The sequence below is a fragment of the Streptomyces sp. NPDC008313 genome (assembly GCF_042956125.1).
Classification (GTDB): Bacteria; Actinomycetota; Actinomycetes; order Streptomycetales; family Streptomycetaceae; genus Streptomyces.
Map to the genome: position 1 here is coordinate 1 of NZ_JBIBFR010000030.1, position 56,599 is coordinate 56,599.

Here is a 56,599-nt window from a genome sequence, read left to right on the forward strand (position 1 = left end):
CCTCCACCAACGGCACGGGAGCCTTGTGCGTTGCGGTCCTCACCTCGACCTGACCGGCGTCACCCGATCAGTGGTCCCGTTGAAAACGCTCACTGTCACCGGTCGCTCCCGGGGGAGGGCCGGCTCACGCCGGGAGCGTCAGCTCACGTTGACCGCGGCCCAGGCCGCGTTGACGGCCTTGTACTCGGTGCTGCCCGATCCGTACAGCGCCGACGCGGCGTTCAGGGTGGCCGTGCGGGCACCCGAGTACTTCGTCGTGGACGTCATGTACGTGGTCAGGGCCTTGTACCAGATCTGGACGGCCTTGGCGCGGCCGATGCCGGTGACCGTCGAGCCGTTCGAGGTCGGGGAGTTGTAGGTGACCCCGTTGATGGTCTTGCTGCCGCTGCCCTCGCTCAGCATGTAGAAGAAGTGGTTCGCCGGTCCGGACGAGTAGTGCACGTCCAGGTTGCCGAGCGTGGAGGACCAGCTGTCCCGCGAGCCGCCGTCCTTGCTGGGCTTGTCCATGTAGCGCAGCGGCGAGCCGTCGCCGTTGATGTCGATCTCCTCGCCGATGAGGTAGTCACCGACGTCGGAGGAGTTGTTGGCGTAGAACTCGACGGCGGTGCCGAAGATGTCGGACGTCGCCTCGTTCAGACCGCCGGACTCACCGCTGTAGTTGAGGCCCGCCGTGTTCGAGGTGACGCCGTGGCTCATCTCGTGGCCGGCCACGTCCAGCGACGTCAGCGGGGCGGAGTTGCCGGAGCCGTCGCCGTACGTCATGCAGAAGCAGCTGTCGTCCCAGAAGGCGTTGACGTACGAGTTGCCGTAGTGGACGCGCGAGTAGGCGCCGACGCCGTTGTTCTTGATGCCGTTGCGGCCGAAGGTGTTCTTGTAGAAGTCCCAGGTCTCCTGGGCGCCGTACGCGGCGTCGACGGCTGCGGTCTGCGTGTTCGACGGGGAGCCGGTGCCCCACGTGTCGTCCGCGTCGGTGAAGAGCGTGCCCTTGCCGGAGGTGCCGTGGTTCAGGTTGTACGTCTTGTGGCCGCCGCGCGTGGAGTCGCTGAGCTGGTACGTCGTGCCGGACTTCGTGGTGCCGATCGTGACGGTGCCGGAGTACTCGCTCTTGCCGGTGCCGGTCTCGATGCCCTGGTACTCGTACAGCTTCTTGCCGGTGGCCGCGTCGGTGATGACGTGCAGCTCGTTCGGGGTGCCGTCGTCCTGGAGGCCGCCGACGACCGTCTCGTAGGCGAGGACGGGCTTGCCGGTGGCGGCCCAGACGACCTGGCGGGGGGCCTTGTCCGCGGCGGGCTTCTCGGCGCCCGCGGACTTCGCGGCCGAGACGGCCTGCTTCCGCGCCGTCGACGCGGCGATCTCCGGCTTCAGCGAGGCGACCTTGAGCGTGGCCTTGGTGGCCTTGGTGACGCCTCTCGTCTTGCCGGACTTCGAGGTGTGGACGACGAGGTCGCCACCGAGGACCGGGAGGCCGTCGTAGGTGCGCTCGTAGCGGGTGTGGACCGTGCCGTCGGCGTCCTTGACGACGTCGCGGACGACGAGCTTCTCCTTGGCGCCGAGGCCTATGCTGTCGGCCGTCTCGGCGCTCGCGGCGTCGGCCTTCGCGATGAGGGTGGTGCGCGCGGCGGCGGAGAGCTGAACGGGCGCGGCGGCGAGGGTGGTCGGGCCGGAGGAGGGCGCGTTCTGCGCGGAGGCGCCGGTGGTCATGCCGGTGGCGAGCAGGGCCCCGGCGGCGACGGCGGTCGCGATGGCCAGGGTCGTGCGCTTACGCGCGTAGCGAGGGGTCACGACAACTCCTTCATCAGTGGGGGGACGACCGGGCGGCCCTTGGGGTGGCCGGTCCGGACGTGGTGAAGTCGGTGGTGCGTGTGAGCCGTGCGGTGGAGACAGTGCCATCTACGTCGCGTACATGCCATGGGTTGAACCAAATCTTGACGGTAAAACGTTCGTTGAATGAACATCAGTGCACGCAATACGGACAAGATCTTGCGGGTGGGGAAGGTCGGGAGGGCCGCGAGGACCGGGCGACGGGCCCGTGGGGCCATGTGAGAGGGCGCCGCCCCGGGGAGTCGAACCTCCGGGGCGGCGCCCTGTTCCTGGCTCCGCGTCAGGCGGGGGCCGGTCGTGGACGCGGTGCGGACGGGCCTACGGGAACGTCAGCTTCCAGCCGTTGATGTAGCCGGTGTCGTACCGCGCCTTGTCCTGGACCCTCAGCTTCCAGACGCCGTTGGCCGTCTCCGAGGACGCGTTGACCGTGAAGGTCTGCTTGATGTCGTCCGCGGAGCCGCCGGTGCGGTTGCGCAGGTTGTACGCGGTGCCGTCCGGGGCCACCAGGTCGACGACCAGGTCGCCGCTCCACGTGTGCACGATGTCGACCGTGACCTGGAGGTTGGAGGGCGCGTTGCCCGTCCGCCCGGTGACACTGATCGAGGAGGTGACCGCGGAGCCGTAGTCCGGAATCGACACGTCGGCGGTGTTCTCGAACGTGGTGCCGTCGCCGCCACCGCCGCCGGACCGCGAACCCACGGCCACGCCGGCCCACGCGTCCTGCACGGCCTTGTACTCGGCGCTCGTCGTGCCGTACAGCTCACCGGCCGCCGCGAGGGTGCCGGTACGGGCGCCCGCGTAGTTGGTCGTCGACGTGAACTTGGTGCTCAGCGCCTTGAACCAGATCTGCTCCGCCTTGGCGCGGCCGATGCCGGTGACCGGAAGGCCGTCCGAGGTGGGCGAGTTGTAGGTCACGCCGTTGATGACCTTGCTGCCGCTGCCCTCGCTGAGCAGGTAGAAGAAGTGGTTGGCCGGACCCGACGAGTAGTGGACGTCGACGCCGCCGATGCCCGAGTACCAGTAGTCCTTGGACGCGCCGTCCTTGCTGGGCTTGTCCATGTAGCGCAGCGGCGAGCCGTCGCCGTTGATGTCGATCTCCTCGCCGATGAGGTAGTCACCGACGTCGGACGGGTTGTTGGCGTAGAACTCGACGGCGGTGCCGAAGATGTCGGAGGTGGCCTCGTTCAGACCGCCGGACTCACCGCTGTAGTTGAGGCCCGCCGTGTTGGACGTGACGCCGTGGCTCATCTCGTGACCGGCCACGTCGATGGCGGTCAGCGGATGGGTGTTGCCCGAGCCGTCGCCGTACGTCATGCAGAAGCAGCTGTCGTCCCAGAAGGCGTTGACGTAGTTGTTCCCGTAGTGCACCCGGGAGTAGGCGCCGACGCCGTCACCGCGGATGCCCGAGCGGCCGTGCACGTTCTTGTAGTAGTCCCAGGTCAGCGCGGCGCCGTAGTGGGCGTCCGCGCCGGCCGTCTCCGCGCTGGACGAAGTGCCGTTGCCCCAGTCGTCGTCGGAGCCGGTGAAGAGCGTGCCGGTGCCGGACGAGCCGTGGTTGAGGTTGTACGTCTTGTGGTTGCCGCGCGCGGTGTCGGTGAGCGTGTACGACGACCCGGACTGCGACGTCCCGAGTGTCACCGTGCCGCTGTACGTGGTGTGGCCGGTGCCGGTCTCGATGCCCTGGTACTCGTACAGCTTCTTGCCGCTGTCCGCGTCCGTGATGACGTGCAGCTCGTTCGGGGTGCCGTCCTCCTGGAGGCCGCCGACGACCGTCTCGTACGCGAGGACGGGCTTGCCGTCCGCCGCCCAGACCACCTTGCGCGCGCGGTCCGCGGCGGGCTTCTCGGCGCCCTGGGCCTTCGCGGCGGCCTCGGCCTGCTTCTGGGCTTTCGCCGCGCTGACCGTGGGCTTGAGCGAGGCGACCTTGATGGTGGCCCGCGTCGCCTTGATGACGCCCTCGGTCTTCCCGGACTTGGCGGTGTCGACCACGAGGTCGCCGCCGAGGACCGGGAGGCCGTCGTAGGTGCGCTCGTAGCGGGTGTGGACCGTGCCGTCGGCGTCCTTGACGACGTCGCGGACGACCAGCTTCTCCTTGGCCCCGAGGCCCAGGTCGGAGGCGGTGTCCGCCTTGGTGGAGTTGGCCTCGCGGATCAGCTCGGCGCGCTGCGACGGCGTGAGCTTGACGGCCATGGCGCCCTTGTGGGCCTTGGCCGCGGGGGCGTCGTCGGCGCTCGCGGCGCCCGACTGGACGGCGGCGGCCAGTAGTGCGGTGGCGGCGACGAGTGCGCCGGCCGCCGCGCGGCGGCGGGCTGTGTGGGGGGTACGTCTGTGGGAGGCGCTGCTTCTCAACACTGACTCCTTCTGCGCGGCCACGGGTTGCGCGGCCAGGGGAGCCGGACGGTGGGTTGGCCCGTCCGGGCAGAACAGGTCGGAACGCGGAACCAGTTGCACAGGGGCGATGCGCGCCGCGGCACAGCGGCTGGGTCTGTGAGGTTGCTGTGAAGCGGCCGTGGGAAGAGTGGCAGGAGATCGCATGGTCTGTCAGGGGCGCATCAAGAACTTGGCCGGAAATCGTTCGTTGTCCGGTTCGTCATGTTCGGTAAACGAACTCGCCTCGTGGCGTACACCCGAACCTGAACAATGCTCAGGTCGGCCCCGGTCAGGTGGCCATGAACCGCGCGGGCCGGACGGCTGCCCGCGGCCGGCCTGGACCGGCCCCCGGCGGACGCGAACCCGGCCTGATCCGAACGAGAAGCAGGTTCCGCCTTCTCGTGCGCACTGGCTTTAGCGAGAATGTGCGTCGGGGTCGTCAGCCAGCCGGACACCGACAGGCCGGCGGTGCTGCCGAACACGGCACCCTGTCCAACGCCGTGTTCGGGATGGCAGAGACCTCTTCGTGAAACAGCGGCGCCGGTTCAAGACAGGGCAGAAAGGCACGTGTCATGGCCGCCCCCCTGACAGAGTGCTGCGGCCCAGTGGCCGCCCAATTGTCGCGTTGTCCTGCGCTTCGAGAAGCTCGTCACCGTGCTCGACTGCCCAGCGGCCGAGCGCCATCATGGGGCCCTCGACGAGGCTCTGCCCCAGCCTCGTCAGGCTGTACTCGACGCGAGGTGGCGCTTCGGCATGTGCGTGGCGGTCGACCAGGCCGCTGGAGAGCAACCGACGCAACGTGTCGGTCATGACCTTGTCGCTGATGCCACCGATCGTGGCGCGCAGCTCGCGGCGTCGGCGCGGGCCAGGGCGAAGTGCTGCCAGCACAACGGGGTCCCAGGTGTGGACGAAGAGGTCGGTGGCCGCGCGCAGACGGCAGTCAGCGACCAACTCGTAGCAGTGGTCCTCGTGGTCAGTCATCCTGTCGCCCATCTTCGCGCGGTCGTCGCGCACCGATCGGTGCGCGACGCCTTCCTTACCGTGGCTGCCCATCCGACTGTCACTCGAGAGGAAGCATCCATGCGCATCGGGATCCTGGGGACAGGGACGTTGGCGGCGGCCTTGGGCGAGGGCTGGTCACGGGCAGGGCATGAGGTGGTGATCGGCGGGCGGTCGCAGGCCAAGGCGGAGAGGCTTGCTGAGCGGCTGGGCCGAGGAGTGCTCGCCGTCGCGCCGCGTGAGGCGGTCATCGGGCGCGATGCGGTGCTGCTCGCCGTGTCCTGGGACGGCATCGAGGACATGCTGAGGCTGGTGGGCGCGTCCGACGGCTTGCTTGAGGGGACGCCGTTGATCGATCCCAGCAACGCTGTCGCGCATGGTGTCGGTGTTCTGCTCACCGAGCACGGCGAGTCGATGGCGAGGCGGATCGCCGGGCTCGCTCCAGGAGCACATGTCGTCAAGGCGTTCCATCTCTTTCCCGCCGACCAGTGGACGAGCTCTCCCGGCGGGGGCCGGGCCGACGTGACGGTGGCGATGTGCGGCGACGATTCCGCGGCACTGCATGTCGTCGGCGAGTTGGCGCGTGACGTCGGCGGGACGCCGGCGATTCTCGGCTCGCTGGATCGCGTCCGCCAGTTGGAGGAAGTGGCCGGCTTCGTCATCGGATCGGCGTTCGCGGGCTTCGACCCCAACTCCGCAGTCCCCCGCGTCCCCTCATCGGCTGTGACGAACCGACCCGCTGTCCTCGAGAGGCCCTAGACCAGACTGTCCTGCCAGGCCCGGTGCAGGTCCGCGAACCTGCCCGTGTCCGCGACGAGGCGCGCCGGAGGACCGTCCTCGACCACGCGGCCGTGCTCCATGACGAGGACGCGGTCGGCGATCTCCACCGTCGACAGGCGGTGCGCGATGACGACGGCGGTACGGCCGCGCAGCACCGTCGACATGGCCCGCTGGACGGCCCGCTCGCCCGGGATGTCCAGGGAGCTGGTCGCCTCGTCGAGGATCAGTACGGCCGGGTCCGCGAGCAGCGCCCGCGCGAACGCCACCAGCTGGCGCTGGCCGGCGGAGATGCGGCCGCCCCGCTTGCGGACGTCGGTGTCGTACCCGTCGGGCAGCGCGGCGATGAAGTCGTGCGCGCCGATGGCCTTGGCGGCTTGCTCGATCTCCTCGCGGGTGGCGTCGGGGCGGCCGATCGCGATGTTCTCGGCGACCGTGCCGGAGAACAGGAACGCCTCCTGGGTGACCATCACCACGCCGCGCCGCAGCTCCGGCACCGACAGGTCGCGCAGGTCGACGCCGTCCAGCAGCACCCGGCCGTCGGTGGGGTCGTAGAACCGGGCCAGCAGTTTGGCCAGGGTGGACTTGCCCGCGCCGGTGGAGCCGACGACGGCCACGGTCTGGCCCGCCGGAAGGGTCAGCGAGAAGCGGGGGAGGACCTCGCCGCCCGTGCGGTAGGCGAAGCGGACCTCGTCGAAGACGACCTCGCGGCCCGGGTGCTCGGACTCCAGGGCGGGCAGCGGCCGCGGCGACGACGGCTCCGGCACGGACGGGGTCTGGGCCAGCAGGCCCGCGATCTTCTCCAGCGAGGCCGCCGCCGACTGGTAGGAGTTCAGGAACATGCCCAGCCGGTCGATCGGGTCGTACAGGCGGCGCAGGTAGAGCACCGCCGCCGCCAGCACGCCCAGCGCCAGCGAGCCCGACGCGACGCGGTACGCGCCCCACAGCACCATCCCGGCGACCGCCGTGTTGGCGACCAGGCGGGAGCCGACGACGTAACGGGCCATCTCCAGGATCGCGTCGCCGTTGACCCGCTCGTGGGCGCGGTTGAGGACGTCGAACTCGGCGTCGTTCACCGCCTCCCGGCGGAAGGCGCGCACCGGACGGATGCCGTTCATCGTCTCCGCGAACTTCACGATGACCCGGGCGATCGCGGTGGACCGCACCGCGTACAGCGCGCTCGCACGGCGGCGGTAGCGGCGGACCAGGAAGTGGAGCGGCCCGAAGGAGGCCACCGCGACCGCGCCGATCCCCAGATCCAGCCAGAGCAGCATCGCCGAGATGAAGACGAAGGACAGGATGACCGTGATCAGTTCCTGGAGGCCCTCGCTGAGCAGCTCGCGCAGGGACTCGACGTCCGTGGTGGAGCGGGAGATCAGCCGGCCCGAGGTGTAGCGCTCGTGGAAGTCGACGCTGAGCGCCTGCGCGTGACGGAAGATCCGGCCGCGCAGATCCAGCAGCACGTCCTGGTTGACGCGCGCGGACGACGCGATGAACGCGTACTGCAGGGTGCCGGACACCAGCGCGCACAGGAGGTACCCGGCGCCCACCGCGATCAGCGGCCCGTGGTCGTCGCGCCGGAACGCCGGCACGGCACGGTCGATGGCGTACGCCACCAGCAGCGGTCCCGCCTGCACGGCCGCCTGCTGGAAGAGCAGCAGGACGGCCGTCAGGACCACACGGGCCCGCATCGGGGCGAGCAGCGAACGCAGCAGCGCGCCCGTAGCGCCCGGCGGCGCGGGGAGGGTGTCCCGGTCGAAGGAGTCGGCCTGTTCGGTGCCGGCCTCGTCGGACTGCCCGGACGGCCGGTTCCCGTCGGGGTCCCGGTCCGGCGCGGTCGTCGTGGGCGCCGTCATCGGCCGTCCTCCTCGGTGCCTTCGGTTCCGGACATCAGCCGGGCGTACTCGGCGTTCGTCCGCAGCAGTTCGTGATGGGTGCCCACGGCGGTGATCCGTCCGCCGGAGAGCAGGGCCACGCGGTCGGCGAGCAGGACCGTGGACGGGCGGTGCGCGACGATCAGCGCGGTGGTCTCCGCCAGGACCCGGCGCAGCGCCGCCTCGACCGCGGCCTCGGTGTGCACGTCCAGGGCCGAGAGCGGGTCGTCCAGGACGAGGAAGCGGGGCCGGCCCACGACCGCGCGGGCCAGGGCGAGGCGCTGGCGCTGGCCGCCGGAGAGGCTCAGGCCCTGCTCGCCCACCTGGGTGGCGGTGCCCTGCGGGAGCGCGTGGGTGAAGTCGGCCTGGGCGACGGCCAGGGCCCGCTCCAGATCCTCCTCGCCCGCGCCGTCCCCGGCGCCCATCAGCACGTTCTCGCCGACGGTGGCGGAGAAGAGGGTCGGCTCCTCGAAGGCGACCGCGACCAGCGAGCGGAGCGTCTCGCGGGGCAGCCGCGTGATGTCCTCGCCGTCCAGGGTGATCCGGCCCGACGTCGCCTCGTGCAGCCGGGGGACGAGCGCGGTGAGGGTCGTCTTGCCCGTACCGGTCGCGCCGACCAGCGCCATCGACTCGCCCGAACGGATGTGCAGGTCGATGTGCTCCAGTACGGCGGGCGCCTCCGGGTCGGCGTCCGGGTACCGGAAGCCGACGGCGTCGAACCGCAGCCCGTCCTCACGGGAGCCCGTACGCACCGCCCCGGCCGCCGCCGGCTCGGACTCCGGCTCGGCGTCCATCACCTCGAAGTACCGCTCCGTCGCCGTCGCCGCCTCCTGGCTCATGGCGAGCAGGAAGCCGATGGAGTCGACCGGCCAGCGCAGCGCGAGGGCCGTGGAGAGGAAGGCGACCAGTGTCCCCGCCGACAGATCGCCGTCGGCGACCTGGACCGTGCCGAGGACGAGCGCCGCACCGATGGCCAGTTCCGGCAGGGTGACGATGACCGCCCAGATGGACGCGAGCAGCCGCGCCTTGCCCAGCTCGGTGCTCCGCAGCGTCCCGGACAGCGCGCGGAACGCGTCGGCCTGGCTGCGGTGGCGCCCGAACCCCTTGATGATGCGGATGCCGAGCACGCTCTCCTCGACGACCGTCGTCAGGTCCCCGACCTGGTCCTGTGCCTGTCTGGCCACCTTCGAGTAGCGGCTCTCGAAGAGCCAGCAGACGAAGATCACGGGCACGACGGGCGCGAGGAGCACCAGGCCCAGCGTCCACTGCTGGATCAGCATGATGATCACGCCGACCAGGATGGTGACGCCGTTGACCAGCAGGAATGTCAGCGGGAACGCCAGGAACATCCGCAGCAGCATCAGGTCCGTGGTGCCCCGGGACAGCAACTGGCCGGATGCCCACCGGTCGTGGAAGGAGACCGGGAGCCGCTGCAGATGCCGGTAGAGGCCGGCCCGCATCTCCGCCTCGACCCGGGTCAGAGGCCGCGCGACCAGCCACCGCCTCAGCCCGAACAGGCCCGCCTCCGTCACCCCGAGCAGCAGCAGGTACAGCGCGCCGAGCCACACGCCCCCCGGATCGCGGTCGGCGACCGGCCCGTCGACCATCCACTTCAGCACGAGCGGGATGACCAGGCCGGTGCACGAGGCGAGCACCGCGACGGACGCGGCCGTCGCCAGCCGGGCGCGCACCGGCCGCACGTACGGCCACAGACGCAGCAGGCTCCCCACGGTGGAACGGCCGGCCGGGTCCGGGCCGGCGCCGACGGGTTGCTCGGTGGAGACAGGTGTGGTGGACATCAGGAGCGAGCCTACGGTTCGGCACTGACAGCGCCCACCGAGTTTCGGCGCTTTCGGGCGCGCGTCCGGGTGGCGTCAGCCCACTCTCAGCAGCAGCACCGACCGGCCCGGCACGGAGATCGTGTCCCCTGCCCGGTGCACCGCTCCCGGCGTCCGCGCCTGCTCCTCCAGCGACGTGTCGACGACGACCTCGTACCGCTCGGCCCACGGCGGCCCCGGAAGGACGTAGTCGGCCGGCCGGTCCCCGGCGTGCAGTACGGCGAGGAAGCTGTCGTCGACGATCGGGACACCGCGCTCGTCCCGGCCCGGGATGTCCCGCCCGGAGAGGTACATGCCGAGCGTCGAGGCCGGCGCGTACCAGTCGGCCTCCGTCATCTCGGCGCCCCGCGCCGTGAACCACGCCAGGTCCCGCAGCCCGTCGGCGGAGTGCGGCCGGCCCGAGAAGAAGGCGCGCCGCCGCAGCACCGGATGGGCGTGCCGCAGCCCGATCAGCCGGGACGTCAGGTCGAACAGCGCCCGCCAGCCCGGGTCGTCGAGGTGCGACCAGTCGACCCAGCTGATCTCGTTGTCCTGGCAGTACGCGTTGTTGTTGCCGCCCTGCGTGCGCCCCAGCTCGTCACCGGCCACCAGCATCGGCACGCCCGTCGACAGCAGCAGCGTGGTGAGCAGGTTGCGCAGCTGGCGCCGGCGCAGGGACCGTACGCCCTCGTCGTCCGTCTCGCCCTCCGCGCCGCAGTTCCAGGAGCGGTTGTCCTCCGTGCCGTCCCGGTTGCCCTCGCCGTTGGCCTCGTTGTGCTTGCGCTCGTACGACACGAGGTCCCGCAGCGTGAAACCGTCGTGCGCGGTGACGAAGTTGACGGAGGCGTACGGACGGCGCCCGCCCCAGGCGTACAGGTCGCTGGAGCCGGAGAGCCGGTAGCCGAGGTCCCGCACGTCGGGCAGGGCCCCGCGCCAGAAGTCCCGTACGGCGTCGCGGTAGCGGTCGTTCCACTCCGTCCACAGGGGCGGGAAGGCGCCGACCTGGTAGCCGCCCGAACCCACGTCCCAGGGTTCCGCGATCAGCTTCACCCGGCGCAGCACCGGGTCCTGCGCGATGACGGCGAGGAACGGCGAGAGCATGTCCACGTCGTGCATGGAGCGGGCCAGGGCCGCCGCCAGGTCGAAGCGGAAGCCGTCCACGCCCATCTCGGTCACCCAGTACCGCAGGGAGTCGGTGATCAGCCGCAGGACGTGCGGCTGGACGACGTGCAGGGTGTTCCCGCACCCGGTGTAGTCCGCGTACCGGCGGGCGTCGGCCTGGAGCCGGTAGTAGCCCCGGTTGTCGATGCCGCGCAGGGACAGCATGGGGCCCAGCTCGCCCGCCTCCGCCGTGTGGTTGTAGACCACGTCGAGGATGACCTCGATGCCGGCCGCGTGCAGCGCCCGGACCATCCGTTTGAACTCGCCGACCTGCTGCCCTGTCGTACCGGACGCCGCGTAGGAGGCGTGCGGCGCGAAGTAGCCGATCGAGTTGTAGCCCCAGTAGTTGCGCAGCCCCTTGCGCAGCAGATGGTCCTCGTGCGCGAACTGGTGCACCGGCAGCAGTTCGACCGCCGTGACCCCGAGCCGCACCAGGTGGTCGACCGCCGCCGGGTGCGCGAGCCCCGCGTACGTGCCCCGCAGTTCCCCGGGGACTCCCGGGTGCGTCCGGGTGAATCCCCTGACGTGCAGTTCGTAGATGACCGAGTCCGCCCACGGCGTCTTGGGGCGGCGGTCGTCCGACCACTCGTCGGGCCCTCCGTCGTGCACGACGACACCCTTGGGGACGTACGGCGCCGAGTCCCGGTCGTCGCGCACGGTGTCCGCGACCTGCTGCTGCGGCCAGTCCCGGACGTGCCCGTACACCTCGGGAGGCAGCCGGCCGTAGTCGTTGCCCGGCCCGCCGTCCACGGCGCGCGCGTACGGGTCGAGGAGCAGCTTCGCCGGATTCCAGCGGGCGCCGGTCCACGGGTCCCAGCGGCCGTGCACCCGGAAGCCGTACCGCCGGCCGGGCAGCACACCGGGGACGAATCCGTGCCAGATCTCGTGCGTCAGTTCGCTCAGCGCCACGCGGGTCTCGACGGCCGCCCCGTCGCGCCCGTCGCCCTCCTCGTCGAAGAGGCACAGCTCGACGGCCTCGGCGCCGCCCGCCCACAGCGCGAAGTTGGTGCCCGCGACCCCGTCCGGGCCGACGCGGAAACGCGCCCCCAGGGGGGTCGGCGCCCCCGGCCACACGGGCACCTCCGGCGCCGGGTGGAGGGTGCCGTTCAGCAGCGGGCCGTGCTGCTGTGCGGGCAGCCCGGCGCGCGGGGCGTGGCGTACCCCCCGCTGCCCTTCCTGGACTGCCTCCTGCTCGGGTGCGCTCGACACCGGTCAGCCTCCCGCGGCTCGGCGGAACGGCGTGGGAGAGGGAGCGCGGCGTCCCGGCCGCGGCTCCCCGTCACGTCGTTCTCCCCACTGTTCTGCCCAGAGCGCGGCTCGCACTCACGTTTCCCCAGGAGGGTGACCGTCGTTGGGTTCGGCGTGATGCACGTACAGACGCGCGCTCGACGCGCCGGGGCCGCGCTGGCCGCCGTACTGACTTGGGCGGGCCTGCTGGCCGGGGCCGCCGGCTGCACCTCGGACGGAACGGACGAGGTGCTGGGCAAACCCCTTTCGCGAGGGGACTCGATCCGCGTCTCGCCGGCCGACGGGAGCAGGGGCGTACGCCCGGAGGAGGGACTGGAGGTACGGGTGCCGGGCGGGCGCCTGGAGTCCGTCAAGGTCGTCCGCCGGCAGGACGCCCAGGAGGCCGAGGTCCCCGGGCGCGTGTCCGGGAACGGTTTGGTCTGGCGGCCCACCGGCCCCCGCCGGCTCGCCCTGGCCGCCCGCTACACGGTCGACGCGGTGGCGCTGGACGCCCACGGGCACCGCTCGGCACGCCACTCGACGTTCACGACGTACGTCCCCGGCAAGCGGTTCATCGGATACGTCGTTCCGGAGAACCGCTCCACGGTCGGCACCGGCATGATCGTCTCACTGGAGTTCAGCCGGAGGATCGAGGACCGGGCCGCCGTCGAACGAGCGATCGAGGTGACGGCGGAGCCGCCGGCCGAGATCCGTCCGCACTGGTTCGGCCGGGACCGTGTCGACTTCCGCCCCGAGAAGTACTGGAAGCCGGGCACCCGGGTCACGGTCGCGCTGCGCCTGCGGGACGTCGAAGGCGCGCCGGGCGTGTACGGGCTCCAGCACAAGACGGTCTCGTTCACCGTGGGCCGGGGCCAGACGAGTCTCGTCGACGCCGCCGCGCACACCATGGAGGTCCGCCGGGGCGGGGACCTGCTCGCCACCGTGCCGATCACCGCGGGGGCCCCGGGGACGACGACGTACAACGGGAAGATGGTCGTCACGGAGATGCTGGAGATGACCCGGATGAACAGCCGCACGGTCGGTTTCGGCGGCGAGTACGACATCCCGGACGTCCCCCACGCCATGCGGCTCACCACCTCGGGCACCTTCCTGCACGGCAACTACTGGGCACCGGACGCCTTCGGCCACACGAATGTCAGCCACGGCTGCGTCGGTCTGGAGGACGTGAAGGGCGGCGGCTCGGACACCCCCGCCGGCTGGTTCTTCGACCGCAGCCTCATCGGGGACGTCGTCGAGGTGGTCAACAGCCGCGACAAGAAGGTCGCCCCCGACAACGGACTCGGCGGCTGGAACATGACCTGGGAGAAGTGGAAGGCGGGCACGGCGCTCGACTGACGTGTACGCGCGCCCCGTTCGTCTCGTGACCCGTAGGCGCGTCGGTTCCGCTCGGCGGTCCGGGGCCCCCGACGCCGCCGGAGCGACCTCCTCCGCTCCGGCGCGCCCGTCCCGGCGGCCCGCCACCGCGAACCGCACCGTCGTCGCCGGTCACATCCGTTGAAGTTGGAACGGAACAGTGACAAACGCGGTGGTTGATTGATCGTGACGGTGTGATTAATTAGCGCAATATGCGCGCGAGATGCGCGGGGGTGCGGGCCTGATCAGGCCGTGCGAGGGGAGAGCGACACGTGAACGGGCGACCGATATCGGGGGCTTCGGTTGGCGCGCGGGCACACGGGAGCAAGGGGATCCTGGCGATGCTGCTGGGCGTCCTGATGCTGACGGTGACCGCCTGCGGCGGGGGAGGGGACTCGGGTACCGGGTCCGGGGACGCGAAGAGCAAGGGATCCGGTCAGGCCGACACCAAGGTCTCGCGGGCGGTCGTGACGATCGCCCCCAAGGACGGCGCGGACGACGTGGCCACCAGTGGCGCCCTCAAGGTGACCGCCGCCAAGGGCAAGCTGACCGAGGTCGAGGTCGAGGACACCAAGGGCCACGCGGTCGACGGGAAGATAACCGGCGGGGGCGCCACCTGGACCCCCGCGACGCATCTCGCCTCGGCCACCAAGTACAAGGTCCACGCGGTGGCCAAGGACTCGGACGGCCGTGAGGCCGCCGAGGAGTCCGCGTTCACCACGCTGACCCCGAAGAACACCTTCGCCGGCATCTACACCCCGGAGAACGGCGCCAAGGTCGGTGTCGGCATGCCGTTCTCGGTCCACTTCACCCGGGGCATCACCCACCCCGAGGACGTCGAGAAGGCGATCCGGATCACCACCGAACCCGCGGTCGACGTCCAGGGCCACTGGTTCGGCAACGACCGCCTCGACTTCCGTCCCGAGGAGTACTGGAAGGCCGGCACGAAGGTCACCGTCCACCTCGACCTCGACGGCGTCGAGGGCAGGCCGGGCGTCTACGGCAAGCAGGCCAAGACCGTGAAGTTCACGATCGGCCGCAGCCAGGTCTCCACGGTCGACGCCAAGACCCACAAGATGACGGTCAGGCGCGACGGCAAGGTCTACAAGACGATCCCCGTCACCACCGGCAAGCCGGGCTACGACACGTGGAACGGCCAGATGGTCATCAGCGAGCGCCTGCGGGTGACCCGGATGAACGGCGAGACGGTCGGCTACGGCGGCGAGTACGACATCAAGGACGTGCCGGACGCCATGCGCCTGACCACGTCCGGCACCTTCATCCACGGCAACTACTGGGGTGGCGGAGCCTTCGGCAACTACAACTCCAGCCACGGCTGCATCGGCCTGCGCGACGTCCGCGGCGGCGGCGACCGCAGCCTGCCCGCCGGGTGGTTCTTCGACCACTCGATGGTCGGTGACGTCGTCGTGGTGAAGAACTCCCACGACCGCACGGTCGCCCCGGACAACGGCTACAACGGCTGGAACATGTCCTGGGAGAAGTGGACGGCGTAGCCGCCCCCGAGGTCCCCGCGGACCTCGCCCCCTCGTGGCCGGGACGGGCCCGGTGTGCTCTGTGACCGAGCACACCGGGCCCGTAACCGTTAACGGCCACTAACCTGCTCCCATGACTGTGCATCTCGAAGTGGCCGAGGGCGTCGGCACCATCCGTCTGGACCGTCCGCCGATGAACGCGCTGGACGTCGCCACCCAGGACCGGCTCAAGGAACTCGCCGAGGAGGCCACGCGCCGCGAGGACGTGCGCGCGGTGGTGCTGTACGGCGGCGAGAAGGTGTTCGCGGCGGGCGCGGACATCAAGGAGATGCAGGCCATGGACCATACGGCGATGGTCGTACGCTCCCGGGCCCTGCAGGACTCCTTCACCGCCGTCGCCCGCATCCCCAAGCCGGTCGTCGCCGCCGTCACCGGGTACGCGCTCGGCGGCGGCTGCGAACTGGCGCTGTGCGCCGACTACCGCATCGCCGGGGAGAACGCGAAGCTCGGCCAGCCGGAGATCCTGCTGGGCCTGATCCCGGGCGCGGGCGGCACCCAGCGCCTGTCCCGGCTGATCGGCCCCTCCCGGGCGAAGGACCTCATCTTCACGGGCCGCATGGTGAAGGCCGACGAGGCGCTGAACCTCGGTCTCGTCGACCGGGTCGTGGCCGCCGACGAGGTGTACACCGAGGCCCACGCCTGGGCGGCACGGCTCGCGCGCGGCCCCGCGCTCGCGCTGCGCGCCGCCAAGGAGTCGGTCGACACCGGCCTGGAGACGGACATCGAGACCGGCCTCGCCGTCGAACGGAACTGGTTCGCGGGCCTGTTCGCCACCGAGGACCGCGAGCGCGGGATGCGCAGCTTCGTCGAGGAGGGTCCGGGCAAGGCGAAGTTCCTCTAGACCCTGCGCCCCTGCGCCGGAGTTACTGGGCGGTTCGTACCGCGCCGTTGGAGGCGTCCCTCCGGGGGACGCGGGCGCTTGCCCCCGAGGGTCGGCCGCCGCAGGTCGGACGGGGCGTCGGTGCACCCCGCATACCTGTGGCATATGCCTGTCAGATCAATCAGAACGAAGGCTTCCGGGGGGCGCATTCCTTCGGAACGGCCCCGGAGGCCGTTCCGGGCGGCCATGATGGGGGGCATGGCGGGGCTGGAGGGTATCGAACAGCCGCGGCGGCACCCAGGTGCGACCGCGGCGCGCTGGTCGCCTGCGGTGGAGGACGAACGGGCGCTCAAGGCGCTGGAGTTGTTCGGCAACCCGACGGAGGCGGAAGTGCCGCTGCCGTCCCGCCCGGAGTCCGCGGCCACCGCCCGCCGGCTGGCCCAGGTGGTGGTGCTGCGCCACTGGGGACTCTCGCCCAAGCTCACCGAGGACGCCGTCCTCCTCGTCTCCGAGCTCGTCGGCAACGCCGTACGGCACACGGGTGCCCGCGTCTTCGGGCTGCGGATGCGCCGCCGCCGGGGCTGGATCAGGGTCGAGGTCCGCGACCCCTCGCGGGGGCTGCCCTGTCTGATGCCCGTGCAGGACATGGACGTCAGCGGCCGGGGCCTGTTCCTCGTCGACCGGCTCGCCGACCGCTGGGGCGTGGACCTGCTGCCGCGCGGGAAGACCACCTGGTTCGAGATGCGCGTGGGCGACCGCTGACCGTTCGCGGGCCCGGCCGGTGAGAGGGGAAGGCTCCGGCCGTGGGGCGGCCGGGGCCTTCCCGGCGTCGCGGGGCGAAAGGGGTGTGCGCCACGACGCGGGCGACGACCGTGGCCCGGGTCAATGGGTGGAAGTCGCGTGTTCGACTATCGCAGACGTGAGCGGATGATCCAAAAACACTGGCTTTCTTCCCGGTGTACGGTCACCGCTCCCTCCGCGACGCGCCCGCCCCCACCCCTGCGCCTCCGTGTCCTCCGGTGACGGTCGTCCGGCGCCGGCCCGCTTCCCTCGCGACCCGCGCGTCCGCTCAAGGCGGGCAATCAGCACTTTCATGTGCAAGTAGGACTTAAATGGGCGGGTGATCGAGCCGGCCCCCCGTACCCAGCCCTCCAGCGACGCGCCCCCCGCCCGTGCGGCACCGGCCCAGGTCCGCGGGCCCGCCCGGCGCTCGGTGCTGCGGGCCGGGGCCGGGCTCGCCGTCACCGGTGTGCCCGGCGCCGCGGCGGCGTGCGCGTGCGCCGGGTGCGGCGCGGGCGGGGCCGCCGCCGGACACCGGGCGGCGGTGGCGCGGGACACGGCACGGACCGCACCCGCGTCCGCCGCCGCGCCCACCGCGGCGCACGCGCCCCGCGCCGCACCCGCGCCCCGCCGCTTCCCCGGGCAGCCCGGCCAGATCGGCCACGGCCCCCGCGACCGCGCCCGCGTCGCCCTCACCTTCCACGGACAGGGCGACCCCGCCGTCGCCCGGGCGCTGCTCGGCACGGCCGAGCGGCACGGCGCCCGCGTCACCGTGCTCGCCGTCGGCGGCTGGCTGGACGAGCACCCGGAGCTGGCCCGGCGGATCGTCGACGCCGGTCACGACCTCGGCAACCACACCCAGCGCCACCTGGACGTCAACGCCATGTCCGAGGCGGAGGCGGACGCGGAGATCCGGGGCTGCGCCGAGCGGTTGCGGCGGCTGACGGGATCCATCGGCACCTGGTTCCGGCCCTCCCGCGCCGTACGGGCCTCACCGCTCGTCGAACGGCTGGCCCACCGCGCGGGCTACCCGCACGTGCTCTCGTACGACGTCGACTCGCTCGACTTCACCTCGCCGGGCGCCCCGGCGATCACTCGCAAGGTCATCGGCGAGATCCGCGACGGGTCGGTCGTGAGCCTGCACTTCGGGTACGCGGACACGGTCACCGCGCTGCCCGCCGTCCTGGAAGCACTCGACCGCCGCGGTCTGCGCGCGGTGACCACCACGGAGCTGCTGAGCTGATGCACGGATACGCCCCCACGCACCCGGACCACGCCGAGCCCACCACGTACCCGAAGCGCCCCGGTCACCGCCGGCGCGTCCCCCTCGCCGGTGCCGCCCTGGCAGCCCTCGCCCTCCTCGCGGGCTGCGCCGGGGGCGAGGATCACGCGCACAAGGCCCCGGGCACCCAGGGCGCGGTGGCGCCCGCCGACCCGGCGAAGTCGGCCGGACCCGGGAAGGCGGTGGCCGCGGGACTGCCCGGGATGCCGCCCCTCCTCGACCCGAAGGATGTCTACGCCGCCGACCGACCGAACCGGCTCTCCCCGGTGGTCAAAGATTTCCCCTCCCGCGTCTACGTCCCCAACACCAACTCGGACACCGTCTCGGTCATCGACCCCAGGACGTACAAGGTGATCGAGACGATCCCGGTCGGCGCCCAGCCGCAGCACGTCGTGCCGTCCTGGGACCTGAAGACGCTGTGGGTCAACAACGACAAGGGCAACAGCCTCACGCCCATCGACCCGAGGACCGGGAAGGCCGGCAAGCCGGTCGACGTCCACGACCCGTACAACCTCTACTTCACGCCCGACGGCAAGTACGCGATCGTCATGGCCTCCCTCGACCGCGAGCTGGTCTTCCGCGACGCCCACACCATGAAGCGGGTGAAGACCGAGCCGGTCGCCTGTTACGGCGTCAACCACGCCGACTTCTCGCCCGACGGCCGCTACTTCATCGTCTCCTGCGAGTTCAGCGGGGAACTGCTGAAGGTCGATACCGCGAGGATGAAGGTCGTCGGCCGGCAGAAGCTGCCCTTCCAGGGGGCCATGCCGCAGGACGTGAAGATCGCCCCGGACGGCAGCAGGTTCTACATCGCCGACATGGTGGCGAACGGGGTGTGGGTGCTGGACGGCGACACGTTCACCGCGCCCTCGTTCCTGCCCACCGGAAAGGGCTGCCACGGTCTGTACGTCAGCCGGGACTCGCGCGAGATGTACATCTCCAACCGCGGCGAGGGCACCGTCTCCGTCTTCGACTTCGCCCGGAACGAGCTGACCGAGAAGTGGCGCCTGCCCCACGGCGGCAGCCCGGACATGGGCGGCGTCTCCGCCGACGGCAAGGTCCTGTGGCTCTCCGGGCGCTACGACTCCGAGGTGTACGCCATCGACACCCGCACCGGCGAACAGCTCGCCCGGATCCCCGTGGGCAGCGGCCCGCACGGCCTTGCGGTCTACCCCCAGCCGGGCCGCTACTCCCTGGGCCACACCGGAATCTTCCGCTGAGCCGCCCCTCGCCACCGCCCTACCCGGCGAACAGCGCCTCCGCCCCCACCGGGGGCACGGCCTCGCAGAGGTGGTCGCCGCGCCGCACCCGCGCCCGGCCCGTTAATCTGACCTCCGTCAGCAAGGCCGGAGGGCCTGGCATCAAGCACCAAGAAGGGGCGGAACCGGTGGCGGACATCGAGGAAGCACGCAAGGCGTTCGAGCGGATCGACGCGGACGGCGACGGGTTCATCACCCCCGCCGAGTTCAAGTCCGCTCTCGCTCAGGGCGGGGACTGGAACGTCACCGAATCGGTGGCGGAGTCCCTGATCGCCGCCCGCGACCTCAACGGGGACAAGCTCCTGTCGTTCGACGAGTTCTGGGCCCACCTGAACAAGTAGTGAGCCGCACGGCCCCCCGGGGCGCCCGCCGAAGTCCGGCGGGCGCCCTTTCGCGTGGAGCGCTCCGGTCCGGCGCCTGTCCGCCATCGGGGACGCGACCGGAATAGCCCGCGACGACCGTCGGTTGGTGACCTCCGTCAGAGCGGTCGCAGCGACCGGATCGACCGGCGTGGAAGGGCAGGAATGTCATGAAGATCGGCATCATCGGCGCGGGCAACATCGGCGGGAACCTCACCCGGCGGCTCACCGCCCTCGGACACGACGTCTCCGTCGCCAACTCCCGCGGACCCCACACCCTCACCGCGCTCGCCGAGGAGACCGGGGCGACCCCGGTGACGGCCGAGGAGGCGGCGCGCGGGGCGCGGCTCGTCGTGGTCACCGTCCCGCTGAAGGCCGTACCCGGCCTTCCGGCCGGATTCCTCGACGGGGCGGCCGAGGACGTCACGGTCCTCGACACCGGCAACTACTACCCGCAACAGCGGGACGGCAGGATCGACGCGATCGAGGACGAAGGGCTGACGGAGAGCCGCTGGACGGCCCGGCAGATCGGCCACACCGTCGTCAAGGCGTTCAACGGCACGTACGCCCAGGACATCCTCGAGCGGCCCCGGCCGGCGGGCGACCCGGACCGCATGGCCCTCCCGGTGGCCGGTGACGACGAGGCCGGGAAGCGGCTCGTCCGCGACCTCATCGACGAACTCGGCTTCGACACGGTCGACGCCGGAGGGCTGGACGACTCCTGGCGCCAGCAGCCCGACACCCCGGTGTACGGACTGCGGGCGGGCGTCGAGGCGGTCACCAAGGCGCTGGCGGAGGCGTCACCGGAGCGCCCGGCGGCGTTCAGGGGGTGAGGCGTGAGGGGCTCGCCGCCGGCCTCAGACCGTCTCCAGCGGCCGGTGCGGTCCGGTGGGCAGCTCCGTCACGACCGGGTCTCCCGGCCGCACCACGCCGCCGGTGCGGACGACGCTCATCACCCCGGACTTGAGGACGGCCGCGCCGCTCTCGTCCCGCCCGACCACCTGCTTGAGCAGGCCCTGCCGGTAGGTGTCGATCTGGGCGCAGGGGTTGTGAGCTGGTGCCGGGTGACGGCACACGAGTGAGCATTGGTGCGCATGAGTGAGGTCCGGCTGCTTGTGGAGGGGCCTCGCATCGGGGAACTGAGGTTCTTGTCTCGAATGGGTGACCTTTCCCGGTGGTGGTCGTTGGGTGTGATGGCGGTGTCTTCGGGCCGTGGAGGGGCGGGTGGTCGCGGTGGGTGGGCTGCGGGACGTGGCGGCGCCGTTCGTGGCTCCGGGGCCGTCCGGCGTGGCGGTGCGTGACCGCCTCAAGCACCTCACACCCGAGGACGAGAAGGTGCTCAGGCGGGTGGGCGCGCACCTCGGCTCGCTCGCGTCGAAGGACCTCAAGGCCCGCTGCGGTGACGGACTTGGACACTCCGCTGACACCTGGGCGGCGCGGAAGCGGGAGCTGACAGCCGAGTCGTCTTCGCGGTGGGCGGGAAGTATCACCAAGGCCACGCACGACCAGTGGGCACTGGCCCGGCGTGGGCAGACCGCGCACCTTCAGTCTCTCGAAGCCGGCGTCAGGACGATCCGGCACCGTCTGTCGCTCCCGGTCGGCGACAAGGGTGGCAAGCGCACTCCGGGCGGCTACCGTTCCGCCCACGAATGGTTCAACAAGACGCGCCGCCTTCATGTCCTCGAAGACCGGCTCGACACGGTCCGCGCCGACCGTGAGAGCGGTGTCGTACACGTGGTGCGGGGCGGCAAATGTCTGCTGGGCACCCGCCACACCCTCGGCAACGCGCAACTCACCGAGGCTGAATGGCGTGAACGCTGGGAAGCCGGGCGCTGGTTCCTCCAGGCCGACGGGGAGTCCGGGAAACGCTTCGGGAACGAGACGATCCGCATCTCACCCGGGGGCGAGGTCAGTATCAAACTGCCCGCTCCGCTCACCGACCTGGCCAATGCCGGGCACGGCCGGTACGTACTCTCCGCGAAGGTACGCTTCCCGCACCGCGGCGAAGAATGGGCCGACCGCGCGCAAGCCAACCGGGCCGTCGCCTACCGCATCCACTACGACGTGCGGCGTGGACGCTGGTACGTGACCGCCTCCTGGCAGATCCCGCCGACGAAGACCGTCTCACTCCAGGCAGCGCTCGCCCACGGCGTGATCGGCGTGGACACCAACGCTGATCACCTGGCTGCGTGGCGCCTCGATGCCCATGGGAACCCGATCGGGCAGCCCCGCCGGTTCTTCTACGACCTGTCGGGCAGCGCAGACCATCGTGACGCCCAAGTGCGGCACGCCCTGTCGCGCCTGCTGAACTGGGCGAAGTCCTGTGGCGTCACGGCAATCGCCGTCGAGGACCTCGACTTCACGGCGGAGAAGACCCGCGAGAAACACGGCCACCGACGCCGCTTCAGACGGCTCATCTCCGGCATGCCCACCGGCAAGCTGCGCGCCCGGCTGACCTCGATGGCCGATCAGACCGGCATCAGCATCATCGCCGTCGATCCGGCGTACACCTCGAAATGGGGCGCCCAGCACTGGCAGAAGCCGATGACCGCACCCCGACGTAAGACGACCCGTCACGATGCCGCGAGCATCGCGATCGGGCGACGCGCCCAAGGGCATCCGATCCGGCGACGGACAGCACCGCCCCGTGCACACCAGAGCGATGTGCACGGGCATCGGACCGTCCAGGCCCGACCGGGCACCCTCGGGCGCGAGGAACCCCGCCCCCGCATTCCCGGACCACGGACACGATCCATGCAGCCGGACGCGGCGAGAACGCGGGCGACCAGGACATCCAAAACCGTTCGGAATGTCCGCAGTGGCCAGGAATGGGTCCAAGACTCACTCCTGCTCACTGACTAGGAACGGTTGCGCAGCCCGGTGATCTCGACGACGGCCTCGTCGCCGAGGCGCAGCAGTGTGCCGGTGGGCAGCCCCAGCAGGTCGACGCCCCGGGTGGTGACGTTCTCCCCGAGGCCGCCGGGCGTGACCGTGAACCCGGCTCGGGCCACCTCGGCGAACAGCTCCTCGTGGAGGAGGTGCACCTGCCGCAGATTGGGCTGCGACGGATCGCGGCGCATCCGGAACCGGTGCTTCACCGTCTCGCCCGCGTGGACGTCCCCCTCCACGCCCAGTCCGGCGAGCAGCGTGATGCTCTCGCGGTTCGGCTTGGTGAAGGAGTACGCGCCGTTGCTGCTGACCGCGGTGACTGTCCCGTCCATGCCACGAAGCCTACGGCGTCGCCCAGTCCCGCAGGTCGGCGCGGCTGTCGAACTTCGCGACGTTCTTGTCGTGCGGGCTGCTGCTGTACTGGTGGAAGCGCCACTTGGCCTTGATGCGGGGCTTGCCCGCGGTCACGTAGTCGGCGATCCAGAGGCCGTCACCCGCGTACGAGGTGGTGTCGATGTTGAGCCAGAAGTTGCGGTTGCAGTAGAGGATCACCCGGTGGTGCGGGCGGAGCTCCTTGACCTTGCGGATGAAGCGGTCCTTCTCGCTGTTGCTCGCGTGGGTGCCGTCGCCAGTGGTCTCCCAGTCGACGGCGAGGATGTCGCCCGACTTCTCGGGGGCCTTGCTCACGAAGTACTCGGCCTGGGCGGTGATGTGGCCCGGCCACAGGAAGTGATAGAAGCCGACCACGCAGTCGCCGTCGCGCGCCGTCTTGGTCTGGGCGCCGAGCTTCGAGTTGACGTACGAGCGGCCCTCCGTCGCCTTGATGAAGACGAAGGACAGACCGTCCGTGTCGAAGGACGAGGACTGGTAGGAACTGACGTCGATGCCGCGCAGCATGGGGGTACCTCCGTGCGGTGGGGGAGGAGGGCCGAAGCCTGGGGAGAGGCCGTCGATGACTCACCGACTACCATGCCTTTTCCCCTGCGTGGCCCCTCCCACCCCCACTCGTACGGGTGACCGACCGGCGCGCCGCCGCACTCAGCACCCGATGACGTTCACCGCCGGACCGCCGCGGGCCGTCGTTACGACGGCGGTTTCGACTGCGTCTGGGCGGCCCGCAGATCGGCGAGCAGTTCCGCCTGCCCGGCCAGCACGCCGGACAGGATGGTGCGGGCGACCCCGAGCAGTTCGGCGATGTGCGGACTGGTCAGCGAGTAGTACACGGTGGAGCCCTCCTTGCGGGTGACCACCAGGTTGGCCCGGCGCAGCACGGCGAGCTGCTGGGACAGATGGGCCGGCTCGATGCCCACCTCGGGCAGCATCTCGGCGACCGCGTGCTCGCGCTCGCTCAGCAGCTCCAGGACCCGGATGCGCGCGGGATGACCGATCGTCTTGAAGAACTCGGCCTTCAGCTGGTACAGCGGCGTACTCATCGTGCCGTCCCCTCCCCGGCGGAGCGGCACGGCCGTAGCGGCCGGTCCCCGGTGCATCGCATCCACCCACTCGTCACACACATGCGGCCCATCCTCGCCTGCCGCGACGGCCACGCCGAATCCTCGCACGAGAGCCGGACCGTCCGGGATCAGCGGTGATGGCCTCGACAATGCGTCTTCGCCCCCGGCCGAACCCGGCGGGGTCACTCTCCCGCGACGTCTCCGCTCGGCCACCCTGCCGTCCGCCACTCGGTGCGGCCCTCCGGCGGCTCACCGTGCGGTGTGCGGTGTGCCGCGAGCGCGCCGGCCAGGGCGGCGTGCACGGGGATGTGCGGACAGTCCCCGCCGGGGACGAGGGAGCCGTCTGCCGGGATCGCGGCCAGCTCCAGGCCGCGGCCTGCTTCCGCCAGACGGCGCGCGGCCTCGATGATGGCCAACTGTCCTTCGGCCGACCAGCTGCGCAGTGCGGTCAGGTCGACGATGACCGGTCCGCTCCCGCGTCCCACCACCCAGCCGACGGCACCCGCGAAGCGGTGCACGGCGTCCAGGCCGAGGTATCCGGAGACGGACAGGACGCCGAGGTCCTGCTCGACGGTGTAGCGCCACTCGATGGTCATGGTCGTCAACTTCCTTGCGCGGTCCGCCTGTCGGGTCACAGGGGGAGGGTGATCCAGATGCTCTTGCCCTCGCCGTCGGCGTCGCTGCGGACGACGGCGGTGCCGCCCAGGCCGAGGGTGAGCTCCATGACGGTGGCCAGGCCGCCCGTCCCGGTGCCGATGACCGACGCGTGCAGGGCCGGCTGGTAGGGGTGGCGGTCATGGACCGCGAAGGCCAGACAGTCCTCGCCCGCCGCGTAGATCACGGTCACCTGCGGAGAGGTCACGGCGGCATGCCGGACGCTGTTGGTGACGAGCTCGCCGAGGATCAGCAGGGCCGGGCCGACGGTGGGATGGTGCGGGTTGATGCCCCACTCGGCCAGGGCCTGTTCGGCGGTCTCCCGGGCCGTTCGTACCGCGGCGGGCATCGTGGGCAGCGTCAGCACATGCCGGTGGGGCAGGGCTTCGAGCCGGGTGCTCATCACGCCTCCGCGCGGGCGGGACGGAATCCGCTCACGGTCCTGGAACGCGGGCGCGGCAGTCGGCCGGGCCGGACGACCGTGAGGTCCCGCCGCGGGCACACCAGGCGTCTCATCGCGCCGGCCTCCAGCAGCCACAGGGCCTCCGCGCCGGAGACCTCGATGATGAGCGGGGATGCGGGTGGAGTGCTCATCCGACGGTTTCCTCTGTTTCGCCGCTGACGGACCGGGACGTCCGGGCGGGGAGAGCCGGCAGGACACCGGCGCCCTCCAGGTGGATGCGGGCGCCCTGGATCGCCTCGGGCGTGGTGGCGTACTCGCGCCCTTCCAGGCACAGGAGTTCCAGCGCGCCCACCGAGTCCAGGACCTGCCGCTGGCCGGCACGTATCCCGGAGGCCATGACGACGATGCCGCGCCGGTTGAGCTTCTCGACCACGTCCTTGAGAACCAGGGCGCCGGTGGCGTCGATGGTCGTCACCCGGGACATGCGCAGGATGACGACGCGGACTTCGGCCACCTCGGCCAGCTCCAGCAGGAAGCGGTGGGCGGCGGCGAAGAACAGCGGCCCGTCGATGCGGTAGGCGACGATGTGCTCGGCGAGCAGCGCGTGCTCCTCGGCGCTGTGGTCGCCCCGGTCGAGCGGGACCTGGTCCAGGCGGGCCTGCCCGGCCACCGCGCGCAGCGCCAGGGCACCCGCGACCACCAGGCCGATGATCACGGCATAGACGAGATCGAGGGCGAGGGTCGCAACGGCGGTCAGCACGAGTATCAGCGCGTCGGAGCGGGTCGCCCTCGCCATCGCCCGCAGCGAGCCGACCTCGACCATACGGACCGCGGTGGCCAGCAGCACGCCGGCGAGCGCGGCCAGCGGGATCTTCGAGACGAGCGGCGCGGCGGCGAAGACGATGACGGCCAGGACCACGGCGTGGGAGAGCGCCGCCAGCCGGGACCCGGCGCCGGTACGGACGTTGACCGCGGTGCGCGCGATGGCGCCGGTCGCGGGCACCCCGCCGAACAGCGGCGCCGCGATGTTGGCCAGCCCCTGCCCGAACAGCTCGCGGTCCGGGTCGTGGATCTGGCCCACCGTCATGCCGTCGGCCACCGAGGCCGACAGCAGGGACTCCAGGGCGGCCAGCGCCGCCACCGCGATCGCCGGGGCGAGCAGCGAGCCGAGCGTGCCCGGGTCGAGGAAGCCGAGCGACGGCGCGGGCAGGCCGGACGGCAGGGCGCCGATCGGCTTCGCCGCGTCCAGCCCCGCGGCCTGCGCCACGACGGTCGCGCCGGTCACCGCGACGATGGAGAAGGGGATCGTGGGCCGCCACCTGGCGCCGATCAGCATGACGGCGGCGACCGCCAGGGCGAAGGCGGCGGCGGTCCAGTTCGGGTTCTTCGCGAACTCCTCCAGCGCCCGCCAGGTGACGATCAGCACGCGGTCGCCGTCCGGCTTGGGCACCCCGAGCGCGTTCGGGACCTGCTGCAGTCCGATCACGCAGGCGATGCCGAGCGTGAAGCCCTCCACCACCGGCGCGGGCACGTACTGCATGTACGTGCCCGCCCTCAGCAGGGCAAGCGCGACGAGCAGCACACCCGCCATCAGCCCCACCGTGAGCACCCCGGACGGCCCGTGCTCGGCGACGATCGGCACCAGCACCACGGTCATCGCGCCCGTCGGGCCGGACACCTGCAGATTCGAACCGCCGAAGACCGCGGCGAGCGCGCCGGCCACGACGGCGGTGGCCAGCCCGGCCTCGGCGCCGAGCCCGGAGGAGACGCCGAAACCGAGTGCGAGCGGTAGCGCGACGACCGCCACCGTGAGGCCGGCCAGCAGGTCCCGGCGCGGGTCGCGACGTGCTTCCAGCAGATCGGTACCGCTGGGCAGCAATGCGATGAGCCGGGCCCTCACTCGGCCGAGCGGGATTCTCATCGCGCGGTGACCTCGGCATCCCGCAGCTCGGCCAGCAGCTCGTTCCGCCCGGCCAGCATCTCGGTGAGGATGCGGCGCGCGGCCCGCATGAGGTCGGCGACGTCCCCACTGGCGAGTGCGTAGACCACCGTCGAGCCCTCGCGCCGGGAAGTGACGATGCCCGACCGGCGCAGCACCGCGAGCTGCTGCGACAGGCCGGAGGGCTCCACCTCGATGGCGGCCAGAAGATCTCGTACCGGCATCGGTCCGTCCTGCAGCAGCTCCAGCACCCGTATCCGCACGGGATGTCCCAGCATCCGGAAGAACTCGGCCTTGGCCTGATACAGCGGAACCGACACGACCCCTCGACTTCCCACTTCGGACGCCCGCCCCCGGGGGGTGGCAGGTGCTGTGCCCGCGGCTACCTACGGGCACAGCGAACTAAGCATCTAACCAATTGCGAAGTTTTGCAATTCGGCATCCGACGACTGGAAAGAAGATCTCACCCAGGGGCGGGGCGGTGGGCCGGAGGGGAAGCGGGGACCGGTCGGAGGAAGCCGGCCGCCGGTCGTGGGTCAGGCCTTTTTGACCACGCCGGACTTGAGCTGCATCGCTCCGAACCCGTCGACCTTGCAGTCGATGTCGTGGCCGTCGGCCCCGTCGACCAGCCGGATGTTGCGGACCTTGGTCCCGGCCTTGATCCCCGAGGGGCTTCCCTTCACCTTGAGCGTCTTGACGACCGTCACCGTGTCGCCGTCACTCAGCACGTTGCCGACAGCGTCCTTGACGACCCGCTCTCCGGCGGCGTCGGCACTCTGCGCGCTGCTCTCTCCGGGCACCCATTCGTGCCCGCACTCCGGGCACACCGCGAGGGCGTTCATCCCGTAGGTGTACTCACAGGAGCACTTCGGACAGGGAGGAAGATTCTCGGTCATCCGGTCAGCGTAACGTCCTTCGGCCTCTGTCCCGACGCGACCACTTCCCGCCGCCTGAGCAGGGAAGGCCCTGACAGCGCCGAAGAAGGGAACGCGCTGGTCAGGGCCTACTTCCTCAGCACTCGATGATGTTCACCGCGAGCCCGCCCCGGGCGGTCTCCTTGTACTTGACGCTCATGTCGGCGCCGGTCTCCTTCATCGTCTTGATGACCTTGTCGAGGGACACCTTGTGGGAGCCGTCGCCGCGCATGGACATCTTCGCGGCGGTGACGGCCTTCACGGCGGCCATGCCGTTGCGCTCGATGCAGGGGATCTGGACGAGGCCGCCCACCGGGTCGCAGGTGAGGCCCAGGTTGTGCTCCATGCCGATCTCGGCGGCGTTCTCCACCTGCTCGGGGCTGCCGCCGAGGACCTCGGCGAGGGCGCCGGCCGCCATCGAGCAGGCCGAGCCGACCTCTCCCTGGCAGCCGACCTCGGCGCCGGAGATGGACGCGTTCTCCTTGAAGAGCATGCCGATGGCGCCCGCGGCGAGCAGGAACCGGATCACGCCCTCCTCGTCGGCGCCCGGCACGAAGTTGACGTAGTAGTGCAGGACCGCCGGGATGATGCCGGCCGCGCCGTTGGTGGGGGCGGTGACGACCCGGCCGCCCGCCGCGTTCTCCTCGTTCACCGCCATCGCGTAGAGCGTGATCCACTCCATGGCGTGGGCCAGCGGCTCGCCCTCGGCGCGCAGCTGGCGGGCGGAGACGGCGGCGCGGCGGCGGACCTTCAGGCCGCCGGGCAGGATGCCCTCGCGCGACATGCCGCGCGACACGCACGCCTGCATCACCCGCCAGATCTCCAGGAGGCCCTCGCGGATCTCCTCCTCGGTGCGCCAGGCCCGCTCGTTCTCCAGCATCAGCGCGGAGATCGACAGACCCGTCTCCCGGGTCAGGCGCAGCAGCTCGTCGCCCGTGCGGAAGGGGTACTTCAGGACCGTGTCGTCGAGCTTGATCCGGTCGGCGCCCACCGCTTCCTCGTCGACGACGAAACCGCCGCCCACCGAGTAGTAGGTCTTCTCCAGCAGCGTCTCGCCGGCGGCGTCGTACGCGAGGAGCGTCATGCCGTTGGCGTGGTAGGGCAGGGCCTTGCGGCGGTGCAGGATCAGGTCGTCGTCGAAGGAGAAGTCGATCTCGTGGGAGCCGAGGAGGCTGAGGCGGCTGTGGGCGCGGATCGACTCGACGCGCTGGTCGGCCCCCTCGACGTCGACGGTCCGGGGAGACTCGCCCTCCAGGCCGAGCAGCACCGCCTTCGGGGTGCCGTGCCCGTGGCCGGTCGCGCCCAGGGAGCCGTACAGCTCGGCGCGTATGGAGGCGGTCGGGGTCAGCAGGTCCTCGTTGCGCAGCCGGTGGGCGAACATGCGCGCGGCACGCATCGGGCCCACCGTATGGGAGCTGGACGGGCCGATGCCGATCGAGAACAGGTCGAAGACCGAGATGGCCACGGGGTGACTCCTAAGGGTTTCGGCCGACGCCGTTGTCGGCCGGTGGTGCGGAGGGCGGTGCGGGGAACGGGGGTGCGGGGACGGGACCGGGCCGGGGCGGTACACGCCACGGGGCACCACGCTCACCTCCCAGTGTGCGCGGTGCCCCGGATGCCCGGACGGGCGCGCGGCGCGCGGCCCGTGACGGGTGGTACGTACGGAAGGGTACGCGACCGTACCCGTTCGTACGAAATCACGGTGATCGCATGAAATGCGACATGACCGTGACCGCCCGCCCGGAACTACTTCAGGCCGGGGTACAGCGGGTGCTTGTCCGCCAGGGCCGAGACCCGGGCCTTGAGCGCGTCCGCGTCGTACGACGGCTTCAGCGCCTCGGCGATGATGTCCGCGACCTCGGCGAAGTCCTCGGTCCGGAATCCGCGCGTCGCCAGGGCGGGCGTGCCGATGCGCAGCCCGGAGGTGACCATCGGGGGACGCGGGTCGTTCGGGATCGCGTTCCGGTTGACGGTGATGCCGACCTCGTGGAGACGGTCCTCGGCCTGCTGTCCGTCCAGCTCGGAGTTCCGCAGGTCGACCAGGACCAGGTGCACGTCCGTGCCGCCGGACAGCACGTCCACGCCCACGGCCCGCACGTCGTCCCGGACCAGGCGCTCGGCCAGGATGCGGGCGCCGTCCAGTGTGCGCTGCTGGCGCTCGCGGAAGTCGTCGGTGGCGGCGACCTTGAAGGACACGGCCTTCGCGGCGATCACGTGCTCCAGCGGTCCGCCCTGCTGACCGGGGAAGACGGCGGAGTTGATCTTCTTGGCCAGCTCGGCCGTCGAGAGGATCACGCCGCCGCGCGGGCCGCCCAGCGTCTTGTGCGTCGTGGTGGTGACCACGTGGGCGTGCGGCACCGGGTTCGGGTGCAGACCCGCGGCGACCAGGCCGGCGAAGTGGGCCATGTCGACCATCAGGTACGCGCCGACCTCGTCCGCGACGCGGCGGAACGCGGCGAAGTCCAGCTGACGCGGGTACGCCGACCAGCCGGCCACGATCAGCTTCGGCTTCGACTCCTTGGCGAGCTTCTCGACCTCGGCCATGTCGACCTGGCCGGACTTCTCGTCCACGTGGTAGGCGACCACGTTGTACAGCTTGCCGGAGAAGTTGATCTTCATGCCGTGGGTCAGGTGCCCGCCGTGGGCGAGGTTCAGACCCATGATCGTGTCGCCGGGCTTCAGCAGCGCGAACATCGCCGCCGCGTTGGCCTGGGCGCCCGAGTGCGGCTGCACGTTGGCGTGCTCGGCGCCGAACAGCGCCTTCACCCGGTCGATCGCGATCTGCTCGACCACGTCGACGTGCTCGCAGCCGCCGTAGTAGCGGCGGCCGGGGTAGCCCTCGGCGTACTTGTTGGTGAGGACCGAGCCCTGGGCCTCCATGACCGCCACCGGAGCGAAGTTCTCCGAGGCGATCATCTCCAGGGTGGACTGCTGGCGGTGCAGCTCGGCGTCGACGGCGGCGGCGACGTCCGGGTCCAGCTCGTGCAGGGATGTGTTGAGAAGCGACATCAGTCGGAAGTCCTTAGAAGCCGGAGACTAGGAGCCGGAGAACTCGGAGTACTCGTCCGCGGAGAGCAGGTCCTTCGGCTCCTCCGAGACGCGCACCTTGAACAGCCAGCCGCCCTCGAAGGGCGCGGAGTTCACCAGCGACGGGTCGTTGACCACGTCCTCGTTGATCTCGGTGACCTCACCGTCGACCGGTGCGTACAGGTCGCTGACGGACTTGGTCGACTCCAGCTCGCCGCAGGTCTCGCCCGCGGTCACCGTGTCACCGACCTCCGGGAGCTGGGCGTAGACGACGTCACCGAGCGCGTTGGCCGCGAACTCCGTGATGCCGACCGTCGAGACGCCGTCCTCGGCGACCGACACCCACTCGTGCTCCTTGCTGTAGCGCAGCTGCTGGGGGTTGCTCATGGCCTGGATTCTCCTGTACGCGGTGGAGTGATGACGAACGGGGGACTGGTGACAAAGGGGTGAAAGCCGGGGAGTGGGCGCCTTCCGGCATGGCCGGAAACACCTCCCGCGGACCCGTGCGGGCCGATTGCGGCCGCCGGCCCCGGGAGCGGGCCGGGTGCCGCCGGGATCACTTCCGGCGCTTGTAGAAGGGCAGCGCCACGACCTCGTACGGCTCGTGGGTACCCCGGATGTCCACACCGACCCCGGCCGTGCCCGGCGCGGAGTGCGCGGCGTCGACGTACGCCATCGCGATCGGCCGGCCGAGCGTCGGCGACGGCGCTCCGGACGTGACCTCGCCGACCACCGTGCCGCCGATGACGACCTGGTACCCGGCGCGCGGGACGCGGCGGCCCTCGGCCACCAGCCCGACGAGCACCCGCGGAGGGTTCTCCGCGGCCCGCTCGGCGGCCTTCGCGAGCGCCTCGCGGCCCACGAAGTCGCCCTCCTTCTCGAACTTCACGACCCGGCCGAGACCGGCGTCGAACGGGGTGAGCGACGTCGTCAGCTCGTGCCCGTACAGCGGCATGCCGGCCTCCAGGCGCAGCGTGTCGCGGCACGACAGCCCGCAGGGGACCAGGCCGGCCCCGGCGCCCGCCTCGGTCAGCGCCTCCCACAGCCGCACGGCGTCACCGGGCGCGACGAACAGCTCGAAGCCGTCCTCGCCGGTGTAGCCGGTGCGGGCGATCAGGGCGGGGACGCCCGCGACCGTGCCGGGCAGGCCCGCGTAGTACTTCAGGCCGTCCAGGTCGGCGTCGGTCAGCGACTTCAGGATGCCGGGGGACTCGGGCCCCTGGACCGCGATCAGGGAGTACGCGTCGCGGTCGTCGCGCACCTCGGCGTCGAAGCCCTCGGCACGCTCGGTCAGCGCGTCCAGCACCGTCTGCGCGTTCGAGGCGTTGGCGACGACCATGAAGTGAGAGGACCCGGCCTCGGTCTCGGCGAGCCGGTAGACGATCAGGTCGTCGAGGATGCCGCCGTCGGCGCGGCAGATCATGGTGTAGCGGGCGCGGCCGACACCGACCGAGCCGATGTTGCCGACCAGCGCGAAGTTCAGCAGGGCGGCGGCGTCCGGGCCGGTCACGGTGATCTCGCCCATGTGCGACAGGTCGAAGAGACCGGCCCTGGTGCGGACGGCGAGGTGCTCGTCGCGCTCGCTGCCGTACCGCAGCGGCATGTCCCAGCCGGCGAAGTCGGTCATCGTCGCACCCAGCGAACGGTGCAGGGCGTCGAGTGCCGTGCGGCGGGGCACGGGTACAGAGGGATCGGAACTGCTCATCGGTGGGGCTCCCAAGGCATGACGGCAAGGCAGGACGGCGAGGCTGTCCTCCCCATCTGTCATCGGAACCTGAGAGGTTCACCACGACCCGGCGAACCGGTGGTCATGACTTGCACCTTGGGTGGGGCCACCGCTGGGCGGCCCGCTTTTCAGATGTGCCTCGCCCGCGCGGTATCGGGGCCTGAGAGATTCAAGGGAGGGACTTGCTCCTTCGGCGCCCCGGGGGATCACTGACGATCACCGGGAACTCTCCCGCGCGGATTCAAGCGGCCGGTATGCAGTTGGCGCGCACATCATTGCACGCGCCCCCGGTGTCCTGTAACCAGCCTGTGGCAGGACACGGACGGAAACAGGAGGCCAGGCCCATTACCTTTTCTTTACACTCGATGGGGACGGGACTTTGGACCCGAGGGGGAGGACGATCACGGTGAAGAGGACCACGTCGTACGCGACGGCTTCGGGCCTCGCAGTGCCCGAGGCGGCCCGGGGCGCCGCGCTGCCCGAGCGGACCGCCCCCGTCACCCGGGCGTGCGGTCCCCTCCCGACGGCCGTCGTCCGCGACCTCAGGCAGCGCTCCGGGCGCAGCCCGCACGGGCTGTACTTCGGCGCCCACGACATCGTCGCCGTCACCGGGCTCCCCGGCAGCGGCAAGTCGACCCTGATGCGCCGGGCCGTACGAGGCGTCGGCATCGACTCCCAGGACACCCGCGACCGCTGGGACGGCCGCGCCCCGCGGTTCCTCCCGTACGCCGTCTACCGCCCGCTCGTCCGCCTCGCGCACTACGCCGGCCTGCGCCGGGCGCTGCGCCGCGGCACGGCCGTCGTCGTGCACGACTGCGGCACTCAGGCCTGGGTGCGCCGCTGGCTGGCCCGCGAGGCCCGCCGCCGGGGCGGCGCGCTGCACCTGCTCCTCCTCGACGTCACCCCGGACGCCGCACTCCGGGGCCAGCGCGAGCGCGGCCGGGGCGTGACCCGGTACGCGTTCGCACGGCACCGCGGCGCCTGGGCGCGGCTGCTGCGCTCCGTCGAGAAGGGCGACCTGCCGGACGGCTGCGGCTCGGCCGTCCTCATCGACCGGGCGGCGGCGGACGTACTGCGCCGGATCGAGTTCGGCGGCACCCGTTAGGGTTTCCAGCCGCACCAGGCGTACAGCGGTCCCGAGCAGGTGGTAGGCAGATGGACATCCCGGCACAGGCACACCCCCGTCCGCACGGCGGATGGCCCGGCAACGAACTGGAGGAGGTGCTGTCCGCCTCCCTCGGCGTCCCCTCGGCGGGCGCCCGGATCGTGGAGGTCCTCGGCCGCAGCCTCCTCTGGATCCCGCTGCCGGCCGGCGGGGGCCCGCACAGCGGCCCCCTCGACCTTCCCACGATGGAGATCGAGGGCCAGGCGTACGTGCCCGTCTTCAGCTCCGAGGAGCAGTTCCGCGGCGTCGCGGGCAGCCACATGTCGTTCACCGTCGCGCCCGCCGTCGAGTTCGCGCGCGGACTGCCCCCGCAGGTCGGCCTGGCCGTGAACCCGGACGGCGTGGTCGGCGTGCCGCTGCCGCCGCCCGCCGTCGCCGAGCTGTGCCGGGCCGGGCGCACCCCGCTGGACGGGCCCGCGAGCGGCGGCCGGGTCGTCCTGTCCGAACCGGACTGGCAGGACGACCCGGTGGACTTCCTGTCCGCCGCCTCCGCCGAGTTCGAGACCACCGGGACCGTGCTGAGCGCCCGCCGCTGCCTGGCCTCCGTCGAGGGCGCCGACCCCGTGCTGTTCATCGGCGTCGAGCTGTCCTCCTGGGAGGCCGGCGTCCGCACGCTCCCGCTGGACGCCCTCGGCCGGGCGCTGGGCCGCGTCCCGGTCGACCGCCCGGTGAACATGGTCTTCCTCGACGCCGCCCAGGACCCGGTCGGCGACTGGATGCGGGCCCAGGTGCGCCCCTTCTACCAGCGGCAGTACTGACGTGCCGGGGCGGCCGCTTCGGGCACACCCGCCCGGGGCCACACGGACGTGCGACACCGCGCGTCAAGTTGCTGTCAGGATCGACGCTTAAGCTGGTTCCATGTCCTGGTCGAGGTGTTGACGGAAAGTCGATACGGGGTCCGGTGACACCAGGGCATATGGGGTGGGTTCACGTGATTTCTTCTCCGAGGGGCGGTTGAGGGTGAGCGCGTCGGGCACGGCCGCGGCCGGTCAGGTCGAGCACATGCTGCGCCAGGTGACGCCCGGGCGTTACGACGCCTACGAGGCGCTCCTGCGGGCGCTCGCGACCCCGTCGGCGGGCCAGGTCTGGATGCTGCTCTGGCACGGCCAGGCCGGCTCACCCGACGCCCAGTACGGGCACATGGACGTCGAGGGCCTCGGGTACGCCCCCTGCGTCACCTCCGCCCAGGAGCTCTCGGCCAGCGGCTGGAGCCGCTCGTACGAGGTGGTCGACGGCCTCGACGTCGCCCGCACCCTCTACCCCGACCACTACGGCCTCTGGCTGAACCCGCACGCCCCCGGCGGCGGGGTCGGCATCCCCTGGCTGGACCTGCGCCGGATCGCCGAGGGCATGGAGCGCCAGCCCGCGGGCCCGCTCAGGCTCTCCGAACCCGGCATCGAGATCCCGCAGTTCTACGCCCTGCTCACGCAGAACGCGCACCGCACCCCCGCCGTGCGCACGCTGCGCCGCGCCTGGGTGCAGCCCGCGCTCGGCGCGCCGTACCTGGCCATCGGGCTCGACGTGTACGAGACGTCCCCGGCCGCCGTCGACTCCGTGCGGGGGATGATGCAGCAGTCCATCGGCGCCGTCCCGGACGGGCTGCCCGTGTCGACCGTCGCGATGTCCGACGAGTACGACCCGGTGGCGATGTGGCTCCGGGCCCACGCGCGACCCTTCTACGACCGTGAGGCGCACGGCTCCCCGGTGCAGGCCCCGGCGGCCGGCGGTTACGGATACCCGCAGCCGCGGGCCTACTGACCCGGCTCCCGAAGCACCGGCCGCACGCCGGTGACCTGCGCTTCCGCGGGGACAACGACAGCATGTCCGAATCGGGCGCGATGAGCGGTAAAAGGGGCCTAGTGCCTGGTTGGGCACCGATTGCCCGTGTCCGCCCCCCGTTACCCGCCGTCCGGATAACGGAACCCTGCAGACAGCATCACGTTTACGCATCCATTCCCCGTCAAGTCTGGCAACAGATCGCCAACGCGTTGAAGACTCCCGCAACAAGGGGTTGTTCGCCCCTGTGTACGACGGACTGATCACGCCGCTACAGCGGCATGTGTGGGCCGGCTACCGCCGGTTGAGAGGGGTCCCTGCCAGATGACGGCACCACTGCACGAGCCGACCGCGGAAGCGGCTCCGAGCCCGGCCGAGGAAGCGGCGGTCAGCACCGCCGACGCGAAGGCGGTTCAGGGGCGTTCACTCGGCCGGATCGCCTGGGAGCGCCTCAAGCGGGACAAGCTCGCCCTGAGCGGCGGCGTCGTCGTGCTCGTGCTGATCCTGATCGCGATCCTCGCTCCGGTGATCGCGAACCTGATCGGCCAGGACCCCGAGTCGCACCACGAGGAACTGATCGACCCGCTGTTCTCGACGCCCACGGGCTCCCTGGGCGGCATCAGCGGCGACCACCTTTTCGGTGTCGAACCGGTCAGCGGCCGCGACGTGTTCGCCCGCATCATCTACGGTGCCCGGGTCTCGCTCCTGGTCGGCTTCCTGTCCGCCCTGGTCGCCGTCGTCCTCGGTACCGTCCTCGGAATCCTGGCCGGCTTCTTCGGCGGCTGGATCGACGCGCTGATCAGCCGGGTGATGGACGGTCTGCTCGCCTTCCCGCAGCTGCTCTTCATCATCGCGCTGGTGTCCGTCATGCCGAACGAGATGCTGGGCCTCACCGGCACCGGCGTCCGTCTGTTCGTGATGATCCTGGTGATCGGCTTCTTCGGTTGGCCCTATGTCGGCCGCGTGGTCCGCGGCCAGACTCTCTCGCTGCGCGAGCGCGAGTACGTGGAGGCGGCGCGCAGCCTGGGCGCCGGGCGGTTCTACATCCTGTTCAAGGAACTGCTGCCCAACCTGATCGCGCCCATCATCGTGTACGCGACGATGATGATCCCCACGAACATCCTCACCGAGGCCGCGCTCAGCTTCCTGGGCGTGGGCGTCAAGCCCCCCACGGCGTCCTGGGGCCAGATGCTGTCCTCGGCGATCGACTACTACTCCTCGGACCCCATGTACATGGTGATCCCGGGTGTGGCGATCTTCGTCACCGTGCTCGCCTTCAATCTCTTCGGTGACGGCGTGCGTGACGCGCTGGACCCGAAGGCTTCCCGCTGAACTGCCGTACCCCCAGGGCTGGTGTACTCATCCGCCGGCCGTTTCCATCATTTCGGAGGATCCGAGATCGTGACTACCCAACGCGCCACAAGGCGCCGTAAGCAGGCTGTGGCCGCCGCTGCCGTGGTCGCGGCATTGCTGTCCACGGCGGCGTGCGGCGGCGACGACAAGGGCGACGGCGGTTCGAAGAACGGCGCGGCCGGCTTCAACGCCGCGAACAACAAGGTCGCCAACGCGTCTGCCAAGAAGGGCGGCGAGCTGAAGTTCGCCGGTACGCAGGACGCCGACTCGTGGGACACCACGCGCGGCTACTACGGCTTCGCGTGGAACTTCATGCGCTACTACAGCCGCACGCTCGTCACGGGCAAGGCCGAGGCCGGCCCCGCGGGAGCCGAGATCACCCCGGACCTCGCCACCGGCCTCGCCAAGGTCACGGACGACGGCAAGACCTACACGTACACCCTGCGTGACGACGTGACCTGGGAGGACGGCAAGCCCGTCACCTCCAAGGACATCAAGTACGGCATCGAGCGCCAGTGGGCGCAGGACGTCCTCGCCGGCGGTCCGGTCTACCTGAAGGACATCCTCGACCCCAAGGGCGAGTACAAGGGCCCCTACAAGGACAAGTCCAAGGACCACCTCGGTCTGAAGGCCATCCAGACGCCCGACGACAAGACCATCGTCTTCAAGCTCCCGAAGGCGAACTCGGACTTCGAGGACATGCTCGCGCTGGCCTCGGCCTCGCCGGTCCGCCAGGACAAGGACACCAAGTCCAAGTACGGTCTGCACCCGTTCTCCTCGGGCCCGTACAAGTTCCAGTCCTACAGCCCGGGCAAGGAACTCAAGCTGGTCCGCAACACCGAGTGGAAGCAGTCCTCGGACCCGGTCCGCAAGGCGCTGCCGGACAAGATCTCGATCAAGTTCTTCACCAACGCCAACGACCTGGACCAGCGCCTGCTCGCCGGCGACTACGACCTGGACCTCGCGCAGACCGGTCTCTCGCCGCAGGGCCGCACCACCGCCCTGAAGCAGCACAAGGGCAACCTGGACAACCCGGTCTCCGGCTACATCCGGTACGCGGTCTTCCCGCAGACGGTCAAGCCGTTCGACAACGAGCACTGCCGCAAGGCCGTGATCTACGGGGCCGACCACAAGTCCCTGCAGACCGCCCGCGGTGGCCCGGTCGCCGGTGGTGACATCGGCACCAACATGCTCCCGCCGTCCGTCCCGGGCTCCGAGGGCCAGAAGTACGACCCGTACGGCATCGCCAAGAACGACGGCGCCGCCAACATCGCCAAGGCCAAGGAAGAGCTCAAGGCCTGCGGCAAGCCGAGCGGCTTCAAGACCACCATCGCGGTCCGCAACAACAAGCCCGTCGAGGTGGCCACGGCCGAGTCGATGCAGGCCTCGCTGAAGAAGATCGGCGTCGACGCCCAGATCGACCAGTACGACGGTGCGCAGACCGCCGGCATCATCGGCAGCCCTTCCAACGTGAAGAAGAAGGACTACGGCATCATCATCATGGGCTGGGGTCCGGACTTCCCGACCGTCCAGGGCTTCGGTCTCCCGCTGTGGTCCGGCAAGTACATCCTGGACAGCGGTAACAACAACTTCGCGATGATCGACGACAAGACCATCAACGGTCTCTTCGACGACTACGTGAACGAGCTGGACGATACGAAGAAGACCCAGCTCGCCACCGAGATCAACCACAAGGTCATGGAGGGCGGTTACTACCTGCCCTTCACCTTCGAGAAGTTGCTCAACTTCCGTTCGAACCGGCTGACCAACGTCTACACGACCGACAACTACAGCGGTCAGTACGACTTCCTCAACCTCGGCGTGAAGTAAACCCGACCGGCGCACCCGCCATAAGGCACGAAAGGCAGGTGAAGGCCGGAGCGGTGTGAATCGTGGGCCACCGGAAGACCTCCGGTGGCCCACGGTCCCGCCGCCGGGCCGAGAGCAGTGCTCGCTTACCTCATCAGGCGGCTCTTCGCTGCCATAGTGATGCTGGTGGCCATCATCCTGGTGGTCTTCTGCATCTTCTTCCTCGTCCCGCGGTGGGCGGGCGTCGACCCGGCCACGATGTTCGTGGGCAAGCAGGCCGACCCGCAAGCCATCGAGGGTGTGCGGCAGAAGCTCGGACTGGACGAACCGATCTTCGTTCAGGTCTGGGAGTTCTTCAAGGGCATCTTCGCCGGCCGGACATACTCCTCCGGTGGTGACGTCGTCAACTGCTCGGCGCCCTGCTTCGGCTACTCCTTCCGCAGCGAGCAGGCCATCTGGCCGCAGATCACCGACCGTTTCCCGGTCACCCTGGCGCTCGCGCTGGGCGCCGCCCTGCTGTGGCTGGTCTTCGGTGTCGCGGCGGGTGTGCTCTCCGCGCTCAAGCGCGGCACTCTCTGGGACCGCGGTGCGATGGTCGTCGCCCTTGCCGGCGTCTCCCTCCCCATCTACTTCACGGGTCTGCTGTCCCTGGCGATCTTCGCGTACGGCAGTGGGCTCGAACTGTTCGACGCGCAGTACGTTCCGCTGGAGGACAGCTTCACCGGCTGGCTCGGCGGCATGATCCTCCCGTGGGTCACGCTCGCCTTCCTCTACGCGGCGATGTACGCCCGCATCACCCGCGCCACCATGATGGAGGTGCTGGGCGAGGACTACATCCGTACCGCCCGGGCCAAGGGCCTCACGGAACCGGTCGTCATCGGCAAGCACGCCATGCGCTCCACGATGACGCCGATCCTCACCATGCTCGGTATGGACCTCGGCGCCCTCATCGGCGGCGCGATCCTCACCGAGACCACCTTCAGCCTCCCCGGACTCGGCGCGGCCGTGCTCCAGGGCATCCGTGAGAAGGACCTGCCCATCATTCTGGGCGTCACCCTGATCACGTCGCTCGCGGTGATCGTCGCCAACCTCGTCGTGGACATCCTGTACGCCGTGATCGACCCCCGAGTGAGGCTCGCATGACCGAACTCAGCAAGAGCGGAGCAGCGGTCGGCGAGCCCGTCAAGAGCTCGCACACCCCCTCCGCCTTCCTCGAAGTCCGCGACCTGAAGGTCCACTTCCCGACCGACGACGGCCTGGTCAAGTCCGTCGACGGGCTGAACTTCACGCTGGAGAAGGGCAAGACCCTCGGCATCGTGGGCGAGTCCGGCTCCGGCAAGTCGGTGACCTCGCTCGGCATCATGGGCCTGCACACCGCCGGCCAGTACGGGAAGCGCAAGGCGCAGATATCCGGCGAGATCTGGCTGGACGGCACCGAACTGCTGTCCGCCGACCCCGACCACGTGCGCAAGCTGCGTGGCCGCGAGATGGCGATGATCTTCCAGGATCCGCTGTCGGCCCTGCACCCGTACTACACGATCGGTCAGCAGATCGTGGAGGCCTACCGGGTCCACCACGACGTCGACAAGAAGACCGCGAAGCGCCGCGCCGTGGAGATGCTCGACCGCGTCGGCATCCCGCAGCCGGACAAGCGCGTCGACAGCTACCCGCACGAGTTCTCCGGCGGTATGCGCCAGCGCGCCATGATCGCCATGTCGCTGGTGAACAACCCCGAGCTGCTCATCGCGGACGAGCCGACGACCGCCCTCGACGTCACCGTCCAGGCGCAGATCCTCGACCTGATCCGTGACCTGCAGAAGGAGTTCGGCTCCGCGGTCATCATCATCACCCACGACCTGGGCGTCGTCGCCGAGCTCTCCGACGACATCCTGGTCATGTACGGCGGCCGCTGCGTCGAGCGCGGACCGGCGGAGAAGGTGTTCTACGAGCCCCGCCACCCCTACACCTGGGGCCTGCTCGGCTCGATGCCGCGGCTCGACCGCGACCAGACCGAGCGCCTGATCCCGGTCAAGGGCTCCCCGCCCTCGCTGATCAACCTCCCGTCCGGCTGCGCCTTCAACCCGCGCTGCCCGTACGCGGACGTCCCCAAGGACAACGTCACCCGCACGGTCCGCCCCGAGCTGACCGAGGTCGGCGGACGGCACTGGGCCGCCTGCCACATGACGCAGGAGCAGCGGGAGCGTATCTGGACCGAAGAGATTGCGCCGAAGCTGTGAGCGACAACGCCAAGGACAACGAGGGCACCGCGGTGAGCATCCCCGCGCAGAGCGACGGTGCCACGCGAGGGGCGACTCTCACGAAGGACGCCGCTCCCGGCGAGACCCTGCTCAAGGTGACCGGGCTGCAGAAGCACTTCCCCATCAGGAAGGGCCTGCTCCAGCGCCAGGTCGGCGCGGTCCGCGCGGTCGACGGCCTCGACTTCGAGGTCCGCTCGGGCGAGACGCTGGGTGTCGTGGGCGAGTCCGGCTGCGGCAAGTCCACGATGGGCCGGCTGATCACGCGGCTGCTCGAACCCACCGGCGGCACGGTGGAGTTCGAGGGCACGGACATCACGCACCTCGGCGTCGGCGGTATGCGCCCGATGCGCCGTGACGTGCAGATGATCTTCCAGGACCCGTACTCGTCGCTGAACCCGCGCCACACGATCGGCACGATCGTCAGCGCCCCCTTCAAGCTCCAGGGCGTCACGCCCGAGGGCGGCGTCAAGAAGGAGGTGCAGCGGCTGCTGTCGGTCGTGGGGCTCAACCCCGAGCACTACAACCGCTACCCGCACGAATTCTCCGGCGGTCAGCGCCAGCGCATCGGCATCGCCCGCGCGCTCGCCCTGAAGCCGAAGCTCGTGGTCGCGGACGAGCCGGTCTCCGCGCTGGACGTCTCCATCCAGGCGCAGGTCGTCAACCTCCTCGACGACCTCCAGCAGGAGCTCGGCCTCACGTACGTGATCATCGCGCACGACCTCTCCGTCGTACGCCATGTCTCGGACCGGATCGCGGTGATGTACCTCGGCAAGATCGTCGAGCTCGCCGACCGGAACTCGCTGTACAAGGCGCCGATGCACCCGTACACCAAGGCGCTGATGTCGGCGGTGCCGATCCCCGACCCGAAGCGCCGGGGAGTGAAGAGCGAGCGCATCCTGCTCCAGGGCGACGTGCCCTCGCCGATCGCCCCGCCGAGCGGCTGCCGGTTCCACACGCGGTGCTGGAAGGCGACGCAGATCTGCAAGACGACCGAGCCGCCGCTCCTGGAGCTGAGGCCCGGCCAGCAGGTCGCCTGTCACCACCCGGAGAACTTCGAGGACCAGGCACCGCAGGACACCGTGCTCCTCTCGGAGGCGCGCGAGGCGGTCGAGCTGGTTCCGGACGCGGTGCTGGCGGCGGACGCGGGGCAGAAGTCCCGGGTCGAGAAGTCGGAGACGGCGGCGAAGCTGGAGAAGGCGGAGACGCCGAAGAAGACGCTGAAGGCCGAGACGGCGGAGGGGGCACCGGCTGAGGCCGCCGCTCCGGCCCCGGCTTCGGCTGAGGCCGCGGCTTCGGACGTGTCCTCGGCTCCGGACGAGGCCGCCGCTTCCGAGACCGAGGCCGAGGGTGCGGCTGAGCCGGACGCCGACGCCGACGCCGACACCGGGACCGACGCCGACACCGGTACCGACGGGGACGCCTCCGCCAAGAAGTAGTCGGGGAGCGGGGGGCCGCCCGTGATCGGGCGGCCGTCCGGCAGGACGAGAACGGGAAACGGGAGAGCGCACCGCGCTCTCCCGTTTCCCGTGCCGTGCGGGCCGTGAGTAAGAATGTCGGGTGTCTCAGCAACTGTTCACCCCGTCCGTCCAGCACACGCTCGACCTGATCGGCATCTTCGTCTTCGCGATCTCCGGCGCCCTGCTGGCCGTGCGCAAGAACTTCGACGTCTTCGGCATGGCCGTCCTCGCCGAGGTCACCGCGCTGGGCGGCGGCCTGCTGCGCGACGTCGTCATCGGCGCTGTGCCCCCGGCCGCCTTCACGGACCTCGGGTACTTCATCACGCCGATGTTCGCCACACTGCTCGTCTTCTTCCTCCACCCGCAGGTGGAGCGGATCCAGGTCGGCGTGAACGTCTTCGACGCCGCGGGGCTCGGCCTGTTCTGCGTGGCGGGCACCACCAAGGCGTACGCGTACGGGCTCGGCCTCACCGCCTCGGCGGCCCTCGGGCTGGGCACGGCGGTCGGCGGCGGTGTGCTGCGCGACGTGCTGGCCAACGAGGTGCCGTCGCTGCTGCGCTGGGACCGCGACCTGTACGCCGTCCCCGCCATCGTGGGCGCCACGATGGTCGCCCTGTGCCTGCACTACGACGCGCTGACGCCGTTCACCTCCGGCCTCGCCGTGGTCACCGCCTTCGTCCTGCGGCTGCTCGCGATGCGGTACCACTGGCGGGCACCCAGGGCCTGGCACCGGCGGTCGACGGTGCGCGAGGTCGAGGACTGAGGGCCGGGCGGGTGGCCGGAGCCGACAAGGCGCCGCACAAGGCGCCGCACAAGGCGCCGCACAAGGCACCGCACAAGGCACCGGCACAAAAGCTACCGCTTAGTAATTACGTGTTGTACCGTTCTCCCATGTCAGAAGCAGCTCTCGTACAGGCGACGATCGGCGACAGCGAGTTCGACCGGGACACCGCGGTCACCCTGCGCGAACCCGGCGTCTACGACATCGACCTCTCCGCGGGGTGGACGATCATCACCGCGGTGAACGGCGGCTATCTGCTGGCGGTGCTCGGCCGTGCGCTCGGCGAGGCCCTCCCGCACTCCGACCCGTTCACCATCTCCGCGCACTACCTGACCGCGTCCCAGCCGGGCCCGGCCCTGATCCGCACGGACGTCGTACGGACCGGACGGACCCTGTCGACCGGGCAGGCCTCGCTCTTCCAGTACGACGAGGAGGGCCGCGAGGTCGAGCGGATCCGCGTGCTCGCCTCCTACGGCGACCTGGACACGCTCCCGGACGACGTGCGCACCAGCGCCGAGCCGCCGGCGATCCCGCCGATGGACCAGTGCTTCGGTCCGCAGGACGGTCCGTCCCCCGTCCCCGGCAGCTCGGCCATCACCGACCGCCTGATGCTCAAGCTCGACCCGGCCACCCTCGGCTGGGCCCTCGGTGCGCCGTCCGGCAAGGGGGAGATGCGGGCCTGGTTCGGCCTCGCGGACGGCCGGGACGCGGACCCGCTGTCGCTGCTGCTGGCGGTCGACGCGCTGCCGCCGACGGCGTTCGAGATCGGGCTGTCCGGCTGGGTGCCGACCGTCGAGCTGACGGTGCACGTCCGCTGCCGCCCCGCTCCGGGCCCGCTGCGCGTCTCCATCACCACGCGCAACCTCGCCGGCGGCTTCCTGGAGGAGGACGCCGAGGTCTGGGACAGCGCCGACCGCCTGGTCGCCCAGTCCCGCCAGCTCGCCCGCGTACGGCTGGGCTGACCCGCACGCGCACCGGCGCCCCCGGCGTCCGCCCGCACCACGGCCGTGTTCCCCGCCCTCCCGGCGAGGGGCACGGCCGTCGGCCGTCCGGCCGGGTGCGGCAGCCGCCGGCCGGACCTTCGGGCGCGCCCGCACCGGGGCGGCCGGGGTCACTCGTCGCGGCTCAGCCAGTGGCGGCGACCGATGCTTATCAGCCGCATCTGACGACGGGCCACGCCCACCACCCGGTCCCGCTCCCGCGCCGACTCCTCCGGGGTCCGGCCGGCCTCCCGTGCCTCCAGGAAGAGCGTCGCCGTCATCAGCATCTGGTCGACGTACAGTCCCGCGAGCATCAGCAGGTCGTCGTCGCTCCAGCCCTCGGACTCCGGGTCCTCGGCGAGCCCGTCCCTCACCTCCTCGGCGAACCGGGACAGTTGCTCGCCGATCGCCTTCCGCACCGGCTGGACCCCGCCGTTGCGCTCCCGCGCGATGAAGCGCACGTGTGCGGGGTACTCGTCGACGTGACGGGCGATCAGCTCGACGGCGCGCGCGACGCGTTCCTCGCTGTCGCCCGCCGGGGACACCGTGGTCCCGATCATCGGGTGCAGGCTGCCCAGCGCCTCCTCGACGAGGGCGACGCCGAGGTCGGCCGTCGAGTGGAAGTGCCGGTAGAAGGCGGTGGGGGCGACTCCGACCGCGCGGGTGACCTCCCGCAGACCCAGGCTGCTCAGGCTCTGCTCCTCCAGCAGGCCCAGAGCGGCGTCCAGGAGCGCCTGCCGGGTCTTCCGCTTCTGCGCCTGCCGGACGCCGAGAGTGTGACTCATACCATGCAGTTAACAACTGTTCTCTGTAATTGGGAAGCATGAAGCGCGCTAGACTCGGTAGTCAGTGAACGACTGTAACCACATATGTTCACCGTGCCGTACGCGTACGGCACGCGTGCTCCTCGTCCACGAAAGGGAGGCCGCTCATGCTGATCCTCGTCGCCGCGCTTCTGCTGCTGGGCGTCGTGCTCGGCACCGTCGCCCACGCACCGCTGTCCGTCAGCCTGATCGGCGCCGCCGTCATCGGCGTCTGGCTGATCGTCTTCGCGATCCGCGAGCGCGGCACCCGCCGCCGCGCCACCCGCTGACCCGTCGCCGGCCCCGCCGGGCCGTCCCTTCCGGCCAACTCACCCTTGGGAGTTGCATCATGGAACTCACCGCCGCACCGCGCCGCCGCACCGGGACCCGGGACACCGACGGCATGGCCGTCGCCTCCTTCGTCCTGGGCCTCGTCGGCCTCCTGGCACTCAACATCTTCCTCGGCCCGATCGCCATCACGCTGGCCGCCGTCGCCCTCTGGCGCGGCACCGCCCGCCGCGGTCGCGCCTGCCTCGGACTGGGCCTCGGCATCGCCGACCTGATCGTGCTGGTCGCCCTCATGCAGGCCGACAACACGCTGTCCTGGAGCTTCGGCGGCTGACATCGCCCCACCCCGGCGCCGTCGCGGGGGCCGCCGGTCGGCCGGGACCCACCCCGCGGGCCCCGATCCGGGGAGGCGGCCCCGTAGAATCGGGCTCACCATGGCTTACCTCGACCACGCCGCGACCACTCCGATGCTTCCGGAGGCGGTGGAGGCGATGACCGCCCAGCTGGGCGTCACCGGCAACGCCTCCTCGCTCCACGCAGCCGGCCGCCGGGCCCGGCGTACCGTCGAGGAGGCCCGCGAGGCCCTCGCCGACGCCCTGGGCGCCCGCCCCAGCGAGGTGGTTCTCACCTCCGGCGGCACCGAGGCCGACAACCTCGCCGTCAAGGGCCTGTACTGGGCCCGCCGCGACGCCGACCCGGCCCGTACCCGCGTCCTCACCAGCCCCGTCGAGCACCACGCCGTCCTGGACGCCGTCCACTGGCTCGGCGAGCACGAGGGCGCCACGGTCGAGTACCTTCCCGTGGACGCCCACGGCCGGGTCCACCCGGACATCCTGCGCGAGGCCATCGCCCGCGACCCCGGCGACGTCGCCCTGGCCACGGTGATGTGGGCCAACAACGAGATCGGCACCCTGATGCCGGTCCGTGAACTGGCCGACGTCGCCGCCGAGTTCGACGTCCCGCTGCACGCCGACGCCGTCCAGGCCTTCGGCCAGGTCCCTGTCGACTTCGCCTCCTCGGGTCTCGCCGCGATGACCGTGTCCGGCCACAAGATCGGCGGGCCGTACGGCATCGGCGCGCTGTTGCTGGGCCGCGAGTACAGCCCCGTGCCCGTACTGCACGGCGGTGGCCAGGAGCGGCACGTGCGCTCCGGCACCCTGGACGCGCCCGCGATCGCCGCGTTCGCCGTCGCGGGACGGCTCGCGGCCGAGCGGCAGGAGTGGTTCGCCCGGGAGATCGGCGCGCTGCGCGACCGGCTGGTGGACGCCGTACGCACGGCGGTGCCCGACGCGATACTCGGAGGCGACCCCGCCCCCGGCGGCCGCCTCCCCGCCAACGCGCACTTCACGTTCCCCGGCTGCGAGGGCGACTCCCTGCTGCTCCTGCTGGACGCCCAGGGCATCGAGTGCTCCACCGGCTCCGCGTGCACCGCGGGCGTCGCCCAGCCGAGCCACGTCCTCCTCGCCACCGGCACCGATCCCGACCTGGCCCGCGGCACGCTCCGCTTCTCCCTCGGCCACACCTCCGCGCCGGCCGACGTGGAAGCGCTCGCCGGGGCCATCGGCCCGGCGGTCGAACGCGCCCGCACGGCGGGGCTCAGTTAGGCGGCCCCGGGGGAAGCCCCGTCACGCCTTCCCGGTGGTCCCGGCGTCCCCGGCCGACGTACGCGCCCGCCGCACCAGCCCCATGTACCGCTCCCAGTCCCAGTGCGGGCCCGGGTCGGTGTGGTCCGTGCCGGGCACCTCCACGTGGCCGACGATGTGCTCGCGGTCCACGGGAATGCCGTACCGCCCGCATATCGCGGCCGTGAGCCGCGCCGACGCCCTGTACATCGCGTCGGTGAAGTCCCGCGGCCGGTCCACGAAACCCTCGTGCTCGATGCCGACGCTGCGCTCGTTGTACGCGCGGTCGCCCGCGTGGAAGGCGACGTCCAGCTCGCGGATCATCTGCGTGACGTGCCCGTCCTTGCCGACGATGTAGTGCGCCGCCGCGCCGTGCCCCGGGTCCTGGAACACCTTCACCGCGCTCTTGAAGCTGCCCTGGGTGACGTGAACGACCACGCGGTCTATGCGGTAGTCGTCGGGCCGGTCCGCGCGCCGCCAGTTCGCCGACGACGCCGCCACCCACCGCGCGCCCCGGAAGTCGACCGCGCCCGCCACCCGGGGCCTCTCCACCCCGGGAAGCCTCCACCACAGGTGCGCCAGCTCGTCCCGGGCCAGCACGGCGGTGCCCACGGCGGCCGCGGCGCCGCCGATCAGCACGGTCCGCCGCCCGACCCCGCGGTCCGCGTCGTCCCTCTTCTCCGCCGGCTTGTCCCCCATGCGATCTTCAACGGATACGCGCGGGCTCCGGTTCCCGCGTCCCCGTACCCTGGAGGGGTTATGACTGAGACCCCGCAGCGCCCCCGCCCCCTCCGTGTACTCGCCGCCATGTCCGGCGGCGTGGACTCCGCCGTCGCCGCCGCCCGTGCCGCGGACGCCGGGCACGACGTGACCGGCGTCCACCTCGCCCTCTCCGCGAACCCCCAGTCCTTCCGGACCGGCGCGCGCGGCTGCTGCACCATCGAGGACTCCCGCGACGCCCGCCGCGCCGCCGACGTCATCGGCATCCCCTTCTACGTGTGGGACCTCGCCGAGCGCTTCCGCGAGGACGTGGTCGAGGACTTCGTCGCCGAGTACGAGGCCGGCCGCACCCCGAACCCGTGCCTGCGCTGCAACGAGAAGATCAAGTTCGCCGCGCTGCTCGACAAGGCGCTCGCCCTCGGCTTCGACGCGGTCTGCACCGGCCACTACGCCCAGGTGATCGTCCGCGAGGACGGCACGCGCGAGCTGCACCGCGCCTCCGACATGGCCAAGGATCAGTCGTACGTCCTCGGCGTCCTCGACGACCGGCAGCTCGCCCACGCGCTCTTCCCGCTCGGCGACACGGTCACCACGAAGGACGAGATCCGCGCGGAGGCCGAGCGCCGGGGCCTCGCCGTCGCCAAGAAGCCCGACTCGCACGACATCTGCTTCATCGCCGACGGCGACACCCAGGGCTTCCTCGCGAACCGGCTCGGACGGGCCGAGGGTGACATCGTCGACGAGTCCGGCGCCAAGGTGGGCACCCACGAGGGCGCGTTCGGCTTCACCATCGGCCAGCGCAAGGGCCTGCGCATCGGCACCCCGGCCGCCGACGGCAAGCCCCGCTACGTCCTCGACATCTCCCCGGTCGACAACACGGTGACGGTCGGCCCGGCCGCGGCCCTGGACGTGACCGCCCTGACGGCCGTCAGGCCCCGCTGGTGCGGCACGGCCCCGGCCGGCCCCGGCACCTACACGGCCCAGCTGCGCGCCCACGGCGGCGAGACCGAGGTGACCGCCGGCCTCGTCGACGACACCCTGCACGTCACGTTCACCGACCCCGTCCGCGGCGTCGCCCCCGGCCAGGCGATCGTCCTGTACGACGGCACCCGTGTGGTCGGCTCGGCGACGATCGCGACGACGGCGCGGGCGGCCGCGGCGGTCTGACCGTCCGGCAGCGGCGCGGCAAGCCGGTCCGGAGAGACCCGGGGTCCCGCGGGGCGAAGGGCGAGGCCCCCGGACGTCAGGCGTGTCCGGAGACCGCCGGAAGCACCTTCTCGGCTATGCCGACGAGAACGCTGTCGTCCGGGGGGAAACCGGCCTCGCTCCACACGGTGATGTCGTAATAGCCGCCCCGGTCCTTGCGGTCGAGGGCCACGGTCAGCGTCCTGGCCGGCGGGCCCTGCTGCACCGGCCCGCTGGACCCCTCACTCCCGAGATCGATCTCGAACTGCATGGTGTGACCCGAGGAGAAGACCGCGGGCCGGCCGAGCACCTCGAGCGTCTCGACATCCTGTTCCCCGGTCGTCATCAGCTTCGCGTACCGGGCGGTCGACAGGTCGTTGTACGTGGCCGAGACGTTCACGGTGTACGTGTCGAACTTGACCTCGGCTTCCGGCTGGGCGACCTTGCCGTCGGTCAGCGGCGCGGTGTCGCTGGTGCCGGACGCCGTGGTCGCGGTCTCTCCGGGCGTTCCCAGGAGCCCGGCCAGGCCGGGCCGGTTGAGCGCCTTGCACAACTCCTCACCCGTAGGGGCCTGGGGCGTCCTGCGGTAGGCCGCGGGCAGTTTCTCGTGCTCCCCGTCCGGACAGGAGACGTTCCGCGCCGCGGTGTCGTCGGACGGCATCAGGTGCGGGCCCAGCCACAGGACACCGCCGATCGCCCCGAACACGGCCACGGCGGCGAAGGCCTGGCCCCAGGCGTTGTGCTTCTCCGGCGCGCGCGGGGCGGGGGACGGTACGGGCACGGGCTGGGGCTGGGGGTGTGCATGGGCCGGAGCGCCGGGCGCCGCTCCCTCCGCGGGAGCCGGGTTGCGGCGTGCGCGCAGCGCCTTGTGGACCATGCGCACGCGGAGCGCGGTGACCACGAGGAGCACCGCGCCGAGGGCGGCCATGCCCCAGACCCCGTCGAGGGCGGCGCGCATCATGATGCCTACGCCGAAGACGGACCCGACCAGGATGAGCAGGGGTTCGCGGACCCAGAAGGGCAGGAGACGGATGATGAGACCGAGCATCCGGTGATCTCATCATGATCGTCATGGCGGAAGACACGGTTCCAGGTCACGTACGGGCTACGGCGCCGGGGTCTGTGCCCGTTCCGTGCGCTCCGCCGCCTCCTTGATGCCGTCCAGCGTGGCGGTCATGCCCTTGCCGAGTTCGTCGAGGCGGTAGGCGACGATCGCCTCCTCGCGGTCGGGGGCGCGGTCGATGTACGCGCTCAGACCGGAGCGGCCTGGGCCGATGGTGACCGACTGGCGCAGGACGGTGTGGCCGTCCGGTGCCTCGGTGAGGGCGAACGACCAGGTGGCCATGCGGTCGGCCGGGTCCGTGGCGGGGTCGCCGTAGCGGCCGTCGGGGTCCAGGACGCACCAGGTGAGGGTGCGGCCGGGGACGCACTCGGTGAACTGGGAGACGGTCCGCCACTCGCCGTTGACGGGGTGCTGGTTGTGCCCGATGTAGCGGGCTCCGGCATCCGGGCCGTCGGCCCCGTCCTGCCACTCGACGCGGACCAGTTCCGGACTCCACCCGGCCATCGCCTCGACATCGGTCACGATCTCCCACACCCGTGCCGGACCGGCGGCGATGCGCACTTCGCGGTGCGTGCCGGGATTTTCGGCGTAACGCATGACGGCTCCCCGTGCCGGCGCGGTCGTTCGCCGCGCCCGCACGGGGATCCTAGGACGGTCAACGAGCCCTGGAACGTGTTCGGTTGATCACAGGCGCGACGGGCGCGACAGGCGCGACGGGCGCCACGGAGGCGACAGGGGTGCCGGCCGGGGCGCGTCCGTCAGCCGGCCGCGGCCTCGACGTCGTAGAAGCAGAGGTGGTCCTTGATCGCGGCGACGTCCGGCTTAGGGTCGGGGTAGGCCCAGACGAGGTCGGGCGCGTCCGGGAGGGACCAGTACGACGCGTCTCCCTTGAACGGGCAGTGCGTGTGGGTGTCGGAGGGCGTCAGCAGGTCGAGGCGGACGTCCTCGGGCGGAAGGTAGTAGCGGACGGGAAGGCCGGTCTCGCGCAGCAGCAGGGGCCGGTCGCTCTCGGCCAGCACCTGGTCGCCGTGCACGACGCGTACCCGCTGCGTGCCCTGCTCGATCGTGATCGTGTGTCCGGTCATGAGTGGTACAGCGCCGGGGGTGGCCGACTTCTTCCCCGGAGGGGCGGCCGGGCGTGGCGGGCTCGTACCGTGGGCGCATGAACATCTGTGTCTTCCTCTCCGCCGCCGATCTCGACGACCGCTATACCCGGCCCGCCAGGGAGTTCGCCGAACTTCTCGGCAAGGGCAGGCACACGCTGGTGTGGGGCGGTTCCGACGTCGGTCTGATGAAGGTGGTCGCCGACGGCGTGCACGAGGCGGGGGGACGCCTGTGCGGCGTCTCCGTCGAGTTCCTGTCGCACGCGGTGCGCCACGGCGTCGACGACATGGTGGTGGCCAAGGACCTGGCCGAGCGCAAGCGGCTGCTGCTGGAGAAGGCCGACGCCGTCGTGGTCATGGTCGGCGGCACCGGGACGCTCGACGAGGCCACCGAGATCCTGGAACTGAAGAAGCACGGCCACACCGACATGCCGGTGGTGCTGCTCAACACGGCGGGCTTCTACGACGGGCTGAAGGAGCAGTTCCGGCGGATGGACGACGAGGGGTTCCTGCCGTGCCCCCTCACGGACCTCGTGTTCTTCGCCGAGGAGCCCGTGGGCGCGCTGGCGTACCTGGAGGAGAGCGCGGGCGTGCGGTGAGGGCCGGGGCGCGGGGGAGCCGTGACCCGCGAGCGCGGGATCCGGGGCTCCGGTGACGCGCGCCCGGGGGTCTTTCGTCGGGATCGGGGCCAGACCCCGTGAGCCCGGCGTGATCCGGACGAGAGGCACTGGTGGTGAGCCCCGGCCCGCGGTGGTGCGAGCATGGCGCACATGGCTACACATGTGATCACCGGGGCCGGCTCCGGCATCGGCGCGGCCGTCGCCCGCCGCCTCCACGCGCGCGGGGACGACATCGTGCTGCACGCGCGCGACGCGGGCCGGGCGAAGGAACTCGCGGCGCGGTTCCCGGGCGCGCGCACGCTCGTCGGCGACCTGGCCGACCCCGACAAGCTCTCCTGGGCCTTCTCGCACCAGACCCTGCCCGAACGGGTCGACTCGCTGCTGCACATCGCGGGCGTCGTCGACCTGGGCCCGGTGGGCGAGCTGACCCCCAAGTCCTGGCGCCACCAGCTCAACGTGAACCTGATCGCCCCCGCCGAGCTGACCCGGCACTTCCTGCCCCAGCTCCGCGCCGCCCAGGGGCACGTGGTGTTCGTCAACTCCGGCTCCGGTCTGCACGCGGGCCCCGAGTGGTCGGCGTACGCGGCCTCCAAGCACGGCCTGAGGGCACTGGCGGACTCGCTGCGCCAGGAGGAGCACGCGGGCGGGGTCCGGGTGACCTCGGTCTACCCCGGCCGCACGGCCAGCCCCATGCAGGCCAAGGTCCACCAGCAGGAGGGCAAGGAGTACGACGCCTCCCGGTGGATCGACCCGGAGTCGGTCGCCACGACGATCGTCATGGCCCTCGACCTGCCGAGGGACGCCGAGGTCAACGACCTGACGGTCCGCCCGGGCCGCTGACGGACCCGGCCGCCGGGTCGGCCGGCCCGGCCGCCGGGCCGGCGGCCGGTGCCGGTCCGTGGACCGGGCAGGCGGAGCGTTACGTACGCTTCCGGTGTGAGCGAAAACAGCGTGTTCAGGTTCGGTCCCGCCACCGGGGTCGGGTCCATGCCGGGCGGGGACGCCCGGGAGGCCGTGAAGACGGTCACCGGGTCCTTCGAGGACTTCCCGTATCTGCCCGAACTGCCCGCGCGAGGGCCCGGCGCCGACATGATCGGCCGGACCGCCGGCCTGCTCGTCGAGCTGTACGCGCGCGTGGAGCCCAGCGGCTGGCGGCTCGGCGACCGGCCCGGCCGTGACACCAAGCGGGCCAGGGCCTGGCTCGGCGAGGACCTCGACGCCCTGGAGGAGTTCACCCAGGGCTACGACGGGCCGCTCAAGGTGCAGGCGGTGGGCCCCTGGACCCTGGCCGCCGCCCTCGAACTGCGGAACGGCGAGGCCGCCCTCTCCGACCCCGGTGCCTGCCGCGACCTCGCCGGCTCGCTCGCGGAAGGGCTGCGGGTCCACCTCGACGACGTACGGCGCAGGGTCCCCGGCGCCCACGTCGTGCTCCAGCTCGACGAACCCTCCCTCGTCTCCGTGCTGCGCGGACGGGTGAGGACCGCGAGCGGCTACCGCACCCACCGGGCCGTGGACCGGCAGCTCGTCGAGGCCACCCTGCGCGAGACCGTCGCCGCGCACGCCCACGGGCCGGCCGTCGTCCACTCGTGCGCCCCCGACGTGCCGTTCGCCCTGCTGCGGCGGGCGGGTGCCGCGGGCATCTCCTTCGACTTCTCGCTGCTCACCGAGCGTGACGACGACGCGATCGGGGAAGCAGTGGAAGGGGGCACCCGTCTCTTCGCCGGTGTCGTCCCCGGCACGGACGGCCCGTTGTCGGACCCTGCCGGTAGCGTCATGGGTGTCAGGACGCTGTGGCGCAGGCTGGGGCTGTCTCCGGGACTTCTCACGGAGGCGGTGACCCTCACTCCGGCGTGCGGACTCGCGGGGGCCTCCCCGGAGTACGCGCGGCGGGCGCTCGCCCACTGCGCCCGGGCGGCGAGATCCCTCGCGGACAACCCTGAGTAACGGGAGGACAACACGGTGGTCGGCGAACAGCACACGGAACCCACACCGGTACCCGCCGAGGCACGGGAGCGGCACGCCCAGCTCGCCGAGCAGATCGAGGAGCACCGCTTCCGGTACTACGTGAAGGACCAGCCGGTCGTCAGCGACGCCGAGTTCGACAAGCTCCTGCGCGCCCTCGAAGCGCTCGAGGACGAGTACGCGGAGCTGCGCACCCCCGACTCCCCGACCCAGAAGGTCGCGGGGGCGTACGCGACCGAGTTCACCGCCGTCCAGCACAGGGAGCGCATGCTCTCCCTGGACAACGCCTTCGACGACGCGGAGCTCGCCGCCTGGTCCGACCGAGTCGCCAAGGACGTCGGCGCCTCCGGCTACCACTTCCTGTGCGAGCTCAAGGTCGACGGCCTCGCCGTCAACCTGACGTACGAGCACGGTCGCCTCACGCGCGCGGCGACCCGCGGCGACGGCCGGACCGGCGAGGACATCACGCCCAACGTCCGGACCATCGCGGAGATCCCGGACCGGCTCAGGGGCGACCGCGTCCCGGACCTGGTGGAGATCCGCGGCGAGGTCTTCTTCCCGATGGAGCGGTTCGAGGAGCTGAACGCCCGTCTGCTGGAGGGCGGCGACAAGCCCTTCGCCAACCCGCGCAACGCGGCGGCGGGTTCGCTGCGCCAGAAGGACCCCCGCGTCACCGCGACCCGCCCCCTGCACATGGTCGTGCACGGCATCGGCGCCCGCGAGGGCTTCGACATCGACCGGCTCTCCCACGCGTACGACCTGCTGCGCGAGTGGGGCCTGCCGACCGCCAGGCACAACAGGGTGGTCGACGGACTCGACGGCGTACGGGAGTTCATCGCGCACTTCGGCGAGCACCGCCACTCCGTGGAGCACGAGATCGACGGAGTGGTCGTCAAGCTCGACGAGATCCGCCTCCAGGGCCGCCTCGGTTCCACGGCCCGCGCCCCGCGCTGGGCCATCGCCTGGAAGTACGCCCCGGAGGAGGTCAACACCAAGCTCGTCGACATCAAGGTCGGTGTCGGCCGCACCGGCCGTGTCACGCCGTACGCCCAGGTGGAGCCGGTCACCGTCGCCGGATCCGAGGTCGAGTTCGCCACCCTGCACAACCAGGAGGTCGTGAAGGCCAAGGGCGTCCTCATCGGCGACACGGTCGTGCTGCGCAAGGCGGGCGACGTGATCCCGGAGATCCTCGGCCCGGTCGTCGACCTGCGGGACGGCGGCGAGCGGGAGTTCGTGATGCCGGCCGAGTGCCCGGAGTGCGGGACGCCGCTCAAGGCGATGAAGGAGGGCGACATCGACCTGCGCTGCCCCAACGCCCGTACCTGCCCCGCCCAGCTGAGAGAGCGCGTCTCCTACCTCGCGGGCCGCGAGAGCCTGGACATCGAGCACTTCGGCAACGTCGCGGCGGCGGCCCTGACCCGTCCGCTGGAGCCGGCCGACCCGCCGCTCGTCGACGAGGGCGACCTCTTCGGCCTCACCGTGGAACAGCTGCTGCCCATCAAGGCGTACGTCCTCGACCCGGACAGCGGTCTGCCCAAGCGTGACCCGAAGACCGGTGAGGAGAAGGTCGTCACGGTCTTCGCCAACCAGAAGGGCGAGCCGAAGAAGAACACCCTCGCGCTGCTGGAGCACATCGAGCAGGCGAAGACCCGGCCGCTCGCCCGCTTCATCAACGGCCTCTCGATCCGGCACGTCGGACCCGTGGCCGCCGAGGCGCTGGCCCGCGAGTTCCGGTCGCTGGACCGGATCGAGCAGGCGACGGAGGCGGAGCTGGCCGCGGTCGACGGGGTCGGCGACATCATCGCGGCCTCCCTGAAGCGGTGGTTCGCCGAGGAGTGGCACCGCGAGATCCTGCGGAAGTGGAAGGCCGCCGGCGTCCGGCTGGAGGACGAGGGCGCCGGCGAGGACGAGGGACCCCGGCCGCTCGCGGGTCTCGTGGTCGTCGTCACCGGGACCCTCGAACACCACACGCGGGACGGCGCGAAGGAGGCCCTGCAGAGCCGCGGAGCGAAGGTGACCGGATCCGTCTCGAAGAAGACGTCCTTCGTGGTGGTCGGTGACAACCCGGGCTCGAAATATGACAAGGCCGTGCAGCTGAAGGTGCCCGTCCTGGACGAGGACGGCTTCGCGGTCCTGCTGGAACAGGGACCCGAGGCGGCGGCGGAAGTCGCCCTGCCGGGAGCGGAGTAGCGGGATGAGCGGTTGAACACGCCCCGATCGGCGCATACCAGATGCATACGGGAGGCCGGGTCGCATTCGGGCAACCGTGGACGACGGCTGCCCGAGGACGCCTTCCGCGGCCTACTGTTGAGATGTGCGCCGGCCGTGCCCAGCCGCGGCCGGGGCACTCCCCGCTCATCAGCAGTCCGGGGAACGGTTTTTGGACGCGGCGCCGCCCGCAGTTGTCGCAGGCACCGGGCCGCGTGGTGTGGGCACCGCCGGCCGTGAGAGGGACGGGAATGGAACCGACCGAGAGCGCCGCCCCGGACTCACGGCTGCCCCTGCGCCGGATACCGGGCGTGTGGTGGAGCGGCCTGAGGCCCACCCGTCCCGCGGCTCCCCTCGGCTCGGACGGTCCCGGCCCCCGCCGCCTCACCGCCGAGCCCGGCCCGGGGACACGGGAACTGGAGCGCGAACGGCTCGCTTCCTGGCCCGCGTTGCCCGCGGCCGTCGTCGCCACCGCCGGTGCCGTCCTCGGCGCCGGGCTGTACCGGGCCTTCGGCGGCCACCACGCCCTCTTCCCGTCCGGCGGGGCCGGCTGGTCGCTGGCCTTACTCACCGGCATCATCGTGGGCCATCTGGTCGCCCTCGGCCGCGCCCGCTGGTGGGGCGGCACGGGCTCCGGCGCCGCGCTCGCCCTTGCCGTCCTGCTGCTGTACGGCTGGGTGCCCGCCGGAATGGTCAGCCTCACCGTCGTCGTCCTGGTCGGCGTCGCCCGCCGGGGCCGCTGGCGCCAGGGCGTGCTGCACGGCGCGGTGGACATACTCGGCATCGGCGCCGGGGCGCTGGTGCTGGCCGCGTTCGGCTCGGGCCCCTCGGTCGAGACGCCGTGGGACCCGCGGACCTGGTCGTTCGTCGCCGTACCCGAGGTGGTACTGGTGGCAGGCGCCTATCTCGCCGTGACCCGCGCGCTCCTGTGGTACCTCCACGCGCCCCGCAAGCCCGGTCTGCCGAC

The 56,599-nt window shown here is 71.3% G+C and carries 52 protein-coding genes, 2 pseudogenes and 1 riboswitch (1 of these 55 cut by a window edge); of the genes and pseudogenes, 29 read left to right on the forward strand and 25 right to left on the reverse strand.

Going from position 1 to position 56,599, the window contains the following annotated elements:
• Positions 1-138: 138 nt before the first annotated feature.
• From ACFY93_RS30400 to ACFY93_RS30410, 3 genes are all read right to left on the reverse strand, one after another.
• On the reverse strand, positions 139-1,782 hold the full coding sequence (locus tag ACFY93_RS30400) for a M4 family metallopeptidase (protein ID WP_391364951.1): 1,644 nt from the start codon (positions 1,780-1,782) through the stop codon (positions 139-141).
• A 357-nt stretch (positions 1,783-2,139) separates the two neighbouring features.
• On the reverse strand, positions 2,140-4,170 hold the full coding sequence (locus ACFY93_RS30405) for a M4 family metallopeptidase (RefSeq protein ID WP_391364953.1): 2,031 nt from the start codon (positions 4,168-4,170) through the stop codon (positions 2,140-2,142).
• A 591-nt stretch (positions 4,171-4,761) separates the two neighbouring features.
• Positions 4,762-5,172 (reverse strand): winged helix-turn-helix transcriptional regulator, encoded by a 411-nt coding sequence (locus tag ACFY93_RS30410; RefSeq protein ID WP_391365090.1) that lies wholly within the window; start codon positions 5,170-5,172, stop codon positions 4,762-4,764.
• Between the two features lie 99 nt (positions 5,173-5,271).
• On the opposite strand from ACFY93_RS30410, the gene ACFY93_RS30415 reads away from it, so the two are divergent.
• A complete protein-coding gene (locus ACFY93_RS30415; protein WP_391364955.1) occupies positions 5,272-5,949 on the forward strand; it encodes an NAD(P)-binding domain-containing protein in 678 nt (225 codons plus the stop codon).
• Here the strand turns inward: ACFY93_RS30415 and ACFY93_RS30420 are convergent.
• The 3 genes from ACFY93_RS30420 to glgX all read right to left on the reverse strand — a co-directional run bounded on the left by ACFY93_RS30420 (position 5,946) and on the right by glgX (position 12,028).
• Positions 5,946-7,823, reverse strand: coding sequence for an ATP-binding cassette domain-containing protein (locus ACFY93_RS30420; RefSeq protein ID WP_391364957.1), 1,878 nt, complete (start codon positions 7,821-7,823; stop codon positions 5,946-5,948). The two genes, ACFY93_RS30415 and ACFY93_RS30420, sit on opposite strands and share 4 nt — an antisense overlap.
• Entirely contained in the window at positions 7,820-9,640 is a 1,821-nt protein-coding gene (locus tag ACFY93_RS30425) for an ABC transporter transmembrane domain-containing protein (protein WP_391364959.1), read from the reverse strand. Before ACFY93_RS30425 ends, ACFY93_RS30420 begins: the two co-directional genes overlap by 4 nt.
• A gap of 75 nt (positions 9,641-9,715) precedes the next feature.
• The gene (glgX, locus tag ACFY93_RS30430; protein WP_391364961.1) at positions 9,716-12,028 is read right to left on the reverse strand and encodes a glycogen debranching protein GlgX; all 2,313 of its coding nucleotides are present in this window, start codon (positions 12,026-12,028) and stop codon (positions 9,716-9,718) included.
• Between the two features lie 153 nt (positions 12,029-12,181).
• On the opposite strand from glgX, the gene ACFY93_RS30435 reads away from it, so the two are divergent.
• The 8 genes from ACFY93_RS30435 (at position 12,182) to ACFY93_RS30470 (ending at position 20,306) form a co-directional block, all read left to right on the forward strand.
• Entirely contained in the window at positions 12,182-13,402 is a 1,221-nt protein-coding gene (locus ACFY93_RS30435) for an Ig-like domain-containing protein (protein WP_391364963.1), read from the forward strand.
• A 290-nt stretch (positions 13,403-13,692) separates the two neighbouring features.
• The gene (locus ACFY93_RS30440) at positions 13,693-14,934 is read left to right on the forward strand and encodes an Ig-like domain-containing protein (RefSeq protein ID WP_391364965.1); all 1,242 of its coding nucleotides are present in this window, start codon (positions 13,693-13,695) and stop codon (positions 14,932-14,934) included.
• Positions 14,935-15,046: 112 nt separating this feature from the next.
• Positions 15,047-15,814, forward strand: coding sequence for an enoyl-CoA hydratase-related protein (locus ACFY93_RS30445; RefSeq protein ID WP_391364967.1), 768 nt, complete (start codon positions 15,047-15,049; stop codon positions 15,812-15,814).
• A 237-nt stretch (positions 15,815-16,051) separates the two neighbouring features.
• Positions 16,052-16,555 carry an ATP-binding protein gene (locus ACFY93_RS30450; RefSeq protein ID WP_391364969.1) on the forward strand — a complete coding sequence of 168 codons (504 nt, stop codon included), beginning with the start codon at positions 16,052-16,054 and terminating at the stop codon, positions 16,553-16,555.
• A 451-nt stretch (positions 16,556-17,006) separates the two neighbouring features.
• Positions 17,007-17,816 (forward strand): polysaccharide deacetylase family protein, encoded by an 810-nt coding sequence (locus tag ACFY93_RS30455; RefSeq protein ID WP_391365092.1) that lies wholly within the window; start codon positions 17,007-17,009, stop codon positions 17,814-17,816.
• On the forward strand, positions 17,816-19,075 hold the full coding sequence (locus ACFY93_RS30460) for a beta-propeller fold lactonase family protein (RefSeq protein ID WP_391364971.1): 1,260 nt from the start codon (positions 17,816-17,818) through the stop codon (positions 19,073-19,075). Before ACFY93_RS30455 ends, ACFY93_RS30460 begins: the two co-directional genes overlap by 1 nt.
• 167 nt (positions 19,076-19,242) lie before the next feature.
• Entirely contained in the window at positions 19,243-19,455 is a 213-nt protein-coding gene (locus ACFY93_RS30465; RefSeq protein ID WP_391364973.1) for an EF-hand domain-containing protein, read from the forward strand.
• A 188-nt stretch (positions 19,456-19,643) separates the two neighbouring features.
• Complete coding sequence (locus ACFY93_RS30470; protein ID WP_391364975.1) at positions 19,644-20,306, forward strand: NAD(P)-binding domain-containing protein; 663 nt, start codon at positions 19,644-19,646, stop codon at positions 20,304-20,306.
• 24 nt (positions 20,307-20,330) lie between these two features.
• On the opposite strand, the pseudogene ACFY93_RS30475 reads toward ACFY93_RS30470, so the two are convergent.
• Positions 20,331-20,522 (reverse strand): annotated as a pseudogene (locus tag ACFY93_RS30475) (MOSC domain-containing protein); the annotation flags it as partial.
• Positions 20,523-20,706: 184 nt separating this feature from the next.
• Here ACFY93_RS30475 and ACFY93_RS30480 point away from each other — a divergent pair.
• Entirely contained in the window at positions 20,707-22,335 is a 1,629-nt protein-coding gene (locus tag ACFY93_RS30480) for an IS200/IS605 family accessory protein TnpB-related protein (protein ID WP_391365094.1), read from the forward strand.
• Positions 22,336-22,340: 5 nt separating this feature from the next.
• Here the strand turns inward: ACFY93_RS30480 and ACFY93_RS30485 are convergent.
• The 13 genes and pseudogenes from ACFY93_RS30485 to gcvT all read right to left on the reverse strand — a co-directional run.
• Positions 22,341-22,694, reverse strand: a pseudogene (locus ACFY93_RS30485) (MOSC domain-containing protein); the annotation flags it as partial.
• Positions 22,695-22,704: 10 nt separating this feature from the next.
• Positions 22,705-23,259 carry a GH25 family lysozyme gene (locus tag ACFY93_RS30490; protein WP_391364977.1) on the reverse strand — a complete coding sequence of 185 codons (555 nt, stop codon included), beginning with the start codon at positions 23,257-23,259 and terminating at the stop codon, positions 22,705-22,707.
• 185 nt (positions 23,260-23,444) lie between these two features.
• Entirely contained in the window at positions 23,445-23,795 is a 351-nt protein-coding gene (locus tag ACFY93_RS30495; RefSeq protein ID WP_391364979.1) for a metalloregulator ArsR/SmtB family transcription factor, read from the reverse strand.
• Between the two features lie 203 nt (positions 23,796-23,998).
• Positions 23,999-24,412, reverse strand: a complete 414-nt coding sequence (locus ACFY93_RS30500) for an STAS domain-containing protein (protein ID WP_391364981.1) — start codon at positions 24,410-24,412, stop codon at positions 23,999-24,001.
• 35 nt (positions 24,413-24,447) lie between these two features.
• Positions 24,448-24,873 (reverse strand): ATP-binding protein, encoded by a 426-nt coding sequence (locus ACFY93_RS30505; protein ID WP_391364983.1) that lies wholly within the window; start codon positions 24,871-24,873, stop codon positions 24,448-24,450.
• On the reverse strand, positions 24,873-25,064 hold the full coding sequence (locus ACFY93_RS30510) for a hypothetical protein (RefSeq protein ID WP_391364985.1): 192 nt from the start codon (positions 25,062-25,064) through the stop codon (positions 24,873-24,875). Before ACFY93_RS30510 ends, ACFY93_RS30505 begins: the two co-directional genes overlap by 1 nt.
• Positions 25,061-26,794, reverse strand: a complete 1,734-nt coding sequence (locus tag ACFY93_RS30515) for a SulP family inorganic anion transporter (RefSeq protein WP_391364987.1) — start codon at positions 26,792-26,794, stop codon at positions 25,061-25,063. Before ACFY93_RS30515 ends, ACFY93_RS30510 begins: the two co-directional genes overlap by 4 nt.
• A complete protein-coding gene (locus tag ACFY93_RS30520; protein WP_391364990.1) occupies positions 26,791-27,132 on the reverse strand; it encodes a metalloregulator ArsR/SmtB family transcription factor in 342 nt (113 codons plus the stop codon). Before ACFY93_RS30520 ends, ACFY93_RS30515 begins: the two co-directional genes overlap by 4 nt.
• Before the next feature lie 216 nt (positions 27,133-27,348).
• Entirely contained in the window at positions 27,349-27,708 is a 360-nt protein-coding gene (locus tag ACFY93_RS30525; protein WP_391364992.1) for a zinc ribbon domain-containing protein YjdM, read from the reverse strand.
• Positions 27,709-27,823: 115 nt separating this feature from the next.
• Positions 27,824-29,191, reverse strand: a complete 1,368-nt coding sequence (locus ACFY93_RS30530) for an L-serine ammonia-lyase (protein ID WP_391364994.1) — start codon at positions 29,189-29,191, stop codon at positions 27,824-27,826.
• Positions 29,192-29,472: 281 nt separating this feature from the next.
• Positions 29,473-30,735 carry a serine hydroxymethyltransferase gene (gene glyA / locus ACFY93_RS30535; protein ID WP_391364996.1) on the reverse strand — a complete coding sequence of 421 codons (1,263 nt, stop codon included), beginning with the start codon at positions 30,733-30,735 and terminating at the stop codon, positions 29,473-29,475.
• Between the two features lie 27 nt (positions 30,736-30,762).
• Positions 30,763-31,140, reverse strand: coding sequence for a glycine cleavage system protein GcvH (gene gcvH / locus ACFY93_RS30540; RefSeq protein ID WP_391364998.1), 378 nt, complete (start codon positions 31,138-31,140; stop codon positions 30,763-30,765).
• Between the two features lie 169 nt (positions 31,141-31,309).
• Positions 31,310-32,458, reverse strand: a complete 1,149-nt coding sequence (gene gcvT, locus ACFY93_RS30545) for a glycine cleavage system aminomethyltransferase GcvT (protein ID WP_391365000.1) — start codon at positions 32,456-32,458, stop codon at positions 31,310-31,312.
• A gap of 159 nt (positions 32,459-32,617) precedes the next feature.
• A riboswitch (glycine riboswitch) is annotated at positions 32,618-32,723 on the reverse strand.
• A gap of 156 nt (positions 32,724-32,879) precedes the next feature.
• Here gcvT and ACFY93_RS30550 point away from each other — a divergent pair.
• The 10 genes from ACFY93_RS30550 to ACFY93_RS30595 all read left to right on the forward strand — a co-directional run bounded on the left by ACFY93_RS30550 (position 32,880) and on the right by ACFY93_RS30595 (position 44,040).
• Positions 32,880-33,584: an AAA family ATPase gene (locus tag ACFY93_RS30550; protein WP_391365096.1), complete on the forward strand. Its 705-nt coding sequence runs from the start codon at positions 32,880-32,882 to the stop codon at positions 33,582-33,584.
• Between the two features lie 50 nt (positions 33,585-33,634).
• Positions 33,635-34,402, forward strand: a complete 768-nt coding sequence (locus ACFY93_RS30555; protein ID WP_391365002.1) for an enhanced serine sensitivity protein SseB C-terminal domain-containing protein — start codon at positions 33,635-33,637, stop codon at positions 34,400-34,402.
• Positions 34,403-34,604: 202 nt separating this feature from the next.
• On the forward strand, positions 34,605-35,402 hold the full coding sequence (locus tag ACFY93_RS30560; protein ID WP_391365004.1) for an enhanced serine sensitivity protein SseB C-terminal domain-containing protein: 798 nt from the start codon (positions 34,605-34,607) through the stop codon (positions 35,400-35,402).
• Between the two features lie 342 nt (positions 35,403-35,744).
• Entirely contained in the window at positions 35,745-36,752 is a 1,008-nt protein-coding gene (locus ACFY93_RS30565) for an ABC transporter permease subunit (RefSeq protein ID WP_391365006.1), read from the forward strand.
• Positions 36,753-36,821: 69 nt separating this feature from the next.
• Positions 36,822-38,603 (forward strand): ABC transporter substrate-binding protein, encoded by a 1,782-nt coding sequence (locus ACFY93_RS30570; protein WP_391365008.1) that lies wholly within the window; start codon positions 36,822-36,824, stop codon positions 38,601-38,603.
• 117 nt (positions 38,604-38,720) lie between these two features.
• Positions 38,721-39,725: an ABC transporter permease subunit gene (locus ACFY93_RS30575; protein ID WP_391365010.1), complete on the forward strand. Its 1,005-nt coding sequence runs from the start codon at positions 38,721-38,723 to the stop codon at positions 39,723-39,725.
• Entirely contained in the window at positions 39,722-40,819 is a 1,098-nt protein-coding gene (locus ACFY93_RS30580) for an oligopeptide/dipeptide ABC transporter ATP-binding protein (protein ID WP_391365011.1), read from the forward strand. Before ACFY93_RS30575 ends, ACFY93_RS30580 begins: the two co-directional genes overlap by 4 nt.
• A complete protein-coding gene (locus tag ACFY93_RS30585) occupies positions 40,816-42,276 on the forward strand; it encodes a dipeptide ABC transporter ATP-binding protein (protein ID WP_391365013.1) in 1,461 nt (486 codons plus the stop codon). Before ACFY93_RS30580 ends, ACFY93_RS30585 begins: the two co-directional genes overlap by 4 nt.
• Before the next feature lie 121 nt (positions 42,277-42,397).
• Complete coding sequence (locus tag ACFY93_RS30590; RefSeq protein WP_391365015.1) at positions 42,398-43,060, forward strand: TRIC cation channel family protein; 663 nt, start codon at positions 42,398-42,400, stop codon at positions 43,058-43,060.
• 128 nt (positions 43,061-43,188) lie between these two features.
• Positions 43,189-44,040 (forward strand): acyl-CoA thioesterase domain-containing protein, encoded by an 852-nt coding sequence (locus tag ACFY93_RS30595; protein WP_391365017.1) that lies wholly within the window; start codon positions 43,189-43,191, stop codon positions 44,038-44,040.
• Positions 44,041-44,189: 149 nt separating this feature from the next.
• Here ACFY93_RS30595 and ACFY93_RS30600 read toward each other — a convergent pair whose 3' ends face one another.
• On the reverse strand, positions 44,190-44,843 hold the full coding sequence (locus ACFY93_RS30600) for a TetR family transcriptional regulator (RefSeq protein WP_391365019.1): 654 nt from the start codon (positions 44,841-44,843) through the stop codon (positions 44,190-44,192).
• Positions 44,844-44,989: 146 nt separating this feature from the next.
• Between ACFY93_RS30600 and ACFY93_RS30605 the strand changes: the two genes are divergently transcribed.
• The 3 genes from ACFY93_RS30605 to ACFY93_RS30615 all read left to right on the forward strand — a co-directional run bounded on the left by ACFY93_RS30605 (position 44,990) and on the right by ACFY93_RS30615 (position 46,753).
• Positions 44,990-45,151 (forward strand): hypothetical protein, encoded by a 162-nt coding sequence (locus ACFY93_RS30605; RefSeq protein WP_391365021.1) that lies wholly within the window; start codon positions 44,990-44,992, stop codon positions 45,149-45,151.
• A gap of 59 nt (positions 45,152-45,210) precedes the next feature.
• Positions 45,211-45,483 (forward strand): DUF4190 domain-containing protein, encoded by a 273-nt coding sequence (locus ACFY93_RS30610; protein WP_391365022.1) that lies wholly within the window; start codon positions 45,211-45,213, stop codon positions 45,481-45,483.
• A gap of 100 nt (positions 45,484-45,583) precedes the next feature.
• Entirely contained in the window at positions 45,584-46,753 is a 1,170-nt protein-coding gene (locus ACFY93_RS30615) for an aminotransferase class V-fold PLP-dependent enzyme (RefSeq protein WP_391365024.1), read from the forward strand.
• 21 nt (positions 46,754-46,774) lie between these two features.
• Here ACFY93_RS30615 and ACFY93_RS30620 read toward each other — a convergent pair whose 3' ends face one another.
• Positions 46,775-47,470, reverse strand: a complete 696-nt coding sequence (locus ACFY93_RS30620; protein ID WP_391365026.1) for an N-acetylmuramoyl-L-alanine amidase — start codon at positions 47,468-47,470, stop codon at positions 46,775-46,777.
• A 60-nt stretch (positions 47,471-47,530) separates the two neighbouring features.
• Here ACFY93_RS30620 and mnmA point away from each other — a divergent pair, with 60 nt between their 5' ends.
• Positions 47,531-48,658, forward strand: coding sequence for a tRNA 2-thiouridine(34) synthase MnmA (gene mnmA, locus ACFY93_RS30625; RefSeq protein ID WP_391365028.1), 1,128 nt, complete (start codon positions 47,531-47,533; stop codon positions 48,656-48,658).
• Between the two features lie 76 nt (positions 48,659-48,734).
• On the opposite strand, the gene ACFY93_RS30630 is transcribed toward mnmA, so the two are convergent.
• From ACFY93_RS30630 to ACFY93_RS30640, 3 genes are all read right to left on the reverse strand, one after another.
• Positions 48,735-49,724, reverse strand: a complete 990-nt coding sequence (locus tag ACFY93_RS30630; RefSeq protein ID WP_391365030.1) for a DUF6215 domain-containing protein — start codon at positions 49,722-49,724, stop codon at positions 48,735-48,737.
• A gap of 57 nt (positions 49,725-49,781) precedes the next feature.
• Entirely contained in the window at positions 49,782-50,336 is a 555-nt protein-coding gene (locus ACFY93_RS30635) for an SRPBCC family protein (protein WP_391365032.1), read from the reverse strand.
• A gap of 161 nt (positions 50,337-50,497) precedes the next feature.
• Positions 50,498-50,824, reverse strand: coding sequence for a DUF427 domain-containing protein (locus ACFY93_RS30640; RefSeq protein WP_391365034.1), 327 nt, complete (start codon positions 50,822-50,824; stop codon positions 50,498-50,500).
• A gap of 77 nt (positions 50,825-50,901) precedes the next feature.
• Here ACFY93_RS30640 and ACFY93_RS30645 point away from each other — a divergent pair, with 77 nt between their 5' ends.
• From ACFY93_RS30645 to ACFY93_RS30665, 5 genes are all read left to right on the forward strand, one after another.
• Positions 50,902-51,441, forward strand: a complete 540-nt coding sequence (locus ACFY93_RS30645; RefSeq protein WP_391365035.1) for a TIGR00730 family Rossman fold protein — start codon at positions 50,902-50,904, stop codon at positions 51,439-51,441.
• Positions 51,442-51,603: 162 nt separating this feature from the next.
• Entirely contained in the window at positions 51,604-52,302 is a 699-nt protein-coding gene (locus tag ACFY93_RS30650; RefSeq protein WP_391365037.1) for an SDR family oxidoreductase, read from the forward strand.
• Between the two features lie 96 nt (positions 52,303-52,398).
• Complete coding sequence (locus tag ACFY93_RS30655) at positions 52,399-53,406, forward strand: methionine synthase (protein ID WP_391365039.1); 1,008 nt, start codon at positions 52,399-52,401, stop codon at positions 53,404-53,406.
• A gap of 15 nt (positions 53,407-53,421) precedes the next feature.
• Positions 53,422-55,614, forward strand: a complete 2,193-nt coding sequence (gene ligA / locus ACFY93_RS30660) for an NAD-dependent DNA ligase LigA (RefSeq protein ID WP_391365041.1) — start codon at positions 53,422-53,424, stop codon at positions 55,612-55,614.
• Positions 55,615-55,883: 269 nt separating this feature from the next.
• Positions 55,884-56,599, forward strand: partial view of an EAL domain-containing protein gene (locus tag ACFY93_RS30665; protein WP_391365043.1) — the 5' portion only. The gene runs 1,519 nt beyond the window's last position; the window shows 716 of its 2,235 coding nt (coding positions 1-716); its start codon is at positions 55,884-55,886; its stop codon lies beyond the right edge, outside the window.

Excerpts from the sequence above, each read along its gene's own strand:
- ACFY93_RS30410 (WP_391365090.1), bottom strand. The coding sequence starts at position 5,172 with ATGACTGACCACGAGGACCACTGCTACGAGTTGGTCGCTGACTGCCGT.
- ACFY93_RS30415 (WP_391364955.1), top strand. The coding sequence starts at position 5,272 with ATGCGCATCGGGATCCTGGGGACAGGGACGTTGGCGGCGGCCTTGGGC.
- ACFY93_RS30420 (WP_391364957.1), bottom strand. The coding sequence starts at position 7,823 with ATGACGGCGCCCACGACGACCGCGCCGGACCGGGACCCCGACGGGAAC.
- ACFY93_RS30425 (WP_391364959.1), bottom strand. The coding sequence starts at position 9,640 with ATGTCCACCACACCTGTCTCCACCGAGCAACCCGTCGGCGCCGGCCCG.
- ACFY93_RS30445 (WP_391364967.1), top strand. The coding sequence starts at position 15,047 with ATGACTGTGCATCTCGAAGTGGCCGAGGGCGTCGGCACCATCCGTCTG.
- ACFY93_RS30450 (WP_391364969.1), top strand. The coding sequence starts at position 16,052 with ATGGCGGGGCTGGAGGGTATCGAACAGCCGCGGCGGCACCCAGGTGCG.
- ACFY93_RS30460 (WP_391364971.1), top strand. The coding sequence starts at position 17,816 with ATGCACGGATACGCCCCCACGCACCCGGACCACGCCGAGCCCACCACG.
- ACFY93_RS30470 (WP_391364975.1), top strand. The coding sequence starts at position 19,644 with ATGAAGATCGGCATCATCGGCGCGGGCAACATCGGCGGGAACCTCACC.
- ACFY93_RS30490 (WP_391364977.1), bottom strand. The coding sequence starts at position 23,259 with ATGCTGCGCGGCATCGACGTCAGTTCCTACCAGTCCTCGTCCTTCGAC.
- ACFY93_RS30495 (WP_391364979.1), bottom strand. The coding sequence starts at position 23,795 with ATGAGTACGCCGCTGTACCAGCTGAAGGCCGAGTTCTTCAAGACGATC.
- ACFY93_RS30500 (WP_391364981.1), bottom strand. The coding sequence starts at position 24,412 with ATGACCATCGAGTGGCGCTACACCGTCGAGCAGGACCTCGGCGTCCTG.
- ACFY93_RS30505 (WP_391364983.1), bottom strand. The coding sequence starts at position 24,873 with ATGAGCACCCGGCTCGAAGCCCTGCCCCACCGGCATGTGCTGACGCTG.
- ACFY93_RS30510 (WP_391364985.1), bottom strand. The coding sequence starts at position 25,064 with ATGAGCACTCCACCCGCATCCCCGCTCATCATCGAGGTCTCCGGCGCG.
- ACFY93_RS30515 (WP_391364987.1), bottom strand. The coding sequence starts at position 26,794 with ATGAGAATCCCGCTCGGCCGAGTGAGGGCCCGGCTCATCGCATTGCTG.
- ACFY93_RS30525 (WP_391364992.1), bottom strand. The coding sequence starts at position 27,708 with ATGACCGAGAATCTTCCTCCCTGTCCGAAGTGCTCCTGTGAGTACACC.
- glyA (WP_391364996.1), bottom strand. The coding sequence starts at position 30,735 with ATGTCGCTTCTCAACACATCCCTGCACGAGCTGGACCCGGACGTCGCC.
- gcvH (WP_391364998.1), bottom strand. The coding sequence starts at position 31,140 with ATGAGCAACCCCCAGCAGCTGCGCTACAGCAAGGAGCACGAGTGGGTG.
- gcvT (WP_391365000.1), bottom strand. The coding sequence starts at position 32,458 with ATGAGCAGTTCCGATCCCTCTGTACCCGTGCCCCGCCGCACGGCACTC.
- ACFY93_RS30555 (WP_391365002.1), top strand. The coding sequence starts at position 33,635 with ATGGACATCCCGGCACAGGCACACCCCCGTCCGCACGGCGGATGGCCC.
- ACFY93_RS30565 (WP_391365006.1), top strand. The coding sequence starts at position 35,745 with ATGACGGCACCACTGCACGAGCCGACCGCGGAAGCGGCTCCGAGCCCG.
- ACFY93_RS30580 (WP_391365011.1), top strand. The coding sequence starts at position 39,722 with ATGACCGAACTCAGCAAGAGCGGAGCAGCGGTCGGCGAGCCCGTCAAG.
- ACFY93_RS30595 (WP_391365017.1), top strand. The coding sequence starts at position 43,189 with ATGTCAGAAGCAGCTCTCGTACAGGCGACGATCGGCGACAGCGAGTTC.
- ACFY93_RS30600 (WP_391365019.1), bottom strand. The coding sequence starts at position 44,843 with ATGAGTCACACTCTCGGCGTCCGGCAGGCGCAGAAGCGGAAGACCCGG.
- ACFY93_RS30605 (WP_391365021.1), top strand. The coding sequence starts at position 44,990 with ATGCTGATCCTCGTCGCCGCGCTTCTGCTGCTGGGCGTCGTGCTCGGC.
- ACFY93_RS30610 (WP_391365022.1), top strand. The coding sequence starts at position 45,211 with ATGGAACTCACCGCCGCACCGCGCCGCCGCACCGGGACCCGGGACACC.
- ACFY93_RS30615 (WP_391365024.1), top strand. The coding sequence starts at position 45,584 with ATGGCTTACCTCGACCACGCCGCGACCACTCCGATGCTTCCGGAGGCG.
- ACFY93_RS30620 (WP_391365026.1), bottom strand. The coding sequence starts at position 47,470 with ATGGGGGACAAGCCGGCGGAGAAGAGGGACGACGCGGACCGCGGGGTC.
- mnmA (WP_391365028.1), top strand. The coding sequence starts at position 47,531 with ATGACTGAGACCCCGCAGCGCCCCCGCCCCCTCCGTGTACTCGCCGCC.
- ACFY93_RS30630 (WP_391365030.1), bottom strand. The coding sequence starts at position 49,724 with ATGCTCGGTCTCATCATCCGTCTCCTGCCCTTCTGGGTCCGCGAACCC.
- ACFY93_RS30635 (WP_391365032.1), bottom strand. The coding sequence starts at position 50,336 with ATGCGTTACGCCGAAAATCCCGGCACGCACCGCGAAGTGCGCATCGCC.
- ACFY93_RS30640 (WP_391365034.1), bottom strand. The coding sequence starts at position 50,824 with ATGACCGGACACACGATCACGATCGAGCAGGGCACGCAGCGGGTACGC.
- ACFY93_RS30645 (WP_391365035.1), top strand. The coding sequence starts at position 50,902 with ATGAACATCTGTGTCTTCCTCTCCGCCGCCGATCTCGACGACCGCTAT.
- ACFY93_RS30650 (WP_391365037.1), top strand. The coding sequence starts at position 51,604 with ATGGCGCACATGGCTACACATGTGATCACCGGGGCCGGCTCCGGCATC.